47 protein-coding genes and 1 pseudogene (2 of these 48 running past the window's edge) are annotated in these 57,671 nt (G+C 65.8%); 15 read left to right on the top strand and 33 right to left on the bottom strand.

Annotation, left to right across the window (positions count from 1 at the left end):
• Positions 1–840, bottom strand: partial view of a quinone oxidoreductase family protein gene (locus F7R19_RS01255; protein ID WP_150979098.1) — the 5' portion only. 141 nt of this gene lie to the left of the window's left edge; only the first 840 of its 981 coding nucleotides appear in the window; the start codon lies at positions 838–840; the stop codon falls past the left edge of the window.
• A 205-nt stretch (positions 841–1,045) separates the two neighbouring features.
• Here F7R19_RS01255 and F7R19_RS01250 point away from each other — a divergent pair, with 205 nt between their 5' ends.
• Positions 1,046–2,065, top strand: coding sequence for an AraC family transcriptional regulator (locus F7R19_RS01250; protein ID WP_211922696.1), 1,020 nt, complete (start codon positions 1,046–1,048; stop codon positions 2,063–2,065).
• Positions 2,066–2,085: 20 nt separating this feature from the next.
• Here the strand turns inward: F7R19_RS01250 and F7R19_RS01245 are convergent, their stop codons facing one another.
• The 6 genes and pseudogenes from F7R19_RS01245 to F7R19_RS01220 form a co-directional block, all read right to left on the bottom strand.
• The gene (locus F7R19_RS01245; protein WP_061955135.1) at positions 2,086–2,526 is read right to left on the bottom strand and encodes an ion channel; all 441 of its coding nucleotides are present in this window, start codon (positions 2,524–2,526) and stop codon (positions 2,086–2,088) included.
• A 65-nt stretch (positions 2,527–2,591) separates the two neighbouring features.
• The gene (locus F7R19_RS01240; RefSeq protein WP_150979096.1) at positions 2,592–3,656 is read right to left on the bottom strand and encodes a DUF2955 domain-containing protein; all 1,065 of its coding nucleotides are present in this window, start codon (positions 3,654–3,656) and stop codon (positions 2,592–2,594) included.
• Positions 3,646–4,758, bottom strand: coding sequence for an HlyD family secretion protein (locus tag F7R19_RS01235; protein ID WP_150979095.1), 1,113 nt, complete (start codon positions 4,756–4,758; stop codon positions 3,646–3,648). The genes F7R19_RS01240 and F7R19_RS01235 overlap by 11 nt, the downstream gene beginning before the upstream one ends.
• Before the next feature lie 73 nt (positions 4,759–4,831).
• Positions 4,832–6,295, bottom strand: a pseudogene (locus F7R19_RS01230) (efflux transporter outer membrane subunit); the annotation flags it as partial.
• 2 nt (positions 6,296–6,297) lie between these two features.
• The gene (locus F7R19_RS01225; protein WP_150979093.1) at positions 6,298–7,443 is read right to left on the bottom strand and encodes an AI-2E family transporter; all 1,146 of its coding nucleotides are present in this window, start codon (positions 7,441–7,443) and stop codon (positions 6,298–6,300) included.
• Between the two features lie 34 nt (positions 7,444–7,477).
• On the bottom strand, positions 7,478–7,765 hold the full coding sequence (locus F7R19_RS01220; protein WP_061955128.1) for a hypothetical protein: 288 nt from the start codon (positions 7,763–7,765) through the stop codon (positions 7,478–7,480).
• A 139-nt stretch (positions 7,766–7,904) separates the two neighbouring features.
• Here F7R19_RS01220 and ppk2 point away from each other — a divergent pair, with 139 nt between their 5' ends.
• The gene (gene ppk2 / locus F7R19_RS01215) at positions 7,905–8,729 is read left to right on the top strand and encodes a polyphosphate kinase 2 (protein ID WP_150979092.1); all 825 of its coding nucleotides are present in this window, start codon (positions 7,905–7,907) and stop codon (positions 8,727–8,729) included.
• A 46-nt stretch (positions 8,730–8,775) separates the two neighbouring features.
• On the opposite strand, the gene F7R19_RS01210 is transcribed toward ppk2, so the two are convergent.
• The 13 genes from F7R19_RS01210 to F7R19_RS01150 all read right to left on the bottom strand — a co-directional run bounded on the left by F7R19_RS01210 (position 8,776) and on the right by F7R19_RS01150 (position 22,147).
• Positions 8,776–9,165 carry a hypothetical protein gene (locus F7R19_RS01210; protein ID WP_061955126.1) on the bottom strand — a complete coding sequence of 130 codons (390 nt, stop codon included), beginning with the start codon at positions 9,163–9,165 and terminating at the stop codon, positions 8,776–8,778.
• Between the two features lie 71 nt (positions 9,166–9,236).
• Positions 9,237–9,824: a hypothetical protein gene (locus tag F7R19_RS01205; protein WP_061955124.1), complete on the bottom strand. Its 588-nt coding sequence runs from the start codon at positions 9,822–9,824 to the stop codon at positions 9,237–9,239.
• A 54-nt stretch (positions 9,825–9,878) separates the two neighbouring features.
• A complete protein-coding gene (locus tag F7R19_RS01200) occupies positions 9,879–10,340 on the bottom strand; it encodes a glycine zipper domain-containing protein (RefSeq protein WP_223505956.1) in 462 nt (153 codons plus the stop codon).
• A gap of 14 nt (positions 10,341–10,354) precedes the next feature.
• On the bottom strand, positions 10,355–11,833 hold the full coding sequence (locus tag F7R19_RS01195; RefSeq protein ID WP_223505732.1) for an efflux transporter outer membrane subunit: 1,479 nt from the start codon (positions 11,831–11,833) through the stop codon (positions 10,355–10,357).
• The gene (locus F7R19_RS01190) at positions 11,830–15,009 is read right to left on the bottom strand and encodes an efflux RND transporter permease subunit (RefSeq protein WP_061955120.1); all 3,180 of its coding nucleotides are present in this window, start codon (positions 15,007–15,009) and stop codon (positions 11,830–11,832) included. Before F7R19_RS01190 ends, F7R19_RS01195 begins: the two co-directional genes overlap by 4 nt.
• Positions 15,006–16,286 carry an efflux RND transporter periplasmic adaptor subunit gene (locus F7R19_RS01185; RefSeq protein WP_150979091.1) on the bottom strand — a complete coding sequence of 427 codons (1,281 nt, stop codon included), beginning with the start codon at positions 16,284–16,286 and terminating at the stop codon, positions 15,006–15,008. The genes F7R19_RS01190 and F7R19_RS01185 overlap by 4 nt, the downstream gene beginning before the upstream one ends.
• A 95-nt stretch (positions 16,287–16,381) precedes the next feature.
• Positions 16,382–16,636: an RNA recognition motif domain-containing protein gene (locus F7R19_RS01180; RefSeq protein ID WP_061955118.1), complete on the bottom strand. Its 255-nt coding sequence runs from the start codon at positions 16,634–16,636 to the stop codon at positions 16,382–16,384.
• A gap of 127 nt (positions 16,637–16,763) precedes the next feature.
• Entirely contained in the window at positions 16,764–17,135 is a 372-nt protein-coding gene (locus tag F7R19_RS01175) for a response regulator transcription factor (protein WP_061955116.1), read from the bottom strand.
• A 103-nt stretch (positions 17,136–17,238) separates the two neighbouring features.
• Positions 17,239–17,865, bottom strand: coding sequence for a response regulator transcription factor (locus F7R19_RS01170; RefSeq protein ID WP_150979090.1), 627 nt, complete (start codon positions 17,863–17,865; stop codon positions 17,239–17,241).
• Between the two features lie 42 nt (positions 17,866–17,907).
• Positions 17,908–18,762 carry a sensor histidine kinase gene (locus F7R19_RS01165; protein ID WP_150979089.1) on the bottom strand — a complete coding sequence of 285 codons (855 nt, stop codon included), beginning with the start codon at positions 18,760–18,762 and terminating at the stop codon, positions 17,908–17,910.
• A 15-nt stretch (positions 18,763–18,777) separates the two neighbouring features.
• Positions 18,778–19,347 (bottom strand): BPSL1445 family SYLF domain-containing lipoprotein, encoded by a 570-nt coding sequence (locus F7R19_RS01160; RefSeq protein WP_061955218.1) that lies wholly within the window; start codon positions 19,345–19,347, stop codon positions 18,778–18,780.
• A gap of 384 nt (positions 19,348–19,731) precedes the next feature.
• A complete protein-coding gene (locus F7R19_RS01155; RefSeq protein ID WP_223505730.1) occupies positions 19,732–20,625 on the bottom strand; it encodes a DUF2950 domain-containing protein in 894 nt (297 codons plus the stop codon).
• 91 nt (positions 20,626–20,716) lie between these two features.
• On the bottom strand, positions 20,717–22,147 hold the full coding sequence (locus F7R19_RS01150) for a DUF3300 domain-containing protein (protein ID WP_150979088.1): 1,431 nt from the start codon (positions 22,145–22,147) through the stop codon (positions 20,717–20,719).
• A 170-nt stretch (positions 22,148–22,317) separates the two neighbouring features.
• Here F7R19_RS01150 and F7R19_RS01145 point away from each other — a divergent pair, with 170 nt between their 5' ends.
• A complete protein-coding gene (locus F7R19_RS01145; protein ID WP_061955214.1) occupies positions 22,318–23,298 on the top strand; it encodes a hypothetical protein in 981 nt (326 codons plus the stop codon).
• A 35-nt stretch (positions 23,299–23,333) separates the two neighbouring features.
• On the opposite strand, the gene F7R19_RS01140 is transcribed toward F7R19_RS01145, so the two are convergent.
• From F7R19_RS01140 to F7R19_RS01110, 7 genes are all read right to left on the bottom strand, one after another.
• Complete coding sequence (locus F7R19_RS01140; RefSeq protein ID WP_150979087.1) at positions 23,334–24,644, bottom strand: sensor histidine kinase; 1,311 nt, start codon at positions 24,642–24,644, stop codon at positions 23,334–23,336.
• A gap of 37 nt (positions 24,645–24,681) precedes the next feature.
• On the bottom strand, positions 24,682–25,941 hold the full coding sequence (gene cqsA, locus F7R19_RS01135) for an alpha-hydroxyketone-type quorum-sensing autoinducer synthase (RefSeq protein ID WP_150979086.1): 1,260 nt from the start codon (positions 25,939–25,941) through the stop codon (positions 24,682–24,684).
• A 321-nt stretch (positions 25,942–26,262) separates the two neighbouring features.
• A complete protein-coding gene (locus F7R19_RS01130; RefSeq protein ID WP_150979085.1) occupies positions 26,263–27,024 on the bottom strand; it encodes a TetR/AcrR family transcriptional regulator in 762 nt (253 codons plus the stop codon).
• A gap of 31 nt (positions 27,025–27,055) precedes the next feature.
• The gene (locus F7R19_RS01125; RefSeq protein ID WP_150979084.1) at positions 27,056–27,673 is read right to left on the bottom strand and encodes a septation protein IspZ; all 618 of its coding nucleotides are present in this window, start codon (positions 27,671–27,673) and stop codon (positions 27,056–27,058) included.
• Positions 27,670–29,109, bottom strand: coding sequence for a carotenoid oxygenase family protein (locus F7R19_RS01120; protein WP_223505725.1), 1,440 nt, complete (start codon positions 29,107–29,109; stop codon positions 27,670–27,672). The genes F7R19_RS01125 and F7R19_RS01120 overlap by 4 nt, the downstream gene beginning before the upstream one ends.
• A 163-nt stretch (positions 29,110–29,272) precedes the next feature.
• Complete coding sequence (locus tag F7R19_RS01115; RefSeq protein ID WP_150979083.1) at positions 29,273–29,671, bottom strand: DUF1801 domain-containing protein; 399 nt, start codon at positions 29,669–29,671, stop codon at positions 29,273–29,275.
• Positions 29,672–29,882: 211 nt separating this feature from the next.
• Positions 29,883–31,430, bottom strand: coding sequence for a hypothetical protein (locus F7R19_RS01110; RefSeq protein WP_150979082.1), 1,548 nt, complete (start codon positions 31,428–31,430; stop codon positions 29,883–29,885).
• A 159-nt stretch (positions 31,431–31,589) separates the two neighbouring features.
• Here F7R19_RS01110 and F7R19_RS01105 point away from each other — a divergent pair, with 159 nt between their 5' ends.
• A complete protein-coding gene (locus F7R19_RS01105) occupies positions 31,590–32,210 on the top strand; it encodes a GNAT family N-acetyltransferase (protein WP_211922695.1) in 621 nt (206 codons plus the stop codon).
• A gap of 159 nt (positions 32,211–32,369) precedes the next feature.
• Positions 32,370–34,142 carry an FAD-dependent oxidoreductase gene (locus F7R19_RS01100; RefSeq protein WP_170292545.1) on the top strand — a complete coding sequence of 591 codons (1,773 nt, stop codon included), beginning with the start codon at positions 32,370–32,372 and terminating at the stop codon, positions 34,140–34,142.
• A gap of 95 nt (positions 34,143–34,237) precedes the next feature.
• Here F7R19_RS01100 and F7R19_RS01095 read toward each other — a convergent pair whose 3' ends face one another.
• Entirely contained in the window at positions 34,238–34,675 is a 438-nt protein-coding gene (locus F7R19_RS01095) for a nuclear transport factor 2 family protein (RefSeq protein WP_150979080.1), read from the bottom strand.
• A gap of 283 nt (positions 34,676–34,958) precedes the next feature.
• Between F7R19_RS01095 and F7R19_RS01090 the strand changes: the two genes are divergently transcribed.
• The 6 genes from F7R19_RS01090 (at position 34,959) to F7R19_RS01065 (ending at position 41,350) form a co-directional block, all read left to right on the top strand.
• Positions 34,959–36,548, top strand: a complete 1,590-nt coding sequence (locus F7R19_RS01090) for a glycosyltransferase family 39 protein (RefSeq protein ID WP_150979079.1) — start codon at positions 34,959–34,961, stop codon at positions 36,546–36,548.
• On the top strand, positions 36,538–36,984 hold the full coding sequence (locus F7R19_RS01085; RefSeq protein WP_150979078.1) for a GtrA family protein: 447 nt from the start codon (positions 36,538–36,540) through the stop codon (positions 36,982–36,984). The genes F7R19_RS01090 and F7R19_RS01085 overlap by 11 nt, the downstream gene beginning before the upstream one ends.
• Entirely contained in the window at positions 36,981–38,405 is a 1,425-nt protein-coding gene (locus tag F7R19_RS01080; protein WP_061955091.1) for a UbiA family prenyltransferase, read from the top strand. Before F7R19_RS01085 ends, F7R19_RS01080 begins: the two co-directional genes overlap by 4 nt.
• A gap of 1 nt (position 38,406) precedes the next feature.
• Positions 38,407–39,753, top strand: a complete 1,347-nt coding sequence (locus F7R19_RS01075) for an FAD-binding oxidoreductase (RefSeq protein WP_150979077.1) — start codon at positions 38,407–38,409, stop codon at positions 39,751–39,753.
• Complete coding sequence (locus tag F7R19_RS01070; RefSeq protein WP_150979076.1) at positions 39,750–40,487, top strand: SDR family oxidoreductase; 738 nt, start codon at positions 39,750–39,752, stop codon at positions 40,485–40,487. Before F7R19_RS01075 ends, F7R19_RS01070 begins: the two co-directional genes overlap by 4 nt.
• A 317-nt stretch (positions 40,488–40,804) precedes the next feature.
• Entirely contained in the window at positions 40,805–41,350 is a 546-nt protein-coding gene (locus tag F7R19_RS01065) for a cupin domain-containing protein (RefSeq protein WP_150979075.1), read from the top strand.
• A gap of 18 nt (positions 41,351–41,368) precedes the next feature.
• On the opposite strand, the gene ampC is transcribed toward F7R19_RS01065, so the two are convergent.
• The gene (gene ampC, locus F7R19_RS01060) at positions 41,369–42,517 is read right to left on the bottom strand and encodes a class C beta-lactamase (protein WP_150979281.1); all 1,149 of its coding nucleotides are present in this window, start codon (positions 42,515–42,517) and stop codon (positions 41,369–41,371) included.
• 315 nt (positions 42,518–42,832) lie between these two features.
• On the opposite strand from ampC, the gene F7R19_RS01055 reads away from it, so the two are divergent.
• Positions 42,833–43,261 (top strand): VOC family protein, encoded by a 429-nt coding sequence (locus F7R19_RS01055; RefSeq protein ID WP_150979074.1) that lies wholly within the window; start codon positions 42,833–42,835, stop codon positions 43,259–43,261.
• A 13-nt stretch (positions 43,262–43,274) separates the two neighbouring features.
• Here the strand turns inward: F7R19_RS01055 and F7R19_RS01050 are convergent, their stop codons facing one another.
• Positions 43,275–43,637 (bottom strand): glyoxalase superfamily protein, encoded by a 363-nt coding sequence (locus F7R19_RS01050; protein WP_061955081.1) that lies wholly within the window; start codon positions 43,635–43,637, stop codon positions 43,275–43,277.
• Positions 43,638–43,809: 172 nt separating this feature from the next.
• On the opposite strand from F7R19_RS01050, the gene F7R19_RS01045 reads away from it, so the two are divergent.
• A complete protein-coding gene (locus F7R19_RS01045; RefSeq protein ID WP_150979073.1) occupies positions 43,810–44,973 on the top strand; it encodes an AAA family ATPase in 1,164 nt (387 codons plus the stop codon).
• Between the two features lie 131 nt (positions 44,974–45,104).
• Here F7R19_RS01045 and F7R19_RS01040 read toward each other — a convergent pair whose 3' ends face one another.
• Entirely contained in the window at positions 45,105–45,608 is a 504-nt protein-coding gene (locus tag F7R19_RS01040) for a hypothetical protein (protein ID WP_150979072.1), read from the bottom strand.
• Between the two features lie 144 nt (positions 45,609–45,752).
• Between F7R19_RS01040 and F7R19_RS01035 the strand changes: the two genes are divergently transcribed.
• Together F7R19_RS01035 and F7R19_RS01030 are read left to right on the top strand one after the other, a co-directional pair.
• Positions 45,753–46,445 carry a FadR/GntR family transcriptional regulator gene (locus F7R19_RS01035; protein WP_061955058.1) on the top strand — a complete coding sequence of 231 codons (693 nt, stop codon included), beginning with the start codon at positions 45,753–45,755 and terminating at the stop codon, positions 46,443–46,445.
• A 30-nt stretch (positions 46,446–46,475) separates the two neighbouring features.
• Positions 46,476–47,888, top strand: coding sequence for an FAD-binding oxidoreductase (locus F7R19_RS01030; RefSeq protein WP_150979071.1), 1,413 nt, complete (start codon positions 46,476–46,478; stop codon positions 47,886–47,888).
• A gap of 178 nt (positions 47,889–48,066) precedes the next feature.
• Here F7R19_RS01030 and F7R19_RS01025 read toward each other — a convergent pair whose 3' ends face one another.
• Positions 48,067–49,668 carry an FAD-binding oxidoreductase gene (locus F7R19_RS01025; protein ID WP_170292543.1) on the bottom strand — a complete coding sequence of 534 codons (1,602 nt, stop codon included), beginning with the start codon at positions 49,666–49,668 and terminating at the stop codon, positions 48,067–48,069.
• Positions 49,669–49,670: 2 nt separating this feature from the next.
• On the bottom strand, positions 49,671–57,671 hold the 3' portion of the coding sequence (locus tag F7R19_RS01020; protein WP_223505954.1) for a non-ribosomal peptide synthetase. It continues 483 nt past the right edge of the window; 8,001 of the gene's 8,484 nt are visible here — the last part of the coding sequence; the start codon falls outside the window, past its right edge; its stop codon occupies positions 49,671–49,673.

Raw genomic sequence — 57,671 nt, 5'->3', positions numbered from 1 at the left:
CAGCGTGGCTTTCTCGGCCGGATCGGCAATGTAGTCCGCCAGCGCCGGGCGCGTCAGGTAGACCGATCCCTTCATCGCCAGCAGCACGGGATCGAACGGCGGAATCGGCCCGGACGCCGTGCCCACGCACACCAGCAGGCCGCGCCGCTTCAGCGCATTGAGCGAAGACATGAAGGTGTCCTTGCCGACGCTGTCGAACACCACGTCCGCACCCACGCCGTCCGTGATGTCGCGCACGCGCCGGGCCACGTCCTCACGCGAATAGTTGATGACGTGATCGCAGCCATGCGCGCGCGCCACATCGGCCTTGGCTTCAGTGGAAACCGTGCCGATCACGTTCAGGCCCAGCAGCCGGGCCCATTGCGAAACGATCAGCCCCACTCCGCCGGCAGCGGCGTGCAGCAGGATCGTGTCGCCCGGCTCGAACGCGTGGATGCGGCGCATCAGGTAGGCCGATGTCAGGCCGCGCATCGTCATGGCCGCAGCGGTCTCGAAGCCGATGCTTTCGGGCAGGCGGATCAGCGGCGCAGAGGGCACCAGGCGCTCGGTGCTATAGGCGCCCAACGTGTTCAGAAATCCGGTATAGGTCACGCGGTCGCCGAGCGCGACGTTGGTCACGCCCGCGCCCACCGCCTGCACCACGCCGGAAGCCTCGACGCCCATGCCGGCGGGCAGCGGCACGGGATACGTGCCGTTGCGGAAATAGGTGTCCGCATAGTTCAGGCCCACCGCCACGTGACGGATGCGAACCTGCCCCGGCCCGGGCTCGCCCACTTCCACGTCTTCGTAGCGAAGCACCTCCGGTCCGCCGGTTTCGTACATGCGCACTGCCTTGGCCATCGTCTTGTCTCCAGGATCGCGGCGGCACGATGCGCGCCGCCATGCCTGCAAATCTAGTGGCCGACGGCTTGCCCCGCTTTGCATCGGGCACCGGAGACTTTGCATTTCATGCCAGCGGCCCTATCATTCCGCCCATCACGACAAGCACGTGGTCCGGCACGCCGCCGCGCGTCGCCCGCAACACGTGCGCATGGGGACAAACAAGGTGAGCACGCTGATACGCGCCGCGGCCCTGACCAACTTCTTCGAAGTGGCCGCCGCCATGCATCTCGACGGCCAGCCGCTGCTGCGCCGGGTCGGACTGAGCCGCGCGCTGCTGGCCGATCCCGACCAGCGCATTCCGGCGCAGGCGTGCGTGGCGCTACTGGAGGCCGCTGCGGACGCAGCCGACTGCCCCACTTTCGGACTGCGCATGGCCGAATCGCGCCAGTTGTCCGATTTCGGCACGATGAGCCTGTTGATCAGTCACCAGCCGACCCTGCGCGATGCGCTCGGCACCATCGTGCGTTATCGCCATCTGGTCAATGAATCGGTGGCGATCCTGATCGAGGACGCGGACCACGTGGTGATCATCCGCCAGGAAGTGGTGCTCGACGCGCCGTCGCGGCAAGCGACGGAACTGGCGCTGGGCGTGGTGTTCCGCCTGTGCCGCGCGCTGCTTGGCGCGCAGTGGCATCCGCTCAGCGTCAACTTCACGCACGCGGCGCCGCCGGACACGCGCGTGCATCGGCGGCTGTTCGGATGCCCGCTGGCGTTCGACGCCGAGTTCAACGGCATCGTCTGCCTGCGCGCCGATCTCGACATGCCGCATCCGATGGGCGATGCGGCCATGGCGCGCCACGCGCAGCGCATCGTCGATACGCTCCCGCGCATCAACCAGCCGTCAATCGGGCGCGATGTGCGCAATGCGGTCTACCTGATGCTGCCAATGGGCCGCGCCACGAGCGAGGCCGTGGCGCAGGGCATCGGCCTGAGCCTGCGCTCGATGCAGCGCGCGCTCGATGCCTCCGGCGAATCGTTCACCGACATCCTGACCGAAGTGCGCCGCGATCTGGCGCAGCGTTACGTCGGCAATCCGGCCTATTCGCTGCTGCGCGTGTCCGAACTGCTTGGCTACGGTTCGGCGGCGTCTTTCACGCGCTGGTTTTCAGCGCAATTTGGGCAGCCGCCCAACGTCTGGCGTCGCGAGCACGCGGGCAAGGCCGACGCGGCAACGCGAACGTAGCGCGCGCGCTCGCCATCGGGTCAGGACGCATCGTTGCGCCGGGCGGAATTGACCTTGACCACATCGAGCACGGCGGCGGTCATCAGCGCCGTCGACAGTCCGAACATCAGGATGCCGTGCGCCGACTCGATCGGGCCCAGCATGCGCCAGCGTGCCGACATTACGATGTCGCCATAGCCCAGCGTGGCGAAGTTGACCGCCGAGTGGTAAAACGCGGCCGAGAATTCGCCGAACTCGCCAAGCAGCACAAACAGCGCGGCCCACACCGCCATCTGCGCAAAGTTGCACAGCAGCGTCAGCAACATCACGGCCGCCAGCAGCGCGACGTCGGTCCAGAACGGCCGCCGGCCGGTGCGCACGCTGCCGACATGGACGTAGCGCAGGCAGACCGCCACCACGATGCACTGCAGCAGCAGGCACACCAACATCACCGGCGCGGCAATGAGCAGATGCAGATGCATGACGCACTCCCTGGTTGCGTGAATCGATGTGCGCCGGATGGCTTTGGCGGCGCGCGCATATGGCGCTATACGGCGGCGCGCGGCGCGCTCCGGCGCCGGTCCAGCAGCAACAGCATGGCGTACGCATAGAGCGAAACGCCGGTAAACAGCGCCATGCGGATCGCGAACGCCCGATACACGTCCTTGCCGGCGGCGCTGTCTTCCACCGATTGACCGAGCAGGATGATCATCGTCACCAGGCTGTTGGACCAGAGTCCGGGCGATGTTCGCGCGCTGCGCAGGCCAAACAGCCGCCGCCCCACCAGCAGCGCGATAAATGCCATCCACAGGCAGTACATCCAGAGATGGACGAACAGGCCCAGCGCCAGCCAGAACGTCATCGCCAGCAGGCCGCCCATCAGCGTGGACCCGACCAGTTCGAGCGCTGCCTGGCGCGCCGTGGTGCAGCTCTGGCGCGCCAGGCCGATCGCCTTCATCACGATCGGCAGGTATGCGGCCGGGTCCGTCATGGCCAGCAGAAAAGTCGGCATCACGACCAGCGTGGCGCGCCATGCGAGGCGGTCGGCATCGCCAGGAACGATGGCGGACGCGGGCGCGGCGCGCGGTGGCGCGGCTGGCCCGGGAATCAGCCACACACTCACGCCCAGCGCCGCGGACGCGCACAGCAGACCCTTGCCCAGGCCCTCCACCACCGTCAGCGCCAGCGCGGTGCTGGTGGTGCCTGCCGCGGCGATCAGCGTCACGCCGGCCGCCAGGAACATCGACACCAGCGCATTGCCGCCGCGCAGCCCGTGGCGAAACGCGAGGAACAGGCACAGCCCCGTGATCAGCACCCCGCTGAACGGCGCCTGCCGCAGAATCGGCGCGATCAACAGGCCGCTGCCGGTCGTCGCCATCACCATCAGCGCCAGCCCCACACCGGCGCGCAGCGAAAGCGCCCGGTCCATCGACACGCACAGGTAGACCGCCATCACCGGCGCCACCATCGGTATCGGCAACTGCGCGCCATAGCTCACGCCAACACACAGCGCCGTTGCCAACGCAAGCCGCATCGCGCGCCGTGCCGGCGCGGCAGCGATCGACGATGGCCGCGATTCAGTAGACGATTGACTAGACGATTCAGTAGACATAGGACAGCCAGCTCATCAGCCACAGAAACAGCCGACCCAGCGGATTGAGCGGATTACCGGGCTGCGGGAATGCCATCACTTCAGCCTGGCCGCCCACGCGAATGCCGTGCAGCGAGGCCAGTTGGCCCGGGTCGATATCGACCACCACCGGAAAGCGCTGCGCGGGACGCAACCAGTCGCGGCTGGTTTGCACGGTGGGCAGGCCGCCCGGCGGCGGCTGCTGCCCTGCGCTGACGCCATACCCGATGCTGCGGATCGTGCCCTCGAAAACCTTGCCCGGATAGGCGTCGAGCACCACGGCGACCGGCGTGCCGGGGCGCAGTCTGCCAAGGTTGTTTTCAGTCATGTCGGCGCTGATCCAGACGTCGTGGATCGCGATCAGCGTCATGACCGGCTGGCCCGCCGCGGCATAACGATCGGCCTCGGCGCGCAGGTCGGTCACCAGCCCGCGATTGCGCGCGCGCACGCTGGCGTTGGCCAGATCGAGTTCGGCCTTTTCCAGCGCAGCCGCCGCACTGCGCAGCTTGGCATTGTCGTCCTCCGATCCGCCCTGCTGCTCGCGCGCGCGATCCACTTCGGCGCGCGCCGCGCTGACCTGGCTGATGGCCTGCACATGCGTGGCGCGGGCCACTTCCAGCCGGCGCACCGATATCGTCCCCGGATCATCGCGATACAGCCGCTCCAGGCGCTCGCTGTCCTGCCGCGCCTTGAGTTCGTTCGCCTGCGCCGCGCGCAGCCCCGCCTGCGCGGAAGCAATGCCGGCGGTATTGGCGCCGATCTGCCTGCGCGTGGTTTCAAGATCGGCGCGCGCGCGATCCACCGCAATCCGGTACTGGCGCGCATCGACTTCGAACAGCACGGCGCCTGCCGCGACGTCCTGATTGTTGTGGACGAAGACGCGCGTGATGCGGCCCGATACATCGGGCGCCACCGGGATCACAAAGGCCTGCACGCGCGCCTGCTGGGTATATGGCGTCAGGCGGTCGGCCAGCAGATACCACGTCAGGCTCACGACAATCAGGCCCAGTATCCAGCGGATCGTCTTGCGCGAAGGATCGGCGGGTGGCGCCGCGACGGGGGCGTCCTGCGCGGCGTCACTCATGGCCGGCTGGCTCGGGTGCGGGCAAATCTTTGCCGATCGGCGCGCGCGGCGCTTCGTCGAGCAGGTCGCCTCATGACACGCGCTTGCGCATCTGTTCGCGCGTGGCGTCGTCGACCAGCGGCTGCGCCGTGTACCAGCCGCCGCCGAGCGCCTTGTAGAGCGCGATCAGAAAGTTCACGGCGTCGCCGCGATTGAGCAGATAGGTGTCCTGCTGCGAAAACAGCGCGCGCTGCGCGTCCAGCACGCGCTGAAAGTCCGAATAACCCTCGCGGAACAGGGCGTTGGCCAGCGCCAGCGAGCGCTGCGCCGCATACGCCGCGTCGCGCAGGATCGCGTCGCGCTGCAGCGCGCGCACCAGTCCGCTGGCCGCGTCGTCCGCTTCGCGTGCGGCCTGCCGCACACTGTCCTGATAAGCGACGATCAACTGTTGCAGGCGTGCGTCCTGCACGCGCACGTTGTTGGTGATACGGCCATAGTCGAGGATGTTCCAGCGCACGCTGGGGCCGGCCACCAGCAGCAGGCCGTTCTGTGTGCCGGGCAACGACGTGGCGGACCAGCCGATGCTGCCGATCAGCGAGACCGCAGGAAAAAGATCGGCGCGCGCGACCCCGATCTGCGCCGATTGCGCCGCCATCTTCAGTTCTGCGGCGCGCACGTCGGGACGCCGCAGCAGCAGGCTGGCGGGCACGTCCTGCAGTACCGCGCGATCGATCAGCGGGACCACGCCCTCGCGGTCCGCGTTGGCGTCGAGCTCGCGCAGCGGCGACGGCGGGTGGCCCGTCAGGATGGCCAGCGCATTGCGCGCCTGAACGATCTGCGTTTCCAGCACGGGCTCGGTGCTGAGAGTGCCCAGATACTGCGTACGTGCCTGCTGGAAATCGAGCTCGTCGCTTTCGCCCGCCCTGAACAGTTTCTCGGTGATTTCGAAACTGCGCTTCTGCAGCCGCGCGTTGTCGCGGGCGATACGCAGGCGCGCCTCGGCCGTGCGCATCGCAAAGTAGGTGGACGCCAGTTGCGCATGCAGCAGCACCAGCGCGCTCTCGTGGTTGGCCTGGGCGGCAAAGTACGCGGCGTCGGCCGATTCGATGGCACGCGCGAAGCGTCCCCAGAAATCAAGTTCCCAGCCGATGTCGACGCCAGCGCTGTATTCCCAGACGCGGCTGGTCTGTGCCGTTGCGCCGGACTGCCGGCTGCGCACATACAGCGCATCGGCGCCCGCCTGCTGCATCTGCGGAAAGCGCCCCGCCAGCGCCATGCCCAATTGCGCGCGCGCCTCCATCACGCGCAGTCCGGCGACGCGCACGCCAGCGTCGTTGGCGTCGGCTTGGGCCATCAGCGCATCGAGCACGGGATCGTCGAACACGCGCCACCATTGCCGCATGTCCGGCGCGTCCTGCTGTGTGGTGGCATCCGCCACGGCCTCGTCATGCCACTGGCCGGACCAAGCCTCGCGCTGCGTCTGGAAATCGGGGCCGAGCATGGTGCAGCCGCTGGCCGCCATGGCCAGCGCGATCCATGGGGCGGCGTGCGGCGACATCGCTATCCGCCCGGCAGATCCGCATGGCCGAGCGGCGCGGGATCGGCCCGCGGCGCCATGTCCAGCGCGGCGCCGGGCTGCGGCGCATCTTCAACCCACTGCCAGAACAACTGATAGCCCACCGCCAGCACCACCGGCCCGATAAACAGCCCGATCACCCCGCCGGCCACCATTCCGCCCAGCGCCCCGATCAGCACCACCGGCATCGGTACATCGACGCCACGCCCCAGCAACAGCGGCTTGAGCACGTTATCGGCCAGGCCCGCAATGAAGACGTAGATCGCGAACACGATGTTGGCCGCGGCGATGTCCTCGGTGGCGAACACGTACACGATCACTGGGATCGTTACCAGCGTGGCCGGCAATTGCATGATGCCCAGCAGCAGCACGGCCAGCGACAGCAGTCCCGCGCCGGGCACGCCCTTGATGACGAACGCGATGCCGATCAGCAGCATCTGGATGAACGCGATGCCGATCACGCCCTGAGCGACGGCGCGGATCGTGGCGGTGCACAGCGCGGCAATGCGCGGGCCACGCTCCGGGCCGGAGATGCGCGAGGCGATCTGCACGGCCGCGTGCGTGCCGTTGGTGCCGTACGCCATGAAAATGCCGGCGATGATCAGTGCGCCAACGAACATCAGCAGCCCGACGCCGACACTGCCTACCGTGCCCAGGATCGTCACGCTGGCCGTCTTGATCTGCGGCGCAAGTTTCTGCAGCAGCCCGGTTGCGTCGGTCGACGCCATCAGCCAGAAGTCGTGCAGGCGCTGCCCGATCAACGGCCATTGCGCTACCGAGTCGGCCGGCGGCGGAATGCGGATTTCGCCGCTCTTGGCCACCGCCATGGCGTGCTCGGCCGAATCGATCAGCGCCATGCCCAACAGGTAGGTGGGCGCCAGCACCACGGCGATCACCATCAGCACCAGCAGCGCCGCGGTGTGGCCCTCACGCGAGAACACCTTGCCGTGCAGGCGTCGTTGCAGGGGATACATCGTAATCGCAAGGATCACCGACCAGACGATCAGGTCCATGAAGGGCCGGAAGATCTGGAAACACAGCACGGCCAGCAGCGCGATCAGTCCGAAGCGGATGTAGGTGTCGATCAGCGTGCGCGACACCAGCGCAACGGGAAGAGGCGAAGGCGTCATCGAAGCTCTCCTTGCATGTCTTGCCCGTGCGACGCTAGCCGCGCTGGCGTGCGCGTCCCGCGATGGCCAGCGCCGCGCCCAGCAGCGCCAGCACCATGCACCCGAGCAGCCAGTCGCGCGCCAGCACGCTCACCAGATAGCGCGGCGGATCCGCCGACAGGCGAATCATCTGCACTTCCAGCCCGCGCAGCGCCATCCTGAACAGGTTGAGCCTGTCAGGCATCTGCCCGCTGGGATCGCTAAAGAAGATGCCAAGGAACGCCAGCGCCAGCGCCACACCCATCAGGTATAAACCGGTCTTGTACATGATGGCCACCCCCATGGAAAAGAGTCCGCCATGCACCGCGCCAATGCAATTGGTCCTTGGGCCAAGCATTGGACCAAAGGCCCTTGCCAGTGAGGCCACGGTGATCCAGATTGAAGGAAACGCGGCGCACCGGCCACGTATCGGGAAGGACGCCATGGGAAAGAAGCACGCACGCGAAACCGACGCAGCCGACCACAGCGCCGTGCCCGCGCTTGACCGCAAGACCTACGACGCGGCGCTGCGCGAGCTGCATGTGGAACTGGTGCGCATGCAGGACTGGATCAAGGCCACCGGCACCAAGATCTGCGTGGTGTTCGAAGGCCGCGACGGCGCCGGCAAAGGCGGCACCATCAAGGCACTGACAGAGCGCGTGAGCCCGCGCATCTTTCGCGTGATCGCCCTGCCCGCGCCGACCGAGCGTGAAAAAAGCCAGATGTACATGCAGCGCTACATCCCTCATCTGCCCGCCGCCGGCGAAGTGGTGATATTCGATCGCAGCTGGTACAACCGCGCCGGCGTAGAGCGCGTGATGGGCTTCTGCGACGAGGACCAGGTCGAAACCTTTCTGCGTGCCGTGCCGCTGCTAGAGCGGGCGATTGTCGGATCGAACGTGCTGCTGATCAAGTACTGGCTGGAAGTGAGCGAGCCGGAGCAGACGCGACGCCTGCAGCAACGCATCCAGGATGGACGCAAGACGTGGAAGCTGACCGACATGGACCTGAAGTCCTACAGCCGCTGGTACGACTACTCGCGCGCGCGCGACGCGATGTTTGCCGCCTCCGATACCGATTTCGCGCCATGGCATGTGGTGCGGTCCGACGACAAGCGGCGCGCGCGGCTCAACATCATCAGCCACCTGCTATCGCAGGTGCCCTACGAGCGCATCCATCGGAAAAAGATTTCGCTGCCCCAGCGGCAGAAGCCGGGCGGCTACCGCGAGCCCGACTACCCGTACCGCTACGTGCCCGAGACCTACTGACGTGCCGACCGACTGAAGCCGCCGCGCAAGCTGCGGAGCCCGGCGCTCAATCCTTGATCAGCGTCTTCTTCCACTTGCCGTCAGCCTGCTGGCAGTACCAGCCTTTCCATCGTTCGGGCTGACGTCCCTGCTGGCGCAGTTCGCTGCTCACCTGGCGGCAGCGCAGACCCGCGTGCGTGCGCGTCTGTACCGGCGTGATGCTGCCTTCGGTCACTTTGCCCTTGGCGTTCGGCGACAGCGTGAAAGGCACGGCCGTGCCGTCTTCCGCCTCGTTCAGGGTTTTGGTGAAAGTGCCGACCAGTTCCGCGGTCTGGTCCTTGCCCAACGTGCCGACGATGGTCCCGTTGAGGAAGTGGTCGTAGTAAGCATGCGCAGGCCACGCCGCACCAAGCAGCAGCGCACAGCAAAAGATTCGCCGGTTCACGATGACATTCACGATGCTCTCCTGCGGTCCGGCCGCACCGGGTCTGGTGATTGCGGCCCGGCCGAACCTGTTGGCGCGCCGCGCTACTTCGCGGCCCCCGGTTCCACCGACACCGCCACGGCCTCGGTGTAGACGGCCTGGACACGGTCGCCCTTCTTCACATTCTTCATCTGATCGGGGTCGCTGACCAGCAAGTCCACCACGCGGCCGTGCGGCCCCTTGACGGTGACGATCTGGGCATCCTTGTTGACCGCTACCACCTGCGCCACGACGGTGACCTCTCGTCCTACCGTTCCGCCAGGCTTGGCGCCCGGTTCGGCCCGCTGCGAGATCTCGCGCTCCTGCACCGTGGCCGCGCCGCTACCTTTCTTCAGACTCACGGTGAGCGCCTCGTTGTACGACACGGTGACCTTGTCGCCCACCCGCAACTGCTCGAAGTTGCGCGCTTCGGGGCCGACCGTCATCTCGGTGATCTTGCCTTGCGCGGTCTTCAGCGTGATCTTGCGCGTCGCGGTATCGATGGCCGTAATCGTTGCGGTCACTTTCGCCGTGCCGGTCGCGGTGGTCTGCCCTTCGGTGCGCGTCACGTCCATCTTCATGTCTGGCTGGCTCTGCGCCATGGCAGGCGCGGCCAGCAGCAATGCCACCGGAATCACGAGTTGCTTCCACATACTTCCTCCTTAGCACAAGGCTGACTGAAAAACTTGCGGCGGGCCGTCGGCCCGTCAGCGGATCGAATAGCCGCGCCCTTGCATGCAGGCGCCCCACGCCCGGTAATACGTATCCATGGCGCCAGCCGACTGCGCCTGCGAGTTGGCCTGCGCGTTGCGCTTGTTCTGCCGCGCACGCGAGCCGCCTGCCACGGTGCCGACCGCCGCGCCAGCCGCCGCGCCCTTGCCCGCATCGCCGGCAATGCCGCCGATCACCGCGCCACCGAGCGCGCCGCGTGCCGCCCCGCCTACACGTTCTCCGCCGCCCACGGCAGGGCCGCTCGGCGGCGGCGGTGCGCTGCTGACCGCGGCGGGGTCGATGCCGGTATTGGACTTGGCCCACGCGTAGCAGGCGCCGTCATCCTGTTGCTGCTGCGCAGCGCTCTGCCCCTTTGCCGGATAGGCAACCGGCTTGGACTGCGCCATCGCGCCCGTGCAGAGACCAAATGCCCACAACACGACCAGCGGAAACCTCATCGATCTGTTCATGACTACTCCTTGATGGCGCCGCTGAGCGTATCGAGCTGGGCCTGTGCGCCGGGTCCCACCGGCCAGCCGCCCCCGAGCGCCTTGTAAAGCTGAATCAACTGGCCAAACTCTGCGCTAAGCAGACTCGACTGATCGAGCTGCGCCGAAAACAACGCCCGCTCGGAATCAAGCACCTCCAGATAGCTGGTGTAGCCGCCCTCGTACCGGTCGCGCGCCAGCAATGCGTAGCGCGACAACGCGTCGACCTGTTCGTTCTTGGCAATCAGCTGGCCGCGCGTGCGCTGCGCGCTGACCAGTGCATCGGCCACTTCGCGAAAGGCGGTCTGCACCGACTGCTGATACGACAGCAGCGCCTGCGCCTGGCGCGCTTCGGCCTGTTTGACGTCGCCGGCAATCGCGCCGCCGGTAAAAATCGGCACGCTGATCAGCCCGCCAAACGACCACGTGCGCGCAGACCCGACCCACAGGCCGGATAGCGCGGTGCTGGCCGCGCCAAATAGCCCAGTGAGAGAAATCGTCGGGAAATACTCGGCGCGCGCCGCGCCGATGCGCGCGTTGGCGGCCACCAGGTTCTGCTCGGCCAGCAGCAGATCCGGCCGTTGTTCAAGCAGCGACGACGGCAGCCCCACGGGCACCGTGGGCAACACCAGATCGCCGATTTCCTTGCCGCGCGGCATGTCGCGCGGGTTTTCGCCGAGCAATCCGGCCAGCAGATTCTCCTGCAGCGCCACCTGTTGCTGGAACTGTTCGACCGACACCTGAGCCGACGCATATTCCGAACGCGATTGCGAATACTCGACCTCGGACACCACGCCGCCCTGAAAGCGGTCGCGGAACACCTCGAGCGCGTCGGCGCGGCTGCGCAGCGTGTCCTGCGCGATGCGCAGCCGGTTGTCGAGATCGCGCAGCGTCACGTAGGCGCTGGCCACCGACGCCACCACACTGATTTCCGTGCTGCGGCGCGCCTGTTCGCTCGCGGCCCATTCGGCCCGCGCCGCTTCGGTGAGCCGACGCACGCGGCCGAACATGTCGATTTCCCACGAGGCAAATGCGTCGATGCGCACCTGATTGAAGGGGTTTTCGAGCGGCACCAGGCTGCCGCCGCTTGCGCTGACACGCTGCCGGGTGCCGCCCAACTCCGCGCCAACCTGCGGAAACAGCCCCGATCGCGCCACCATGACGCGGCCGTAGTATTCCTCCACGCGCGCGGCGGCGATCAGCACGTCGCGATTGTTGGCGCGCGCCGTGGCGATCAGGCCGTCCAGCACCGAATCGCCGATCTGCGCCCACCAGTACGCGCTGTCCGTCGGCGTGGCTGCCGCTGTAGCGGCGTCGGTTTCGCTGGCAAAGCGGTAGGTGTCCGGCACGCTGACGTCGGGCCGCACGTAGTCCGGTCCCAGCGTGCAGGCGCCGCACGCCAGCGCCGCGGCGACCATCGCGCCACGCGCGCGCCTGAGGCCGCAGGCGACCGGCCGGCTCATGCGCTGCCTCCACCTGGCGCGGCGGGATCCGGACTGACCGGCGTGACGGCCGGTGGCGTGGCCGGCGGGGTCGCTTTCTTGGCCGACGTGCGCTCCAGCCCCCAGAAGAACATCGGGATAAAGAACACCGCGATCACCGTGGCGCCCAGCATCCCGCCGATCACACCTGTGCCCAGCGACTGGCGGCTGGCGGCCGAAGCGCCACTGGCAATCGCCAGCGGGATGCAGCCAAGAATGAACGCCAGCGATGTCATGATGATCGGGCGCAGCCGCAGCTTGGACGCCTTGACCGCCGCATCGTAGGCGCTCAGCCCTTCCTTTTCGCGCATCTCCACGGCAAACTCGAAAATCAGAATCGCGTTCTTGGCCGCCAGGGCGATCAGCACGGTCAGCCCGATCTGGAAATAGACATCGTTTTCCATGCCCCGCACCAGAATGCCAACGAGCGCGCCGAACAGCGCAAACGGCACAGCCAGCAGCACGCCAAGCGGCAACGACCATTTCTCGTACTGCGCGGCGAGGATCAGGAACACCATCAGCAACGCGAAGGCGAACACCATGGCGGCCGTGGAGCCGGCCTTCTTTTCCTCATAGGCCTGCCCGCTCCACGAGAAGGCGTAGCCCTCGCCCAGCGTTTCGGCGGCCACCTCTTCCATCGCCTTGAGCGCCTGCCCTGAGCTGTAGCCGGGCGCCGCGTCTCCGGTGATCTTGCCAGCCGGAAAATTGTTGAAGCGCGTCACCAGGTCCGCGCCCGCCACATACCGCGCGTTGGTCACCGCCTTGATCGGCACCATCTCGCCGCGCGCGTTGCGCACGTACACCTTGTCGAGATCCTCGGGGCGCGAGCGATATTCGGGCTCGGCCTGCAGGATGACCTGGAACAGCCGGCTGTTCTTCGGGAACTGGCTCACATACAGCGATCCGAACATGGTCTGCAACGCCGAGTAGACCTGCTCGACCGGCACGCCCTGGGTCTCGGCGCGTTCGCGGTCCAGATCGACCAGCAACTGCCGCGAATGCGTGTTGATGGTGGTGCTGACGCCGCGCAGCTCGGGCCGCTGGCGCGCCTTGGCGATAAACGCGCGAACGCGCTCTTCCAGTTGCTGGTAGGTGCCGTCGCCCGTAGCCTGCAGCCAGAACTCGAAGCCGCCGGTGGTGCCCAGACCCGGGATCGACGGCGGATTTACCGGAATGACCAGGCCTTCGCGATAGGTCGAGAATTCCCGGTTCGCGGCGGCGATCAGGTCGGCGGCGCTCTCGCCCTTGCCGCGCTCATGAAAGCCCTTCAACGTGATGAACAGTGTGCCGGCGTTGGACTTGTTCTGCGAATCGATCAGGCTGAAGCCGTCCGGCGACGCCACCGACTTCACGCCCGGCTGCTTTTCGAACCATTGCTCGGCACGCCTGGACAACTCTCCGGTGCGGTCCAGGCTTGCGGCGTCGGGCAGGATCACCGCACCGAGCAGATACCCCTGATCCTCGACCGGCAGGAACGATGACGGGATGCGCATGAACAGCAGCACACTCACGGCAATCAGAGCAATCACCAGCGCCACCGAGATAACCGTGCGCCGGATGATCGCCTGCACGACGCTGCCGTAACCTTCCACCATGCGGTCGAAGCTGCGATTGAACCAGCGGAAAAAGCGGTTTTTCTCGTGACTGCCGGGCTTGAGCAGGATGGCTGCCAACGCCGGCGACAACGTCAGCGCCACCACACCGGACAGCAGTACCGACACCGCCAGCGTGATGGCGAACTGCTTGTACAACTGACCGGTGATGCCGGACAGGAACGCCACGGGAATGAACACGGCCAGCAACACCAGCACGATAGCGATCACGGGACCGCCCACTTCGTCCATGGCCGCCTTGGCGGCTTGCTTGGGCGGCATGTGGAATTCCATCATGTTGCGCTCGACGTTCTCGATCACAACAATGGCGTCATCCACCACGATGCCGATCGCCAGCACCATGCCGAACAGCGTCAGCATATTGACCGAGAAACCGAACGCGGCCATCGCCGTGAACGTGCCGATGATCGATACCGGAACGGCGAGGATCGGCACCAGCGTGGCGCGAAAACTCTGCAGGAACAGGTACACCACCAGGATCACCAGGATCACCGCGTCGCGCAGCGTATGCACGACCTCGTTGATCGATTCATGCACAAACTCGGTGGTGTCGAGCGCCACTTCGTATTCCAGGCCCGGCGGAAACGTCTTGCGCGCCTCTTGCAGCGTCTTGCGCACCTGTTCGGCCACAGCCAGCGCATTGGCGCCGGGCTGCTGATAGACCGCCAGCAAAGTCGCCGTCTTGCCCTTGTAGCGGCTACGTAGCGAATAATCCTTCGATCCCAGCTCAGCGCGGCCGATATCCTTGAGACGCACCAGCGCCGCATCGCCCGACGCCGCGCGCAGGATGATGTTCTCGAACTCCTTGGGCTCGGTCATGCGGCCCTTGGTGGTGACCGGAAAGGTCTGCTTGACCGGCTCCGAGGTGGGCGACTGGCCGATGCGCCCGGCCGAGAACTGTTCGTTCTGGTTGGCCACGGCGCTCTTCACGTCCTCCGCGGTGATGCCAAGCTGCGCCATGCGGTCGGGACGCAGCCAGATGCGCATTGCATAGTCGGGCGTGCCGAAGATCGCCGACTGATTGGCGCCCGGAATGCGCTTGAGCGAATCGAGAATGTAGATGCTCGTGTAGTTATCGACGAATGTCTGCGGATAGCTGTTGTCGGGCGAATAGACGGCAATCACCATCATGAACGCCTGCGAGCGCTTTTCCACCGTCACGCCCTGCCGCGTGACCGCGTCGGGCAAGGTGGGCAACGCCAGGTTGACGCGGTTCTGCACATCGACCTGCGCCAGCGAAGGATCGGTACCAATCTCGAAATAGACCGTCAGCGTCATGTTGCCGGTCGACGAGCTGGTCGACGACATGTACAGCATATTGTCCGCGCCGTTGACCTGCTGCTCGATTGGCGCGGCCACGTTCTGCGCCACCACTTCGGAGCTTGCGCCCGGATAGGTCGTCGACACCGTGATGCTGGGCGGCGTGATGTCGGGGAATTGTGCGATCGGCAGATTGAACACTGCCACGAGCCCGCCCACCACGATAATGATCGACAGCACCGATGCGAAGATCGGCCGGTCGATAAAGAAGTGCGATAGCTTCATGACGCGCTACCTTTCGGCGGCGTGGCAGGGGAAGGCGCCGGAGCATTCGGCGGCGGCACGGCAGGGGGCACGGCGTGCGGCGTGCCGGCAGCGTTCGCGGGCGCCGTCGACGGCGGACCCTCGGCCACGCGCGGGCGCGGCTGTGCAATCACCGGCTTGACTGGCGCGCCGGGCGCCAGCCGCAGCGATCCATCGACCACCACCACATCGCCCTCGCGCAGGCCCGAGCGCACCACCCAGTTGCCTTCGGACCACTCGCCCACTTCGATCACGCGCGACTCGGCCTTGTTGTCCTTGCTCACCGTCCACACCGACTGACCGCGCTGGCCTTGCACCACGGCTTCCTGCGGCACCGTGATCGCGCGCGTGCGCGAGGCGCCCATTACGTGCACGCGCACGAACTGGCCGGGGCGCAGCGTGCCGTTCGGGTTCGGCAACTCGGCGCGCACCAGATACGTGCCGGTCTCGGAATTGAACGCGGCATCGGCAAATGCAATATGCCCGCGCTGCGCATACCTCGTGCCGTCGGCCAGCACGATCTCCACTTCGAGCGCACCACGCGCCGGCATCTTCAATTCCCCGGAAGCCTGCTCGGACTGGCTGCGCAGCACCTCGTTCTCGGACAGGCTGAAGTTGACCCAGATAGGATCGAGCTTGGCCACATACGTCAGCAGGCTATTGGAGGCATCGATGTAGGACCCGACCTGCTTCTTGGCGAAGCTCGACAGGCCCGCCACGGGCGAGGTGATCGTGGTGTAGCCCAGATTGAGCCTGGCATTGGTGACATTGGCACGGGCTTGCTCGACCGCCGCGGCGGCGGCCTGCTCGTTGCCGGTTGAGTCATCGAGATCCTTCTGGCTCAACGCATTGCGCGCCGCCAGCGGCCGCACGCGCGCAAGGTTGGCGCGCGCCGTGGTCAGGCGTGCCTGCTGTTGCGCAAGTTCTGCCAGCGCGGCGTCGAGGGCGGCCTTGAACGGCTTCTGATCCATGCGGAACAGCACTTCGCCAGCCTTGACCAAGGCGCCCTCGGTGTACAGGCGCTGTTCCAGGAAACCGTTGACGCGCGCGCGGATTTCCACCTGTTGCGAACTCTGGGTCTCGCCCACGAAGTCGAAGGTCAGCGGCACATCGCGCAACGCCACGTGCATCACACCCACCTCGGTCACCGGCGGCGCGGCCGGCCTCTTGGCCTCCTGCTTGCTGCAGGCCGCCAGGGCCAGTGCCGCAAGCACCGGCAACACGTATCGACAGCCAATGGATTCCAGACCGGTTGCCATCGTCTCCCCTTCGTTCGCCTTGTCCACGCCACGCTCACCGCATGGCGCGCGCCGCGCGGGCGTGGGCCACAAGCACGCGCCTTTGCCGCCCTGCATTACCGGAAGCGCTCCCTGAGCACCAGCGCGTTGATCTTGTGGCCGTTCCAGAACACCCCGTGAATGCGCGGCGCAAGCTTGTACAGCTCGGCCAGATCCATCGTGAGGAAAGTCACCGTGACCGATGGGCGCGTGCCGTCGCCCTCCTGGCGCTCGATCTCGTCATAGGGCGGAAATCCGTAGCGCCCCAGGAACGCCTGCACGTCGTCATCGGTGGTATCGGGATGGAGATTCGATAACATCATCAGCGGCATATTCCGCTCCTCGTCGCGATTCCGGCATCACGCCCGCGAGAAGGCTGCGACCCGATATCGTCCTGACTAGAGTTTGTCTGCTATCGGGCTGTTGGCAATTGGACCAAGGACCATGCCGCCGCGCGCGCTACACCAGCGTGCTGCGCACCAGGTCGATCAGTTGCGTGGCGTTGAAGGGCTTGCGGAAATAACCGATGGCGCCGGCCGAGAGTGCGGCGTCGCGCGCTTCGGGCACATCGTGGGCGGTGATGAAGATGACCGAGAGCGGAAAGCGGGCAAGACGGCGCTGCACTTCCAGGCCGTCCATGCCGGGCATGCTGACATCGAGGATCACGCACGCGGGCAGATAGCCGGGCTGCGTGGCGATCCTGGCAAGGCAGTCGGCACCGTTGTGGAAAGTGTCGACCGTCATGCCTGCGGCACGCAGCAGGCGCGAGATGGCGCGCGCCACCGACACGTCGTCATCCACCACCACCACAAATCGACCGGTCGAAGCCATATGCGTGCGAAGAGAGCGTTACCAAGCCGTATTCCTTCAAGGCTAAGTAACCTGCCTCGCATGCGATATTGGCCCATGGTCCCATCGGATGACGTGAAAGCGGTCAGGTCGCCGCAGGCCCGGCGTCGCCCATGCCCATTCTGTCGGCAAGCCGCACCAGCGCGGGCAGCGAATTGACCTCAAGCTTTTGCATGACGTGGGCGCGATGCACCTTGATAGTCTTCTCCACGGTGCCCAGCTGGCTGGCGACCTGCTTGTTGCGATAACCGGTTACGATCCATGCCAGCACTTCGCGCTCACGCGGGGTCAGGCGCTCGATCTTTCGCAGCAGTGCCTGCTGGTCCTGATGGAACGCGAAACGCTCCACGGCTGCCACGCAGGCGCGCTCGACGGCGGACAGTAGCAGCGTGTCCGCGACGGGCTTTTCGAGGAATTCGATCGCGCCGGCCTGCATCGCCCGCACCGCCAGCGCCACGTCGGCGTGGCCGGTCAGAAAGATCACGGGTAGCTTGCGCTGCAGATCCCGCTGCAGCATCAGGCCGTCCATGTTGGGCATCATCAGGTCCAGCACCACGCAGGCCGGGCCCGTATCGAGCGTAGCGGTGTCGAGAAATTCCTGCGCCGATGCGGCCAGCGATGTCAGGTAGCCGTGTGCGCCCAGCACGCGACCCACCGCGCGCCGCACGCTCTCGTCGTCATCGACGATATGAACAGTGGTTCTGGTTTGCATGGTCCTGCCTCCGGCGATACGTTGCGGGCCGTGCCGCGCTGATCAGGCGGCGACGAGCCCGGTGTGCTGCGCCAGCGGACCGGTGCGCAACACGCATTCGAACTTCATACCTTGCGCGGCGTTGCGCAGAGCAAGGATGTGCCCCCCGTTTCGCTCCATCAACGCGCGGCTGAATGACAGCCCAATCCCCATGCCCTTGGATTTGGACGAGTAGAACGGCCGAAAAATGCGCTCCAGGTCGCCATCGGCGACGCCACAACCGTTGTCATGCACGCTCAGGCGCAGCGTGCCGTCTTTCATGCACGCATGCACCATCACCTTGCCATCGCCAGTCGGGTGCGCGGACTCCACCGCGTCCAGCGCGTTGACGATCAGGTTGAGCAGCACCAGTCGGATCTCGACCGGATCGCCAAGCGCGCGCGGCAAGCCGTGCGCCACCTCGCTGCCGATCGTCACGCCGCGCGACGCCGCGTTGGCCTGCACCATGTCGAGCGCCTGCTCGACCACGTCGCCGACGTCGAAGGGCAGCATGCGCGGCGCCTCGCCCAGCACAAGCGCACGCACGCCGCGCACGATGTCGCTGGCGCGCGAGGCGTCGCTCACGATGTCGTCGAGAATGTCGCCAAGCTCGGCCTGTTGGAAGTTCCCTGACGCCAGGTATGCGCGTGCCGCCTGCGCATTGCTGGTGATGGCGGTCAGCGGCTGGTTCAGCTCATGGGCGAGCGATCCGGCCAGCTCGCCCATGCCTTTCGGCATCGGCCCGTCCAAATGCCGGCCGCCGTCGGTGCGGTGCAGATGCTGGCCGATGCGGCGTTGCTGGCCCAGCGCGAAAGCGGCCGCCGACGCTAGACACAGCCCGACGAAAAGCCCCCACGCTCGTGCAGGTGTCGTCCGCATGCAGGACCCCCGCTGTCAGATATCAAGCTTGCTGATCTTCGTGCCTTCGAGCGACAGGTTCGCCATCAACCCAGCGTTGGTCAGTACGAAGGCGACGATGGGCGCCCGCGCGGTGTTGGTGTCCACCTGCCCGTTGGCCCCAACCTGCAAGACCGCGACCGAGCCATCCACACCGGCGGTCCAGCCCTTGCTCTGCTGGAAGCTGCGCAGCGCATCGTCGGTCATGAACAGCATGATCAGCGCCTTGGACTGCGCACCGGCCAGCAGCCCGAACGACGCCGAGGTGGTGCGGTAATAACCGACCGGCGCGTTGTTCACGCGCAGCGCGCCCTCTCCATATTCCGCGCCGACAATAAAACCGCCGGCAAGAATCTTGGGAAATACGAGCACGCCTCTGGCGTCATTGACCAGCGATTGCGCCGAACTGGCCGTATTGAAAAGCCGGGTCAATGTTCCATCCACACCGGCATCGATCTCGCGGCGCTTGGCGGCCGCATCCGATGGTGTGGCAGGCGTACCGGTGCACGCCGCTAGCGTGGGTACAACCACCAACGATGGCAACAACAGGAATAAGCGTCGGTTCACGATGTCCTCCCATAGACAGTATTCGAGCCGATACAGATGGCGATACGGGCCGCAATGGCCGGGAGGCGCGACCATTGCCCGGTTGAGGAGGCGGCCGGTACAAGAGTCGTCGAATGCGCACCGGCCCGCCGCGGAATCACGACCTGCTGCCTGGCGCCACCCCTGAAGACTATTGCGAACTATTGCTTTTTAGACGCCGACTTTTTATGGGTTTTGGCGTTTGTGCAATACACGTTAGGTCGGCAAACTGAGCATTGCAATATTTGCTGTAGAGAATCTGATGAAAATATCGATGCAAAAAAATTTCATTGGTAATTGGTGTCAATGCCTCCTATTAAGCAATTATTCGGTCAATGCCGAACGGCACACGCGCATTGCGCGTCACTACTGCAATGGCGCAGAAGCCTGCGACGGTACCTTGGTCCATCCGGGGCCAGGGTCGAACTGGTCGATCGCCGCGGCGCGCGCCGCCGTGTCTGCGCCGAGATCGCGTTCGTAGACCTGCCCGTCGTGATTGACGATAAAGCTCTTGATGCCCGACTCGCCGTACTTGACCGGCCAGGCCAGTACCGCGAATCCGCCGAACAGCATGCCGTTGACCTGGTACGAATATGCGCCGCCGGGCGCGGCAGGCCCTTGTCCGGTCAGCAGCTTGTAGCGATAGCCGTGATAGCCGCCCGCTGCGGTGTGTTTTGACGTGGCGTCGATAAAGGCCGGTCCCAGCGGACTGACGGGCTCGCCAGGCGCGCTCGGCCAGTACAGGCCGTCTTTCTTGCCCGGGGAGCTCACCAGGCGTGACGCATAGATCGTCATGCCGCGCGGCCCATGATCGCCGGCCGCGTATTCGCGCTGTGCGTCGTACACCGCGAGCATGGTCTGTATCGTGTTGAGTTCATTGCGGCCGATGCGGCGCAGACGCATCTCGTTCTGGCCGGCGCGCATGTCGAAATGCCAGCGCCCGTTGCTGCGTACCAGCGGGATCGGCAGCGTCCAGCCGTCGTTGCCCACCGTAATGCGCGCGCGGTCGGCTCCTTCCATCTGCACCGCATGGGCCTGGCTCCACGCCGACAGAAAGCGATAGCGCAGCTCGGCGCCCAGCGGCGGAATCACGCTGCGCCACCCGGGACCCAGGAGTGCCTGCACGGCGCTGTCGTTGCTCGTGGCGATGGCGTCCCCGAATGCGTGCATCGCAGTCTCTGGCGTATCGAACGCCTGTTGCGCATGCGCGATGCCGGGGCTCCCCGCGCACATCGCCAGCAACAGCATGGCCATTGCCATGTGCCGCCGCGCAATCTCCGTCAATGCCCGCATGGCCCTTCCCCCTCGTTGTCGATGGTGGCGCGCGATGCGCAATGGTGCTGGCGTGCGATCAGCGCCGTCCGCCGCCGCCACGGCCGCCCCCGCCACCGCGGCCACCGCCGAATCCACCACCGCCGCCGCTGAATCCACCACCACCACCGCCGCTGAATCCACCGCCACCGCCGCCGCGCTGGCCGGCGTTGCCGCCACCCATACCCGATGAGCCGGCGCTGGCGCGGCCGCGATCGAAGTCGCGCTGTGCGGAACCCCCGCCGCCGCCGACACCCTGGAACGCGTTGTCGCGCCCACCGCCGACGCCGTCGCCATAGCTGGTACGACTCGCCCCGCCCGCGCTGCGGTCCCCCACGCCTGCGCTGCCCCCGCGATTGCTGGAAAGTCGGTCGCCGCTGCTGGCGCGATCAGCCGTACCGGCACGGTCCCCAGCCCGGTCTCCGGCGCGGTCGCCTTGCCGGTTGCCCGCGCGATCGCCAGCCCGGTCCCCGCCGCGGTCGCCTTGCCGATTGCCTGCGCGGTCCGACACCCCTTCGCGTCCGCGTGCATCGTTGCGTCGGTCGGCGCCGCCGACGTTATTGCCGAAGCGTTCGCGCGTGGCGTTGTCGCGATATGCCACGCCTTTGCGGTGGCTGGAATCGTGCTTCCAGCGATTGCCGCCTTCCACCTTGGTGCGGTCGAAACTGCGGTCGATGTTGGTGGCGCGGTTCACGTCGATATTGACGTCGCCGCCGCCCCAGTTGCAGTTCGAGAAAATGGCGCCGGCAGCGGCCAGGCCCACGCCCCAGGCAAAGCCGGTCATCAGCGCGCCGCCCGGATAGTAGGCCGGATAAGGTGGCCAGTAGTACGGCGGATACGACGGATATCCCCAACTGCCGTAGACCACCGTGGGGTTGTAAGACGGCACGTAGATGACCTGCGGGTTGGCCGGCTCGATCTTGACGATGGTCTGCGTGGTCGCGCCCTGTGGCGCTGGCTCGACAATCACGTTCTGCTGCTCATTCGACTTCAGGTTGCCCGACTGCTGCGCCTTGGCGCGCAGGCGCTGCACCGCCGCCAGCACATCCTTTTCCTGCGCCAGGAATGCATCGCCAAGCTTCTGCGTCCAGTCGAGCTTGTCGTTCATCGGTTCGAGCACCTGCGGAAACGCCACCAGCGACTTCACGCTGACATCCCATGGCTGGTCCTGCACGGCCTTGATGGCCGCATCGCCCTTGACGTTGGGATTGGCCTTGAGCCAGCGCGCGGCCTGCACGATTTCCAGCGGATAGGTGGACGCCATCAGCGCCTGCGACAACACCGAATCGGGGTACAGTGCGATGGGCGCCACCAGCGCCTCGATTTCCTCGGGCTTGAAGGTAGGCGGCTGGCTTGCCGCGTTCTGGGCCTGGGCGCCGCCAACGCCTGCCAGCACGCAGGCGACAAGCCACGCGCCCAGCCAGCGCAGGGCCCGCGACGGCCGGATCCCTCGCACGCAGGCGTGCGTCATGGCGTTCTCCCTGACAAATCGAGCCACCACCTCCCGTGGCGGCATCGTTGAGGAACTTATAGATGGCGCGTGCGACACCGGCAATGGAACCTTGGTCCAATACGCAGCATCTGACGGCAGCGCTAATGTGTAGGGCATCGTGGATCGACGCCGGATCGCCGGTGGATGCCATGGCCCGTTACCTGCCACGCCGCATCAGACGAGCCCTACCCGCGGGTGCCGCGTTGCTGGCGCTGGCCAGCGCCGCGCCGCTGTTCGCGCAGACGGCGCCCGACCCGCAGCTGTTTGGCGCGGGCGTCCAGCGGCACGCCGACGCGGTGTTGACGCTGATGAGCTTTTCCGTGGTGCCCGATCTGGCTTCCAGTTCGCTGTCGCTGAACAATTCCCAGACCCAGAACCCGGGCATCATCATGTCGCAACTGGGCGGCGGCTTTACCTTCAGCAAGTCGTTCCCGCTGTATATGGAGGGGGCGATCGCCTATAGCCGCTACGATCCGACGTTTGTCGCCACGCAGGGATCCGAGTCTCGCCCGCTGCCCACGCGCTGGAACACCGTGTCCGGCACGATCGGTGTGGGCTGGGATTTTCCGCTGACCGACGACAAGGAACTGGTGATCCGTCCGATTCTCAATGCGTCGCTTGGCAATGTGTCGAGCGACTTGCGACTCGCCCAGGGCTTCGTCAACCACAAAACCGATCGCGACATCAACTTCCTCGATGGCGGCACGCTCAACGCGTACGGATTGGGCGGGTCGCTAATGTTGGACTGGGAACACTATCGCGAGACGCACGAGATCGACCTCGAACTGCGCTACACCCATATCCATCTGCAGAGCTTTGGCGGGACGTCCGACGCGGTGAAGGGCTCGGCCGAGGCGCAGACTGCAAGCCTGTACGCGAGATGGCGTGCGCCGACGGGCATGCATGCGCTCGATCGGCCGGTCCGATACGTTCTCGAACTGTCGCATTCCCACTATCTCGGCGCGCAGGCCGGGGCGCTGGGCTTCGACTATCTCACCACGGTCGGTGTGGGCCTGGAACTGGACACCAGCGCGCACGAGATCTTCGTCACGCGGGTGCGCACGGTGTTGCGCTATGTGTTCGGCAATAACGTGAGCGGCTTTTCGCTCGGTATCGCCGCCAGCTTCTGAACCGCGCCCGCGGCGCGCGTCACGCCGTCACACCGTTATGCCGTTACGCGCGGCTGCGGAAACTGCAGATCGAATTCGGTGTATTCGTGTTCGACCGAACGGCAGGAAATCGACGCGCCCCAGCTGCGCAGCACGTCGCGGCAGAAGGCCAGGCCGATGCCGGTGCCGCGATGCGCAGGATACGAGAAGAACGGCTGGAACATGCGTGCCAGCACATGCGGGGGCACGCCGGTGGCCGTATCGCGGAACAGCACATGGACGTTGCCTTGCCGGCTCTCGCAGCGGATGCGGATCGCGCCCTTGCCAGCCCGCTTGATGGCTTCCAGTGCGTTCTTGGTCAGGTTGGTGATCACCAGTTCGAACAGTTGCGCATTGCCCATCACCGGCATGGGCTCGGCAATCTCGATACTGACGATGTCCTGATGCGGGACGTCGAACGGAAAGCGCTCGATGGCGCGGCGAATCGACTGGCCCAGTTCGAACACCTCCTGGCGGGCCGCCTTCGGATCTTTTGAATTGGCCACCAGCAATTCCAGGCTGCTGTTGACGTGCGCGAGATCGGCCTGCAGCCGGGCCACTGCCTGCAGCAGGCCGGCGCGTTGCGCCGCCTGCGGATCCAGCGCTGCCGGCAGCGCGTTCCTGAGCCCGTTGGCGGTCATCGTCAGGCTGGTCAGCGGCGTGCGCAGTTCGTGCGCAACGGTGGCCAGCGCTACCGCCATGCCGCGCCGTTTTTCCTCCATCAGCAGTTGGCGGTCGAGCTTGATCACCACCAGCACCGCGATCACAAACGCGATGATCGGGATCTGCAGCAGCAGCGGTTGCCACGGGATGCCGGCCACCGAATGCCCCGCCACCACGAATATCGCAAAGGCCCCTGCCGCGCCGGCCAGCAGCGCGATCGTCGCAAACACCGAACTGAAGTGATAGAGCACCACCACGGCAATGATTACCGATTCGGCCCACACCAGCGACGCGTGGTTTTCCAGGTAAAAGAAGATGAATGCGAAAGGCATGCCGATCGTGATCGCAAACAATGCGTACGCGGGCAGCCAGCGCTTGTGCGACAGTGCCGATGCAAACAGCAAGGGAACGAACAGCGCCGTGCAGATTAGCCTCAGCCAGATGTTTTCATACGGCTGCGGAAATACGTAGGACCAGATGACGAAGTACAGCGGATGTCCGATCACGCCCAGCGCGCCGACCATCTGGATGCGGCGCAGCCGCACGACGCTCTCTTCGTCGAGCAGCGTGGTGCGCGACGCCTTCTCGAACATCGCGCGCCTTGCGTCCCGGGCCAGTCTGGCCACCGCGGACGGGCGTCTGGCTTGCTCTTGCGTTGCTTCCATCTCCGGCTCTGTCTCCTGCAAAGGTGCCGTGCATCGCCTATTGGGGCGAGACACCGCGTCGCGCGCGGCGCGTCGAGGACCATTCTTCGAGCCTCACCTCGTCGCGGATTTCCGCAAGTACCGAGACCAGGCGGTCTATTTCAAAGGCAGTGAGTTTCGCATGCAGCGTAAGGCGCATCAATGCCCTATTCTTGGGGGTAGCGGGCGAACAGAACACCGCGCCGAAGATGCCGCGCCGCTGCAGGGCGTCGCGCAGCACCATCACCTGGGGCTCCGTTCCCGCCTCCAGGCCGATGATCTGCTCCGAACCGTCGCTGATGTTGTAGCCCAGCGCGGTGATCGCCGCCCGCGTGGTTTTCGTGATCTCGTGCAGCTTGGCGCGACGATCGTCGGCTGCGGCGATGAAATCGGCGGCCGCCTCGAACCAGGCAATCTCATGGCGCAACAGGCCGGAGCTGAAGATCGCCGGCCGCGCCTCGACGGCAAAAAAATCCTTGAAAGCGGACGAACAGGTGACAAAGCCGGCCCGGCCGCCGAACGCCTTGGCAAGCGACGCCGTACGGAAGTGAACGCGCTCCGAAAGCCCCAGTTCCGCCACCAGCCCGCCTCCGCGCGGCCCGTGCGTGCCAAGCGAGTGCGACTCGTCGACCACCAGCACGCAGCCCGTGCGCTCGGCCACGCGGACATATTCTTCCAACGGCGCCAGGCTGCCCGTGGTGCTGTAGACCGAATCCACCATGATCACACCGGGTCCGATCCGCTCGATCTGGCGCAACGCGTGTGCAAAATCGTTATGGCGCACCGGTACGGCCTGCGCACCGGCGGCGGTGATCCCTTCCCATAGCGACGCATGGCCGTTCATGTCGATATAGACCGGCACGCCGGGCCCCGCAATACATTGCACCAGCCCAACGTTGGCGGCCCAGCCGGACTGGGCGATCAGGCCGTCCTCGGCCTGCATCAGTGCCGCCAGCTTGCGTTCGACGCGTTGCTGCGGCGTGTCGCCATGGCGGAACACCGACGACATCAGCAACTCCGGCGACTCTTCCAGCAGCGCGCGCGCTTGCGCCTGCACCAGCGATCGCTCGCCCAGCAGGCATAGATAGTCGTTGCTGCTCAGATGCAGCGCGTCCGGCCCCGGCGTGCGCCCGTGCAGCAGGTGGTCGCCGCCCCACAGTTTCTCCATCCGGTCGATGAAGTGGGCGTCCATCCGTTTTGCGATCCATTCCGGCAGCGGCGCGGATCTGCCGGGACTGATAGAAATGGCCAGGTGTGACTGATGTGCGGATAACGGCATCGATGGTTTTCCAGGTCGGAACTGCGGGGGTTGAAATAGGGAATCGCTTTGACGAAAGCTTGAGGCCTACCGGGGAATTGCACTGTGCTCCCCTGCTCCCTGCGGTGCGGAATCGACCGATGCGGGTCCGAAACGTCGTCAAATCACAACAACGCCCGGCAAGACATGTGCAATATCACCGTTGCAGCGTGCATCTTGCCTCAAAGGTATGTCCCGCACATTCCCCCAGGTGGCTGGGCGGACAAAGGCACGGAAAAGGGGCGGCGGCGGTGGCCCGGCGACGGGGCCAATTGCCGGCGCAAGGCGCGCGGCGCCCGGTGACTACGGCTTGCCGGCCGCCTCGGAATCGAGGCGTGCCGCGCTCGCGTCGGCCGCGGCCGGTGCGCATGCGCGCAATCCGCGCAGGCAGAATTCAGACACCACGGCGGCCATTTGGCCGACGTCCATCGGCTCGGGCGAAATGCTGGACACGCGCGCGTTGCTGGCCGTCAGCGTGGCCAGTCCGTGGGCGGCGATCCACACCGCGAAGGCCAGTTTGTCCTCGGAAAGGTGCACGGGAGGTTGGCCATCGAGGCAGGCGGTTACCGCTTCGCGCACGCGCGAAAACGAGTTGCCGGCGGCCTGTGCCAGTTCAGGGTACTCGTCGCGACGTTCGATCGACGGGCCGAACATCAGGTGAAAGCGCGCCGGATAGGTGTGGGCGAATTCCGCGTAACCGACCAGCAATCCGCGCAGGCGGTCAGCCGGAGTGCTATTGGGCAGGCTGGCAGCCTTTTCGCTCTTGAAATCCTTGAGTTCACGAAACGCCTGTGCGGCGATGGCGGCCAGCAGTCCGTTGCGATCCTGGAAATGGTGCGAAGGCGCGCCGGGCGATACCCCGGCGAGCTTGGCCGCGGCGCGCAGGCTCATCGCGCCGATGCCTTCGGTATCCAGCAGATGCAGGCCCCAGGCAATCAGCGATGCGCGCAGGTCGCCGTGATGCCACTGTCCCTGCGGCTTGATGGCGCCGCCGGTGGTTGCGTTGGGCGGCCGATGCGTGCCGCTGGCGGCGGCCGAGGCAGAAGCGCGGGATTCTCGGGTCATACCGGATACGCAGGAACAGGGGGCTTCCATCTTACATCGCGATTTGGCTATCGGCCGATTCGCCGCCGGGCCCGGGCTGCAGCGACGATTCGCCCGCGGCCGCGGCGGGCGCGCGCCTGCGCAGCGCGGCCTTCACCACCGCGTATTGCACGCAGAACAGCGCCGCCTTGGATGCCGCCGGATAGATTGCGATAAACGTCGGCCAGGAAGCCGTGTGCCAGACCGCCACCACAAGGTTCAACGCGGCCGACACCAGCATCAGCGCGGCCCACGCGTAGCCGAAGAGCGTCATCTCGCGCGCCACCCGCGGTGCCACTTCGGCCGGCACATAGCGATTCATCCACCCCTTGCGCAACATGACGATGCCGATGACCAGGAACAGCACGCTGGGCTTGGCCATCACGAAGCGCGCATCGGACGTCAGCCACGTGGCGATGGAAGACACCACCACCGACGCCAGGCTGATCCATTGCAACACCGCGACGCGCCGGCCCTGGAGCCGTTCGCGCGCCACTACCGCGAGCGCTATCGCCAGCCCCGCGGCGGTGGCGATGGCAACGTTGACATGCAGCGCCATCAGCACCGCAAATACCAGCACGCCCAACGTATCGAGCACCAGCGGCTTGGCTACACGCAGCAATCGGCTCATGCGCAATCTCCTGCAACCCAGTTGCCGTGGAAACCGAACGGCACGCGCTGGGGCAATGCCACGGTAGCGACCGGGCCGGCCGCGATATCGCCGGCATCGAGCACCAGCAATTCGCTGGTATTCGATGCGGCGCGCCACACCACTGCCAGGATCCAGCCGTCGCCTTCGGCATCGCCGCGCGCGGCAAACACCGGTTCAGACGTGACATCGCCGGGCGGCAACCAGAACGCGCGCGATGCGCCGGTCGAGACATCGACATGCACGATGCCGCTGAGATCAGACTCGCCGGGGCGCGACGCGGCAAACCAGCCATGGCGATACTTGCGGCCCGCATACCGGTCGTCGATGCGCGGAAACTCACCGGCCACATCGCACAGACGCTGTTGCGTGAACGTGCCGCTGCCGGGCGTCAGGTCGAAGGTCCAGCGCGCAAGGTAGGCCTGCTGGCGCGCCGGGTCGCCCGGAGATCCGTCCGGGCGCGGAAACAGCGGCGGTTCCTCGTACACCATCACGTCGGCCAGCAGCGAATTGCCAGACTGCCACGCGTTCATGGTGTGAAACACATAGCAGGCGGGACCCTCGTACCAACGCACCGTAGCGGACGGCCCGTCGCGGTCCAGCACGCCGATCATCGACGAACGGCCGCCCTCGAACGCATAGGCCGGCAGCTTCTGCTCGGCGCGCTGGCGGCTGCCGGTCAGCGGCAGGATCGGAATCAGCAGATGGCGCTCGGTCATCATGAAATCGTGGACCATGCTGCAGTACGGCGCATCGAACCTGATCTGGCGCGTGATCCGCCCGTCCGGCGCGATCGTGCCGACTGTGATGGCGGGCGTGAACGGGCCGTCGGCGTTATAGCCGAAAAAGAACATCTCGCCGGTGTGGGGATCGATCTTCGGATGCGCGGTGAACGGGCCGCGCTGTCTGGCCGAGTCTGCCCCGCCTGGTGCCGCGCCTGGCTCCCCGCCGTACTGCGCATAACCGAGCGTTTCGAGCGTGCGCGGCATGATGCCGGTCGGCCAGTGCGCTTCCTCGAGCGCCAGCAGTTGCCCGGCGTGCCACACGATATGGGTGTTGGCCACGCCGCGGTCGTCACCGGCCCAGTCGGGCGCATCGGAGACTTTCCCCGCGAAGGTCCGGAACAGTGGACGCCCGGCGCGGTCCTCGTCGCGCCATTTGGGCGTGCGCACCCAGCGGTTGCGATACGCCGCCGCGCCGTGGGTCAGCGAAATCGCGTGGATCATGCCGTCGCCGCCAAACCAGTGCGTGGCCGCCGACGGAAACCGCGGATTGGGGCCGATCCGGAACAACGTCCCGCTCAGCCCGGGCGGCAGCGTGCCCTGCACCGCCAGCCCGCCGGCGTCGATCTCCTGCATGACCGGCGCGTAGTTGCCCTGTTCCCAGATGCTCTGGGGCGCTTGCTGTACTGGATCCACTTTGCCTCCCATCAATTTGAACATCGTATAGTTCGACGTATTCAAGGTGGTAGGCTGAGTTTTGTCAAGAAACGTTTGAATCGAACGCCGGGCGCCCATGAAAAAGGCTGTCACTGCGCGTTGCAGGACAGCCTGGTTTTCTGGCGAGCGCCCGGTGGCGGCGTCAGGTCTTGGTCTTCGAGCGGTTCAGGGCCACGGCGGCCTGGATCAGCGTCCGCAGCGCTTTTTCGTCGATCTTGTCGCCTTCGTGGAAATCGATCGCCCGCCGTGTGTTGCCTTCCAGGCTGGCATTGAACAATCCGGCCGTATCGGGCAACGACGCACCCTTCGCAAAGGTCATTTTCACAGCGGTCTTGTAGGTTTCACCGGTACAGAGGATGCCGTTGTCAGACCACGTTGGCACGCCGCGCCATTTCAATTCCTCGATGACCTCCGGATCGGCCGCTTTGACGATGGCGCGCAGACGCCCGAGCATCGCGCCGCGCCAGTCGGTCATCGCGGCGATTTTCTCGTCGATCAGTTGCGATGCCGAAGGACCTTCCTGCGTGTCGTTCTTCTTCACTGCATGTTCTCCTCGGATGGAATGGAGCCTGGCATGACCGCGAGCGATGACGCCGCGCGCCGCGCATCGCCATGGCAGGCGACGCCGCACGCCAAAGCTTACTGCAGCCGTGATCGCTCTCGACAAAAGAAAAAGGACGCCAGTGGCGTCCTTGGCGTCCTAAGCGTCCTTTGCTCGGTCGGCCCCGGCCGCACACCGGAGCGCCGCGCGATCAGCCCAGAATCCGCGCCGCGTTGGGCTCCAGGAAGATCTTGTCGTTCATGCTGGCCATGATGCGGTCGCGTTCTTCGCCTTTGTCCCGCAGCCCGGTTTGGCTGTTGCGCTCGGCGGCCTTGACCATGGCGAGAATATCGATGGTGCGGGATTTCGACGTGGGCGTCGTGTAATCCTGTTCCAGCTGACCCATCACGTATTTCTGCGTCTGCTGCGACTGCTCGGCGGTTTGCGTAACCGTGGCCTTCACCAACTGGCCCTTGCGATAGGCAAATTCGGTCTGGCTGCTGGCCTTGTCGTGAATCTGCTCATAGTAATAATTCTGCGAATACTTGCTTTCGGTCAGATTGAGCGGAATATCGGGCGTCAGCGCGCGATGGTAGCTGGCGTCCAGACTGGACTGCTGGGTCTGCGTCACGCCGCGGTCGGCCTGGCCGCGTCCCTGCAGTTGGGTCGTTTGCGAAACCTGATACGCAAACGCATCCACTTCGTCGGATCGCTTCGGATTGACCGATTGTGGCGTCTGCGTGACCGACGCCGAAAAATCCGCCAGACCCGTCAGCAAGCCGCGGTCGCCATTACTGAGCGTGAAGCGCGACTGCTGCGTCGTGGTGGTGTTGTACTGGCTGTGCAAGGCGCTGAACGCGTCCTTGAACATCGACATCAACGACGCATCGCCCTGCCCGCGCGTTTTGGCGTCGTCAAACTGCTGCAGATACTTGCTGACCGCCTTGGCTTGCTGTGCCGGCGTGCCGAAGGTGACCGCCTTGGTCATGTCGACGCTGAGGTCGACGGTGCCGGCCGGGCCCGCCGCGGTGACCGAGCGATGTTTGTCGTCGGCCTGGAAGTCAAGCGTCTGCGTCTGATTGTTGCCCAGCGACAGGTTGGCCTGCAGCCGCACCGACGACAGCGCCGTGGCGTCGTATTGCGTCAGGCCGTTCAAGTCCAGCCGGGGCGGCGTCTGCGTCAGGCCATCAATCGATTTCTGGAACGATTCGGAAAGCTTGCCCAGCGCATCGCGCTCCGCATCGGTCAGTTGGCCGTCCTTGACCGACATCTGCACGCTCAGGCGGTCGCCGTTGCTGCCCAGCTTGATATTGACGGTCGCACCGCTGCGCGTGGTGACGGTCAGCGCGATTTCGTTGGCGGCCGGCGCGTGCAGGTCCGCCGACGACACGGCATCGGCCGATTGGCCCGGCGCCAGCTGCATGATCGACTGCGAAAAACTCGCGCCGTCGGCCTTCACCTGATCGAGCAGCGCCGCGCCAAGTCCGCCGAAGCGCGCCGATAACGTCGAGCCCGACATATTGCCGGCCATCCGCATCGAGATCAGGTCGTTGGACGCATGCTCCCATACCGGTGTTGGCGTCACCGGCGTGATCGAATAGGTGGGCGACGCGGCCGACTGGCCGAGCGTGACGGTAGTGGACGCAGTGGGCTGTGCCGCAGCGGGCGCGCCATTGGAGGCGGCGGCGGCGGCCGCGGCCGGGCTGCCGGACTGCGTCAGGGCGAGGCTCTGCGAGCCCACGGAGGAGATGGCGACCATACGATCCGTATCCACTAGGGTTGATCCAGTGTAGTGATCTAACGGCAACTTTCTGGTGGACTTTAGGGGCGATCAAGCGCGCCGGTCCGATTTGGATCGATCGGTTGGATCGCGCCGCCGTGTTGTCTACCATTGACGGCACGCCCCTCGATCCTGCCGATGCCCGTCAATCCGCCCGATTCCTCCAATCCGCCCGCACCCCGTCCTGCCGATCCAGCCGGCGCGGCCGAATCGTGCGCCCCGCGCCTGCCCATGCGGGTGACTTTGCGGGATGGCCGCGAGGTCCTGCTGCGGGCGATCCGCGATGACGACCGCGCGGGCGTGCTGGAAGCCTTTGACCTGCTGTCGGCCGACGCGCGTTATACCCGCTTCATGACCGCGATGAAGGATTTGCCAGACTCCATGCTCGAAGCGGTCGTCCACCCGGTCGGACACGACTGCACGCTGGTCGCCGAAATGACCGACGGCTCGGGCGATCTGGTCGGCGGCGCGCGCTACAACGGCATTCCCGGCAGCAAGCGCTGCGAATTCGCGGTCACGCTGCTGGATGGCTGGCGCGCCAACGGGCTGGCCAGGCGCCTGATGGAAGCGCTGATCGACTGCGCGCGCGCCGAAGGCTTCGAGCTTATGGAAGGCTACATCCTCGCTTCCAACCGGGGCATGCGCGGGCTGGCGCGCCGCCTTGGCTTCAAGGACGTGGCCTCGCCCGACGACGCCACGCTGCGCGTGGCGACGCTCGATCTGCGGCAAGCGCCCGGCAAGCCGCCTCGCGCGGACTGATCCGCTGCCCGCGTTCCGCCGGTTGGTGCGCCGCCGCACGGAGCGCACGCTGGCGCGCAAATACATTGCCGACGTGGACGGATCGCTTGCCCGGCCGTCCGTAGGCCCTGGCGCGCCCCATCGCTCGCCGCGATGACAAGAAAAACCGGAGAGGCATCGATGGCCCCGAGCACCCCGTCGCCTGAGGCGACCCTGCAGACCCGCGTGTGCATCATCGGCGCCGGTCCGGCTGGTATCGCCTGCGCGCTGGAACTGGCGCGGCGCAAGATCGATGTGGTGCTGGTGGAAAGCGGCGGCGCCCGATCTCATACGCCAGCGCAATCGATGTGCGACGCCGAGATCGTCGACAGCCGTCGCCATGCGCCGATGCAGGACGCCGTGCGCCGCGCGCTGGGCGGCACCTCGTGGTTATGGGGCGGGCGCTGCATCCCCTTCGATCCGATAGATTTCGAGACGCGCGACCATGCGCCGGGCACGGACTGGCCGATTTCGTACGCGCAGATATTGCCGTGGTACGACATCGCCTGCGACTACGCCGATTGCGGCCGGCCGGCATTTTCGCTGCACCAGCTTGACGCGGCCACGGCGGCGCGTCCGCTTAGCGGCACGTTCCGCGCAGGCGATTTCATCGCGTCCGATCTGGAACGCTGGAGTGGCGAGCCGAACTTCGCGCAACGCTACGCGCAGGTGCTGACATCGCATCCGCATATCCGGCTACTACTCGATTCCACCTGCGTCGCCATCGACCTCGATCCGCACAGCGAACAGGTGCGCGGCGTGGTGGTGGCCAGCGGCGAGACGGGCGCCGCGCGCGTGCGCATCCAGGCCGAGCGCTTTGTGCTGGCCTGCGGCGGGCTGGAAGTGGCGCGCCTGCTGCTCAACGCCAACACCCGCCACGACAACCGCCTGGGCAATCGCAGTGACATGCTGGGCCGGCACTATATGGGACATATCTCCGGCAAGATCGCCAGCGTGCGGTTCCATGCCGACCCGGCGCGCACGATCTATCACTTCGAACGTGACGCCCAGGGGTTCTATGCGCGGCGGCGGCTGACCGCGCCGGCCGCGGTGCAGCGCCAGCATGGCCTGCTCAATACCGCGATGTGGCTGGACAATCATCCACCCGCCGATCCCGCGCACGGTAACGGCGTGCTGTCGCTGGCCTATCTGGCGCTGCGCACGCCGGGGCTGAATCGCATGCTGGCCGCGCCCGCCATTGCCAAGAGCGTCACGGCGGCCAATGCGCGGGGCAGCCAGGCCGCGCACTGGCGCAACGTGGTCCGCCAGTTGCCGCGCATCGCCACGTTTGTGCCGCCGTTCGTCTATCGGCGCTATTTCGCGCGGCCGCGCCTGCCGGGCTTCTTTCTGTCGAGCCCGAACAATGTGTATGCGCTGCACTATCACGCCGAACAATTGCCGTCGCGCGAAAGCCGCGTGACGTTGGCCGACAGCGTGGACGCCTACGGCATGCGGCGTCTGAAGGTGGATCTGCGCTATCAGCCCGCGGACGGCGAATCGGTGCTGCGCCAGCATGCGCTGCTGGACCGGCATTTGCGCGAAACCGGCGCGGGCCGGCTCGACTACTGGATGCCCGAATCCGAGCGGCTGGCCGCCGTGATGGCGCAGGCCACCGACGGTTTTCACCAGATCGGCACCACGCGCATGGCGGCCGACGCGCGACGCGGCGTGGTCGATCCCGATTGCCGCGTATTTGGCACCGACAATCTCTATGTGGCCAGCAGCGCGGTGTTTCCGTCTTCGGGGCAGGCCAATCCGACCCTCACCATCCTGGCGCTGACCGCGCGGCTGGCCGACCATCTGGCCACCCAGCTCAGCGCGCTGGTCGCGTGCGACGTGCGCGCGCCCGCTCACACGGAGCCAGCAGCCGACGCACCGATGGCGGCAAGCACGTCGCACGGCTACGCGGGCTGATTGGGACGGCGCGAAGCAAGTCGGCGCACCGCGGCCCGTGCCGGGGTGCGACGGCCTCGGCCGCCACGTCCGGCGCGTGGCTCACACGCGCGCGCTCAGCCTTGCGCGGCGGTGAGCGTTGCCTTGTTTGCGCCGAGTTTCGCGCCCATCGCGTCGGCCAGCGCATGCAGGCCGGACATCGGCCGCACCATGACCTCGAATTCCTCGATCTTGCCCGCATCGTCGAAACGCAGCATGTCGATGCCCTTGAGCGCCTTGCCGTTAATTTCGGCACTGAACTCGAGCACCACGCTCTTGCCGTCGGCCGAGGCAAGCACGCGGTGATAGGTGAAGTTCTCGAACACCGTGTTCACGGTCTTGAGCACCAGCTTGATCGCGGCGCGGCCCGGATACGGCGTATGGGCGACCGGCGAGCGGAACACGATGCGGTCCGACAGCAACGGATCCAGCTCTTCCATGGCGTTGCGCGCCAGCAATGCGTGCCAGGCGGTCAGCGTCTGCCGCGCCTCGGGGATCAAGCCTTGGACGTCCATATCAGTCTCCTCGATGTTTTATCTGTCGTTTCCCCGCCTTTGGGGACCTATGCAACTGGTTGCATAGCGGCAAATGATAGCGCGACATCGGGACGCTGAACAGTCCGGTCGCGCGCGATATCCGCTACGCGCAAGCGTCGGCCGGCCCTTCGTTCGCTATCCAACAGACCCCGCGCAGCCCGGGCCAGATACTCGTTCGACGGCTGGAGATCCGGGGAAAGCGTTTGCCATGGCGGATTCCGGTCGACCGCGCCGCCGACTGAAATCGCCGAGGAGAAACACCGTGCCGCCCTATCTGAATGCGAACGACGCCACGCAAGCGGAAGGGACGCCATGCGGCCCGCGCACCGCGTCGTCGACCGCATGGCAGGCGCGCGCGTTTGCGCTCGGCTACGGATTGCTGTGCGTGCTTTACGGCGCGGTGGCCTATCTGTCGCTCGGTTATGACGACGAATTCACCAACATGGGCCTGGTCGAGCGATTGGGTCTTGGCGTCGTGCCGTTGATGCAGACCGAGGATGTGCATCCGCCCGGCTCGTATTTCATCAACTGGCTGCTGCATGCCATCACCGGCGACTGGTCGCTGGTGCGGCTGGCCACAGCGCTCATGACCGCGGGCGCCCTGGTGTATGCCACGGAGGCGATCCGCCAGCGCCACGGCAATCGCGCGGCGGCGCTGCTGTTCGTCTTGCTTTGCCTGAATCCCGCGATCCTGATGTGGTGCACCGGGGTGCGCTGGTACGCGTATTTCGTACCGGTGCTGGTGTGGCTGAGCATCACGCCCACGCGCGATGGCTGGCGTTACTGGGGCAAGTGTTTCGGCGGACTGGTGGTGCTCGGCTATCTCGGCTACGCGGTGTTTGTGGTGGCGTTGCCGGTGCTATGGCTGTACTGGACCGGTACGCGGCAAAGCGTGCGCGAGCGCCTCGTCGGCATCGCCTGGGCCGCGCCGTTGGCCGCGCTGCTGTATGCGTACCAGTTCCATATATTCCTGACCGTTCACCTGCAGTCGAAGGGATCGCAGGTGTCGTCGATGACCAAGAACCTGATGGGTTTTGCCATCGCGCAAATCTCCAATCAGGGCGTATTTCCGGTATCGGCGCCGGCACTGCTGTCCGCACTGGGACTGAGCGGCATGGTGGGCCTGGCGTTCGCGCTCGATGCGCGCGGCAACCTGCGCAACCGCTACCTCCACGCCTACGGACTCGGCGTCGCAGCAACCCTCGCGACCGGACTTGCCGGCAAGTTCCGCAATCTTGTGATCGTGTCGCCATGGCAGGCGTTATGGCTGGCCACGCTCCGTGTGCCGCCGGCGCGCGCCCGACTGTTCCTGGCATGTTTCGCGGCGCTGGCGCTAGGCAATCTGTGGGGCGTCTTCAACGTTGCCACGCATCAGAACACCACCAAGAACAGCTGGGACCTGCAACTCGCTCCGGTCCTGGCCGACCTGCAACGCCAGCGCGCCGAGTGCGGTGGCGATCTGGTGGTGGTGGCGCATGACCCGGCGCTGAACTGGCATGTCGATGTGGGCGGATATCCTCAACTGGGGCCGTTCTCGCGCCAGACGCTGCCGGCCGACGTGCTCGCCGCCCCGCACCGCTGCGTCGCCGTGGTGCGCAGCTACGCGGGCATGTTCGACACCGCAACGATCGACCGCATGTACGCGCAGGCGGACGCGCTGCGCCACGCCGGCGAAGCGCGCCAAGTGTTCGGCCGCGACGCCAACTATCGCATCAAGCAGCGGCTCGACGGACGCTATCCGCAATACCAATTCGATATCACGATCTATCGCGACGTCACGGGCCTGGACGCGCTGACTGCGTGGCAGCCTCTCTCGCTGCGCAACGAGGATGGAGCGCCGCATGGACGCTAGCGCCGCGCGCATCGCCGTGACCTATGTCGTACTGGCGGCGATCGCCATCGTCGCCAACATCGGCGCGCAGGATCTCTTTTTACGGCTGTACGGCGGCGCGTACGACATCGTGCTGTCCGTGGCGATGGGCACAGGCGTTGGCCTGGTCGTGAAGTACGTGCTGGACAAGCGCTTCATCTTCGGTTTCGAGGCCGACAACGCCGCGCACGATGCGCGCGTGTTCGCGCTCTACACGGTCATGGGGCTGGCCACCACGGCAATCTTCTGGGCCTTCGAATTCGGTTTCGCACAGATCTTCGGCACGCACACCATGCGCTATGCGGGCGGCGTGCTGGGCCTGAGCCTCGGCTACTACACCAAGTACCAGCTGGACAAGCGCTTTGTGTTCAGGCGCGGCTGGAGCGAGCAGTCCGTTTGCATCGGAGAAGGTAAATGAGCCACGCCGCCGTTCCGTTGTGCGTCGATCTCGACGGCACACTGATCCACGCAGACCTGCTGGTGGAAACCTGCGTGGCGCTGCTGCGCAAGAATCCGCTGTACCTGTTCCTGCTGCCCTGGTGGCTGCTGCGCGGCAAGGCCCATTTGAAAGCGCAGGTCGCCAGCCGCGTGTTGCTCAACCATGCCGCGCTGCCGTTTCATCGCGAGCTGCTGCAATGGTTGACCGATGAGCGCCGCGAAGGCCGCCAGATCTGGCTGTGCACCGCATCCAACCAGCGCCTGGCCGAAGCGGTGGCGCTTCATCTGCAATTGTTCGACGGCGTGCTGGCCAGCAGCGACACGCTCAATCTATCCGGCAAGCAGAAGGCCGAAATGCTGGTGGCGAAGTTTGGCAACCGGGCTTTCGACTATTGCGGCAACGACACCGTCGACCTGCATGTGTGGTCGGTCAGCCGCGGCGGCGTGGTGGTCAACGCGCACGGCGACCTGGAGCAGCGCGCGCGCCAGGTCACCGACGTCTACCGCACGTTTGGATCGCCGGGCCATCACGTCCGCGCGCTGTGCAGGCTGCTGCGTCCGCATCAATGGGCCAAGAATGCGCTGCTGTTCGTGCCAGTGGCCGCCGCGCACCGCATCCTCGACCCCACCGCGCTGGGCCATGCCGCACTGGCTTTTCTGGCGTTCTGCCTGTGCGCGTCATCGGTCTACGTGCTCAACGACATGCTCGATGTGGAGGCCGATCGCCAGCATCCGCGCAAATCGCAGCGGCCGTTTGCCAGCGGCGCGCTGCCGTTGAAAGCCGGCTTTGCGCTGATTCCGCTGTTGTTGCTGGCCACCGCCGGCATTGCCTGGCTGCTGCCGGTACAGTTCGGCCTGACGCTCGGTGGTTACTATCTGCTGACGCTGGCCTACACGCTGGGCGTCAAGCAACTGGTGATCGTCGATGTGCTGTGCCTGGCCGGGCTTTACACCATCCGCATCGTGGCCGGCGCGGCGGCCGTGGCGGTGCCGCTGTCGCTCTGGTTGCTGCTGTTTTCGCTGTTCCTGTTCCTGAGCCTGGCGCTGGTCAAGCGCTTTGCCGAACTGCAGGTGATGCAGCGCCAGGGCAAGCTGGAAGCCGCCGGGCGCGGCTATCGGCTGGACGACCTGGCTCTGCTGGAAAGCCTCGGCACCGGCGCCGGTTATATGTGCGTGCTGGTGCTGGCGCTCTATATCAACAACCCCGTGGTGGAAACGCTGTATCGCCATCCCGAGGTGCTTTGGGCGCTGTGTCCGCTGATGCTGTATTGGATCACGCGCGTCTGGGTGGTGTCGCATCGCGGTCTGATGCACGACGATCCTGTGATGTTCGCGCTGCGCGACCGCGCCAGCCTGGTGATCGGCGTGCTTGGCGCGATCGTGATCTGGGCCGCCACGTGATATGACGCGCCAGACCGTTTTCTCGTGGGGCCGTACGGCGCCGAGCGAAAGCGATGTGCTGGCCTTGCCGAGCCGCTTCGACGCGCTGCCCGCGCTGCGCCCCGATAGCCCGAGCATGCTGCCGTTCGGCAATGGCCGCAGCTACGGCGACAGTTGTCTGAATCCCGGCGGCACGCTGCTTTCCACACGCTATCTCGATCATTTCATCGCGTTCGACGCCGCAACCGGCGTGCTGCGCTGCGAAGCCGGCGTGCTGCTGTCCGACATCCTGAAACTGATCGTGCCGCAAGGCTGGTTCCTGCCTGTTACGCCGGGCACTCGCTTCGTCACCGTGGGCGGCGCGATTGCCAACGATGTGCATGGCAAGAATCACCTGAGCCACGGCACCTTTGGCCGCCATGTGCGCGCGCTTGCGCTGCGGCGTTCCGACGGCGCGACGCTGCAGTGCTCGCCGCACGAGAACGCGGACTGGTTCGCGGCCACCATCGGCGGGCTGGGGCTGACCGGTGTGGTGCTGTGGGCCGAAATCCAGATGCGGCCGATCGCCTCGCCGTGGGTCGAGGAACAGACCGAACGCTTCGCCAGCCTCGACCAATTCTTTGCGCTGTGCCACGCCTATGCGGACACGCACGAGTACACCGTGGCGTGGATCGACTGCTCGGCCGGCGCGCATCGCGTGGGACGCGGCCTGTTCACGCGCGCCCGCCACGCCCCTGCCGATGCGCAGCCGCCACGCCATGGCGACCGCCCGCGATCGCGCAGCATGCCGTTCACGCCGCCGTTTTCGCTGGTGAACCGGCTCAGCGTCGGCGCGTTCAACACGCTGCACTATCACCGCACCGGCCGCGCGGAGCCGCCGCGCCTGACCCACTGCGATACCTTTTTCTATCCGCTCGACCATATCCTGCAATGGCATCGCATGTATGGCCCGAAGGGTTTCTACCAGTACCAGTGCGTGGTGCCGCCCGACGATGCGCGCGCGGCGCTGCACGCGCTGCTGAGCGAAATCGGCCGTAGCGGCGCGGCATCGTTCCTTGGCGTGCTCAAGCAGTTCGGCCCGCTGGCGTCGCCCGGGCTGCTGTCGTTTCCGCGCGAGGGGTTCACGCTGGCGCTCGATTTTCCCAACGCGGGTCCGCGTCTGCATGCGTTGTTCGAGCGGCTCGACGCGATCGTGGCCGGCGCCGGCGGCCGGCTTTATCCCGCCAAGGACGGGCGCATGAGCAGCGCATGCTTCCGCGCCGGATATCCGCAATGGGAAGCGCTGACACCCTATATCGACCCGGCATTTTCGTCGGGATTCTGGCGCCGCGTGACGGATGGGGCCACCCATCGGGAGATGAGCAAATGAAGAAGGTGTTGATCGTCGGCGCGACCTCGGCCATGGCCGAAGCCACCGCGCGACGCATGGCCCAGCGCGGCGATGCATTGTTTCTGCTCGGCCGCAGCGCACCGCGCCTGCAGGCCATGGTCGACGACCTGCGCGCGCGCGGCGCGCCGCACGTGCATATGGCCGTGATGGACGCCAACGACTTCAGCTCGCACGACGGCATGATCGCGCTGGCCGACGCCACGCTTGGCGGCATCGACATCGTGCTGATCTCGCACGGCACGTTGTCGGACCAGTCCGCCTGCGCGCAGTCGGTGGATCTGACGCTGGCCGAATTGCGCACCAACGCGCTGTCGGTGGTCGCCCTGCTGACCTTGCTGGCCAACCTTTTCGAGCGCCGCCGCGCCGGCACCATTGCGGTGATTTCGTCGGTGGCCGGCGAGCGCGGCCGCCAGAGCAACTATGTCTACGGCAGCGCCAAGGCCATGGTCACCGCGTTCATGTCCGGGCTGCGGCAGCGGCTTGCCAAGGCGGGCGTGGCCGTGGTCACCATCAAACCCGGTTTCGTCGATACGCCGATGACCGGCGCCTTCCGCAAGAACGCGCTGTGGATCGGCCCCGACGCCGCGGCGGGCCATATCCTTGCGGCCATCGACCGCGGCGCGGCCGTCGCCTATGTGCCCGGCTTCTGGCGCTACATCATGCTGATCATCCGCGCACTACCCGACGCGGTATTCCGCCGGCTGGCGCTGTGAGATGCCGGCTGGCGCATTGGCGCGGATGCCGGAAAGCCCATAGCGACATCGAAATGCCATAAATGCAAAATCAGACAAAGTCCTACAGCGCGCGAATTGCCACGGCCTTAATCTTCATCTCAGGACTTGACCCGTCCTGATAACCTCCCCTGCAAGCCCGTCAGGCCTTACCGCCTGGCGGGCTCTTTTTTTACGGCACGCAGGCGACGTTGGCGACGCCACCTCCGCGCACCCGCTTTGTGCGATTCCGCATGTTTTGCCGTTGCCGGCTCGGGCAATCATCGCCTCATCAGCCGACAAGAGAGGAGACATCAGACATGCGCCAACCACCGGATCTGCTCCGCCAGGCGGGCACCTTTGCCAGCATCCGCGCCCTGCCCGATGCATCGTGTCCGATCGAACCGGGATGGATGCGCAGCGGCACACCGCGCACGCGCTGCAACCAGCATTCGTCGACGCTGGACGGCTTTGCCTGGACCATGGTGTGGGACTGCACGCGCAGCACGTTCGAATGGCACTACACCATCGACGAAGTGGTGGTGGTGCTCGAAGGCAGCGTGCGCGTGACCGACTGCCATGGCGTCAGCCACACGCTGGGCGTGGGCGATGTCGGATATTTTCCCGCCGGATCGTCGTGGTTCTGGGAAGTCGACGACTACGTGCGCAAGATCGCCTTCTGCCGCGATGAGGTGCCGCGCGGCCTGCGTCTGCCGATGCGCGTCGTGCGCCGGTTGCAACGCGAATTCGGCTCGCACCGCAATGCGCTGGCCGTTGCATGGCGCCTGCTGGTTGACGGCTGCCGGCGCGTGGTTCGCCTGGGGCGCGCCACGGCGACGATGATGCTGATGAGCTTTCCGCTCTAGGCGCTACGGGCTTGGGCGTTAACGCGCGGGCGCCGCAGAGCCGTTCGCGCCGCCGCCTTCCAGCGACTGAAGGATTCGGTACGCGGCCTCGACGCGCGCCGGGATCGGCAGGTTTCGATTGGCCAGCAGCACGATGCCGATGCGTCGCCCGGGCACGAACGCGGCATAGGCGCCGAAACCATTGGTCGATCCGGTCTTGTTGATCAGCACGTCTGGCGACGCCGGTTGCGGCGGTTGCAGCGCCGTCACCGGCTGCGCTTCCAGCACCATGCGCGCGGCGTTGCCGGCCAGCAGGTCTTCCAGCGCGACCGGCCACGCATAACGTTCCCAGCCAAGCGCCTGCGTCATGCCGCCGCTCTGGAAATAGCCGGTATGCGTGGCGGACAGCGCCCGGCGCAAAGCGGCGTCGCGGATCGTCGCGCCGTCCATATTCAGTTCGACAAAGCGGATCAGGTCGCCCGCCGTGGTCTTGATCCCGTAAGCCTGCGCATCGAACACGCCCGGCGTCACGCGAACCGCCGTGTCGCCGTTGGCATAGCCCCAGGCGTAATCGCTGGCGCGCGCCTGCGGCACGCGGAGCCAGGTGTGCGAAAGCCCCAACGGCGCAAGAATGCGCTGCGTCATCGCCGTCGCAAACGACTCGTGCAGCGCACGCGCCGCCAGTTCGCCAAACAGGCCGATGCTGGGATTGGAATAGCGGCGATGCGTGCCGGGCGCGTAGGTGGGCTTCCAGGTGCGCAGCCACTGGATCATCTGCGGCATGTCGGCGATCTGGTCGGGCACCTGCAGCGGCAGTCCGCCCGCGGTGTAGGTGCCGAGTTCCAGCAGGCGGATGCGATCGAACGCGCTGCCGGCAAGCGCCGGCATATAGCGGGATGCCTTGTCATCGAGCGACAGCGCGCCGCGTGCCTGGGCGTAGGCACCTAGCGTTGCAGTGAATGTCTTGCTGAGCGACCCGATCTCGAAGATCGTGGCATCGGTAACGGGCTGCCCGCTGGCCTTCGACGCCACGCCAAAATTGAATACACGATGCTGGCCCCCGGCAGTAATCGCCACGGCCATGCCCGGCACCTTGTATTCGGCCATGACCGGCCGAATCGTCGCACTGACGACATCCGCAATGGCGTCCGGCGCGGCGGCTGCGCTGGCCGATATCGGCATGGCCATCGCGCCGATTGCGATGCCAGCAATAGGAGCAAGGCGGGAAAGACGCCCGATATGTGGGATCGACGTGCAAAACTGCGTGTTCATGGCAATTCCTGGCAGGCCACAGGCGACGAATCACTCACTGGCGACGCGGATGGCGGCGCTCGGTGCGGCAAGAACGGGTCAGCATTGTATCCGCCCGCCCGGCACTACAATGGCAGCCTCCCACCCGCCGTCGCCGCCCCATCGTCACGTAGAGCCATGGCTTGCCGAAACCGGCTGGACCGACCATGCAGACGTGGCGATCCGACGGACGCGATTCTCCATGGAGCTCTCATGAAACCCCGCATCTCCGTACTGACGCTTGGCGTGACCGATCTTGAGCGTGCCGTCTCGTTCTACCGCGACGGACTGGGCCTGCCCACGCCGGGCATCGTCGGCAAGGAGTTCGAGCACGGCGCCGTGGCGTTTTTCGATCTTCAGGCCGGGCTCAAGCTGGCGCTGTGGCCACGGGCCGCTCTGTCGTGGGATACCGGCTTGCCGGCCAGCGCGCCATGCCCGACCGGATTTTCGATCGGACACAACGTTGCCAGCAAGGCGGAAGTCGATCAGGTAATGGCGCAAGTGCGCGCGGCCGGCGGCCACATCGTCAAGCCTGCGCAGGACACCTTCTATGGCGGCTACGCGGGCTACTTCCAGGACCCCGACGGCAATCTCTGGGAAGCCGCGTGGAATCCGCAGATCCTGCCGGACGACGCGGCCTGAGCGCCGGCGTGACTCAGGGCGCCGGCTGGCAGAAGCAGATGCGGTTGCCGAACGGATCCTTCACATTCAGCAGCCGCCCCCAATCTGCGTCTTCCACGCCCGGTTTGGCGTACGTGTACTGGCGCGCCGTCAACTCCCCATGTAGCGCGTCGATATCGTCGACGGTCACGTAGATCGCCGATCCGGGCGTGGCGTCGCCGTGATGCTCGCTCAGGTGCAAAGTCAGGCCGGAACGCGTGACCTGCGCATAGAGCGGGAAATCCTCGCCAAACCGATGCTCCCAATCGAGCGTGAAGCCGAGAAAGCCCAGGTAAAACTCCTTGGCCTTGTCGACCGAAAAGATGCGCAGTATCGGAATGGCGGGCGATAGTTGCATGGCGTTTTGACGAGTTTGGGGCCGGAGGGAACTGAATTGTGGCAGCGCCCAAGTCAATGTGGAACCTTCACCACCCCTTTGCGCCACATAGATCACATTTACGCCGTCGCGCGTTTTACTTGAAATTATAGGATCCGTATAATTATTTGAATCCCATAATTCCACATAAACCATGAGCTACCTCTACCGGCGCCCTGAACTCGCCCATCAGATGGCCAGGCAGTTGCTGCATCCCAGCGTGCTGGATGAAGGGCTGCGCTCGGGCCTGTTCCTTTCCGGACTGCGTCGCATTGGCAAGACCACGTTCCTGCTCAACGACCTGATCCCGGCGCTGGAAGATCTCGGTGCCATCGTGATCTATGTGGATTTATGGAGCGATACGCAGCGCAGTCCGGCCGCGCTGATCCTGGCGGCGGTCAAGAAAGTACTGGCCGAGCTGGAATCTCCCGGTGCCAGCACCGTGCGCAAGCTCAAACGTCTGGCAGGCGCCGATGTGGCGGCCTTCGGCTTCAAGTTCGGTTTCAAGCTCGATCACCTGGGCGAGCCGGGCGGTGCCACGCTGGCGCAGGCGCTTGGCGAGATCGTCGACCAGGCCCGCACCGACGTCGTACTGATTGTCGACGAGGTGCAGCACGCGATTACCTCCGACGAAGGCAGCCAGATGCTGCTGGCGTTGAAGGCCGCGCGCGATGCCATCAATCCGCGTCCCGACACGCCCGGCCACTTCCTGTTTGTCGGCACCGGATCGCACCGCGCGCTGGTTGGCGAACTGACGGCACGCCGCAACCAGGCGTTCACCGGCGCGACTTCGGTGTCGTATCCGGTGCTGGACAAGGCGTATGTCGCCTATCTGCTCGATCGGCTGTCGGCCGAGGGTTTCACCGCCCTGCCCTCGCTCGACGTGGCGGTGCAGGCTTTCGAGACGCTGGGCCATCGGCCCGAGGAAATGATCAAGGCGCTGCGCCAGCTTCATTTCCACTTGCCGCCGGACAGCAACCCCGACGAGCACTTGCCGATGATCGCCACGACGCTGCGGTCGGCGGCGGCCGATATCGAACTGATGAAACTCGAACAGCTCGGCGGACTGGCCACGGCCATCTTCGACCGCATCGCGTCGGCCGAAGGCGACGCACGCGGACTGTTTTCCGCGGACGCCGCCGCCGCGTATTCACGGGCCATCGGACGCGAGGTCAAGGTCGAGGAAGCCCAGCCGGTGGTCAACGAACTGATGGCGACCAACCTGATCATGCGCAAGGGCCATGGCCTGTACGGCATCACCGACCCGTTCGTGCAGCAGATGTGGCGCGAACGCAAGGCGATCGAAGGCAAGCTCTAAGCGGCGGCGCACCTTCGCCCCCTCGACTGGCAGCTTCCGCGCCGGCATCCGCATGCCGTCCGCGCCCTTCGGCGGTCCACGCCGCCGCTGGGTTGCGTGGACGGCCGCCATAGACCGCGCAGTTGGTCGAGCTAGTGGAATTCGTTCGCCCGGAACTTCGATTCGGGCAGCAGCCGCCGCACCGCGCCGATCAGGTTGAAATGGCGCACACTTTCGGGCGGCCGATAGTGGCCGCTGTCGTTCGACCAGTAGAACAGCTCGCCGTGGAGAAAAACCAGTTCGCCGGCAAAAAGCACGTCTGCGCCGCGTGTCAGCGACGTATGCCCCCTGACGACCAAATCGCGGCGCGAGCCTCCCACCACATAGTTGCCACGCGACACCGCGCAATAGAGGCGTCCCGGATCCTCGACCAGGACAACGAAGACGAAGCGGCCATGCGGTACCGGTACCGGCAGCGTCTGCGGCGATTGCGGGATCAGGTAATAAACATTCTGTGCGACGCGCTCAAGCTGAAACACTTGCGCAGCGCGCGCCGGCCTTTGCAGCCGGGTGGTTGGCCGCATGCCGAGCGGCCGCATTTGCACTCGTTGCGCGTACAGCGCGGCAATGGATAGTCGTTGATCTGGTGTGAGCATATGTCGAGTCCTTCCAAACGGGTCCCGAGTCTAGTGACGCCTCGCCGCCTCGCACTGACGCAATGCATATCGGGGTTAGCTCATCGCATAAGAAAGGGTTTACACCTAGTTTTCATATAACCAGAAAAGCGTAAGGTTGCGGCTATGCATACCCGGCCGATAACCCTGACCGAGCGCGTGATCCAGTTGCTGCGTGCGGAGATTGCCGATGGGACATTTCCCGTCGGCACACGCCTGCCCACGGGCAAGCAGTTGGCCGAGCGCTACGGCGTGAGCGCGGCCGTGATCCGCGAGGTGTCCGAGCATTTGCGCTCGCAAGGCATGATCGAAAGCCGGCAGGGGCTGGGCAGCACAGTGCGCTCGCGCGTCAGCGACAACGGATTTCGCCTGGCCAGCAGCGCCGACGCCGGCGATCTGGCCGCGATTTTCGAGTTGCGGATCGATCTGGAAAGCGCGGCAGCCGCCATGGCGGCGCGCCATCGCACCGAGCATGATGTGGCGAGCATGCGCGGCGTGCTCGACGCGCTGGCCGCGCAGCTCGACGATCCGGACCACGGCGTGGAGCCGGACATCCAGTTTCACGTCGCCATCGCCACCGCCACGCACAATCCCTATTACGTGCAGTTGCTGCAGTACATGAATCTGCAACTGCACCATGCCGTGCGCACCGCGCGGCTCAATTCGCGCCAGCAGCCGGGCCTGCCCGAGCAGGTCCACGGCGAACACGTGGCGATCTTCGACGCCATCCGCGCGCGCGATGCCGATCTGGCGCGCCGCTGCGCGACCGACCATCTGCGTAACGCCGCCGGCCGGCTTGGCCTGCCGATGCGCCCCTGAATTTCGTAATCGACCGATCGAGTTGCCATCATGTCCGACCCCCTCTTCGCCCAGCGCCTGACCGAATCTCTTGGCCCCGACGTGGTTTCGACCGCCGCCGACGCGGTGGCACCCTGGCTGTCCGACTGGCGCGGCCTGTACAAGGGCCAGGCGCAGGCGGTGATCCGTCCGCGCACCACCGCGCAGGTGGCGCAGGCACTGGCGCTATGCCAGCAGGCAGGCGTACCGGTGGTGCCGCGCGGCGGCAATACCGGACTGTGCGGCGGCGCGGCGCCCGACAGCAGCCAGGCCAACGTCGTGATCAGCCTGGACCGCATGGACAAGATCCGCTCGGTCGATACCATCGCCAACACGATGGTGGCCGAAGCCGGCTGCATCCTGGGCAACCTGCGCCGTACCGCCGCGGAACACGACCGACTGTTCCCGCTGTCGCTGGCCGCCGAGGATTCCTGCCAGATCGGCGGCAACCTGGCCACCAATGCCGGCGGCGTCAACGTCGTGCGCTACGGCATGACGCGCGAGCTGGTGCTCGGCGTGGAGGCCGTGCTGCCCAATGGCGAGATCTTTCACGGCCTGCGTACGCTGCGCAAGGACAACACTGGCTACGATCTCAAGCAACTGCTGATCGGCTCGGAAGGCACGCTTGGCATCATTACGGCGGCGGCGCTGCGTCTGCTGCCGCGCGCCGATACGCGCGCCGTGGTGCTGGCCGCCGTCGATTCGTCGGAACAGGCGCTGCAACTGTATTCGCTGCTGTTCGCGCGTTGCGGCGCGCGCTTGCAGGCCTACGAATTCTTTACCGGCGAATGCCTCGATCTGGTGCTCACGCATGCCGAAAATGTCCAGGCGCCGTTCTCCGAACGTCATCCCGCGTACGTATTGCTGGAAATCGCCGACACGGCATCCGAGGAAGTCCTGAATGCGCTGCTGGAAGCGGTGATTGGCGATGCGCTGGAACAGGGCTTGTGCCGCGACGCGGCGGTCTCCGCATCGCTGGCGCAATTGCAGGGTCTGTGGCGTCTGCGCGAGGAAATTTCGGAAGCGCAACGCGCCGACGGCCTGCACCTCAAGCACGACGTGTCGCTGCCGATCGAGCATATTCCGGCGTTCATGACGTCGATGCAGGCGCGCCTGCAAGCAAGGCACCCCGGCATCCGCCCGTTTATCTTCGGCCACTTTGGCGACGGCAACCTGCACTACAACCTGTCGCGCCCGCTTGGCGCCGATCCCAAATGGGCGCTCGGAGAGGGCAAGGCGGTCAGTGACGAGGTGATGGAAGAAGTGGCGCGCTACAACGGCAGCATCAGCGCCGAGCATGGCATCGGCCAGCTGAAGCGCGACGCATTCATGACGCTCAAGGATCCGCTCGAACTCCGGCTGATGCGCGCCATCAAGCAGGTCTTCGACCCCAGCGGCATCATGAATCCCGGCAAGCTGCTGTAAAGCGCGGCCACGACGGACGCCGAACGCGGCCTCCGCACTTCGCGCGCCACCGCGCCTCAGATACCACGCCGTTCGTCCGATGCGGCTGCAGCAATGGGGCCCCGGACCGGCGTCCGGCCCGATGCGGTGGCCCGACAAATATCCCGACGATGGTCCGGCGGTGGCCCGGCGACGGACCCTACCCAATGCCGTAATAGCCGGGCGACAGCACGCGCTGGGGGTCCAGCGCCGTCTTGAGCCGGGCCAGCACCTTGGCGTAGTCGTCCGCAGGCGCGGCGGCTTCGTCCATGCCTTGAATCCCCTTGCGATACGGTGGGCATCCGGCGGCAATCAGTTCCGCTTCCATCGCGGCCCGGCAAGCTTCGGCGCGCTGGGCCTGGTCCTCGTCGGCACGATCGAAAAAGATCGCGGCCGTACAGGTGATCGCGCGGTCCGAACTCATGTTGTAGCCGATATTCGGCGCGAAGCCGAACCTCCGATAGCTACGTACAAGGATCGCCTGCACGGCTTCCACCTCGCAGCCCTTGAACGGCAAAATCGGCGCGACCCAGGCCAGGCCCACGCCATCGCTTGAAGGATTCGGATTCGGCCCCGGCGGCACGTCCTTGTCCGCGTAGCACATGTTGAGCCCCATTGCGGAAGGAATGCCGCGATACGGACTGTTTTCGTAGTATTCGACCATGCTGCTCACATCGACGCGCGCGAACCTGCGCAGCGGCGCCGCCAGCTTTCCGAGCAGCCGGGCGCGAAAATCGTCGATAAAGACAAGCTGGCTCGTCACCGGCCCCAGCACCGCGCGAATCCGCTTGCGCCGGGCGCGGCCGATCGCCGCCGTGGGCGACAGGATAACGTCCTCGCCCACCCACTGCGCGCCGCGCAAACGCTGGCGCTCGAACTCCTCGATATCGCTGAACGTGCAGCGCCGGTCCGGCGCGCCGCCCTGCATCATCGCCTGCATGCGCGTGCTGCTGGTCAGGCTCGACGTGGTCGAGAGCGTGCCTTCGAGCCGAAGCAGGCGCAGTGCGTCGATCGCGCTGGCCAGGCTGGCGCGACGATCAATGGTGTAGAAGAACGCCTGGAAGTGCGGCATTGCGCGATCGAGCAGGAATGTCGCCTGCGTGACGACGCCCAGGTTCGATTGCGAAAACAAGCCATCGAGCGCCGGACCGAGCCCCCACTTCGCCACGCCAGCGGCCCTGGCATGTGGGAACCTGCCAAAGCCGGTGCGGATGATTTCACCGTCCGGCAGTACCACCTCAAGGTTGCAGGCGGATCCGAAACGGTCGCCGAGCCGGCCTTTGCCGATGCCCCGCTCCAGGGCATTGCCAATCAGGCTTGCATCGGGCGAACTGCCGATCACCGGCCCGATGAACGCGGCGTTGCGCGCTTTCAGGTAGTCGTGCACCTGCCGGAAAGTGACGCCAGGTTCGACGGTCATGCAGCCCAATGCATCGTCGTAATCGACAATGCGGTTCATGCGCTCGAATGACATCACCAGCGCCGCGCCACGCGGCGGCAGGTTGCAGCCATATCCCCAGTTCTTGCCCGTGCTTTTCGGATGCACGGCCACGCCGTGGCGCGCGGCGCATTGCAGCACCGCCCGCACCGTTGGCGCACTGGCGGGCCTGACCACCGCCAGGATCTCGCTCCGGGACGGAAACGTCGACGTCCGGTACGGCGCCAGCACCGCGTCATCGGTCAATACCTCGCATTCGCCCGCGAGGCCGGCCAGCTCTGCCAGGCATGCGGCCGCGGCCTGTTGTTGTGCGATCGATGCCATGGTCATTTTCCCGCTCCCAGATTCAGCAGCCTGGCGATGGCCGAAGCGAGTCCCTCGGCGTGTGGCGTCTCCAGGATCGAGAAGTGATCGCCGGTGACACAGGCCGACCTGCCGATTTGCGCGCCGGCGCTTTCCCACGCAGATGCAATGTCGGGCATCGCGCTTGCGGATGCCGCCACGAGGTGCACCGTCACCGACTCTGGCCGCCGTGCATCGGCACAAGCCGCCGGATCGTAGGCCATCGCGAGCTGCCCCAGCACGATATCGAAATGTCGAAGCAGCGGACCATCGATTGGATCGCCATCATTGAGGCGCTCCATCACTTCGGCCAGCAATCGCCGCCGGTTCGGATCGATCCGATGCACCAGCGGCTCCAGGTGGTCCCGCAGCAGCGAGGCGCCGCTCGCTACGCGGCCAGCGCGCAATTGCCGCGAGATCGCGCGCGCCGCATCGGCGCCAAGTACCTGCGTCCACGGCTTGCAATCGATCAGGATCACATCGACCCGTGCATCGGCTTGGGCATGCATCTGTGTATCGACGGTCGAAGCCGAAAGACGACGCGCCATTTCATAGGCAATCGTGCCGCCGAAGGAATGGCCGAGCAGCACGATCGGACCGCCGATCCCTGCGTTGCGCAGGTCCTGCAGATTGCGCTCGACGATCCGGTCCACATCCGCCGCGGCGTCCGTCGTATCGGCTGGCGCAGGATCCAGCGCCACCACCGAAGCCATCGGGCCCAGGGCCTCGGCCAGTGGCCCGAAGCTATCCGCCAGCGCGCCGACGCCGGGCACGCATACCAGCGTGGGAGCCGACGCACCGGATCCACCGAATCGCACCACGCGGCCTTGACTGTCCCGTGCATCATGGCCGTCGATGGCGGCCAGTACGTCCTCGAAGCGCGGATGCCGAAGAATCGTATCGACTCGCAACTCCACGCCGAACTCATCGACGATGGCGCCCGCCATCAGCATGGCTTTGAGCGAGTTGCCGCCCAAGCGCAGAAAGTCGGAGGTCATGTCGACTTGGTCGGTCTTGAGCAAGGTGCGCCAAATCGTTGCCAGTCGTCCGGCGCTGCCGGCGTCGGGCACGGCCCGGGCCTCGTCGGCCGGCGTCGACCGCGGTGCTTGCGTTTGCCGCTGACGCAACTGACTCATCAGGCCGCGCTCATCGACCTTGCCGTTTGACAGCCGTGGGATGTTCGGCACGAAGCAGATCCGAGATGGCCAGACGTACGAAGGCAATGTCGCTTCGATCCAGGCCAACAGCCTGCGCTCGATCGCGCGCAAATCCGTGTCCGTGACCATATCGGCGGACAAATCGGCGACCATATCGGCGGACAAGTCGGGCACCACGAATGCAATCAGCGTCTGATCGTCGGCCACCGACACGGCGCACCCGTCAACCAGTCCCGAAGCTTCGATCGCGGCGGACAGTTCGCGCGGCTCGACGCGATAACCGCGGATCTTCACCTGCGAGTCTTTCCGGCCCAGGTATTCCAATGTGCCGTCGGGCAGTACGCGGCCGATGTCGCCTGTGAAATATGCGCGGTCCGATGCCGAGCCGTCGTCGTGGGGCAACTGCCGGAACGCGCACGCTTGCCCGGCGCCTTCGCCCGACGCCAGATAACCCAGCGCCAGCCCGGGGCCGCTGACGGCGATCTCTCCATGACAGCCGGTTGGCACAGTTCGCCCACGCTCGTCGAGGATGCGCACGGTCATTCCCGCAACGGGCACGCCGATTGGCACACTGGGGCGCTCCGGATCGGACTGCTCAAGCACATGCATCGTGGCGCAAACGGCGGTCTCGGTGGGTCCATATGCGTTGATGCAGCGCGTACCGCGCGCAAGAAAGCGGCGCAACGGATCCGCGACGGCGGGCTCCCCGGCGGAAACCAGCGTTTTCAACGCGATCCCGTACCGGTCGATGGCGCCGATCATCGAAGGCAGCAGCGAGGCGATTGCGACACGCTGTTCGCGCACCAGCGCCGCCAGCAGCGCCGGATCGCGTTGCTGCGCGCGTGACGCGATCACAAGACGTCCGCCTGCCAGAAGCGCCGTGAAGATCTCTGACACGGCGCCGTCAAAGCAGGCCGCGAAGTTGTGCAGGCAACCGTCGCCCGCCGCCACCTGGAATGCGTCGATCTGCGCCAGAACGGTATTGAGAGCAGCCGCATGGGACACCACCACGCCCTTGGGCTCCCCGGTGGATCCCGACGTGTGGATCACGTAGGCTGCCGCAGTGCCGTCGATTGCAGGCGCGGATTCGGCCGCCGGATCGGGCGATTGGGGCACTGCTTCCGGTTGGGCAAGCGCGAGCGAGCGTGGGTCAACAGCCATGACATCGACATCCGCCGCCGTCGCTTGCAGCATCGCAAGCCAATCGGCATCGGTGAGCAGCAGCGCCGGGCGACTGCGCGCGATCACGCCTCGGACCCGGGCGGCCGGCGCATCGACATCGAGCGGTGCATACATAGCGCCAAGCCGCATCGTCGCCAGCATCGACGCCACCATCGCGTCGCCGCGGTCAAGATATAGCCCGACAATATCGCCGCGCCGTACCCCGCGAGCCGCCAGCATATCCGCCAGATGCTGGCCAAGCGCCTGCAACCCGGCGTAGGTGACGGTATGTTCGCCATCGACGATGGCAATCGCATCGGGACAGCGCTTGACGGCGGCATCGAAATGATCGTGCAGCGTCTGGCAACCGGCAAGCGGTCGAGGCGCGGCCGCGCCTCGCAGCAACGACAGGGCCGGGCTCAAGCGCAGATCGTCCACCGTCCGCACCGTGCCGCTGACAATCTGCGAGATCAACCCGCGGTATCGGCGCAGCAACTCGCCGGCCACCTGTGCATCGTAGTGATGGCAATCGAAATGCAGGCGCAGCTGGAGTCTGTCGCCCGGAATGGCCATGATCGACAGCGGATAGCCGGTGCTTTCCTCCGTGAGATCTTGCCGGATTTGGAAACGCTGTCCCTGCCCCGGCGCCTGGGCGCTGCCCGTTTCGTAGTTCTCGAAGACGAACAGCGTGTGGAACAGATCGCGATCGCCGTCGATGCGTGCGGCGGCCTTGATCTGCCCCGTACCGCACTGCTCGTGCGGCAGCTTTTCCTGCTCCGCCGCAGCCAGTCCGCGCAAGCCGTCTTCGATGCGCATCGCGCCCGCCATGGGCACGCGCACCGGTGCGGTGGCGACAAACATGCCGACCGCCTGCTGCGGATTCCCCAGACTGGCCAGTGCAATGCGCCCCGACCGCACCGCACCGAACACCACCTCGCCCGCGCGTTGATGCAAGGCGAGCAGTGCTGCCCACGCGTACTGCAGCACCACTGCGGCGGTCACACCCGTCGCCGCGCTGAAGCGATGCAGCGATGCCGTCACCTCCGCCGGCAGCCAGTCGTCTACGATCGAGAAGTCAGTCTTCGGTCGCACCGCGCCGCTGCACATTCTGGCCATCGGCAATGCGGTGGTCTCTTCCCAGCCAGCCAGATATGTGTTCCAGAACGAAGCGCTATCCTGGCGCGTTTCTGACGATGCGTGCGCGCGAACGAACCTGTTGAAGGGCACCGACTCCCGCATCTCGGCAGAGGGTTCGATGCCGGCCCGGCGCGCGTCGTACAGCGCGAACAGGTGGCGCAGCACGTTCATGCTCGACCATCCGTCCAGCGCGATATGGTGGCCGGTCAACGCCACGATGGCGCAATGGTCTGCGCGCACGATCGACAGTTGCGCGAGCGATGGCGACGCCAGGACAAAGCCCGCCTCGCGTCGTGCCTCGACGATGCGCCTTGCGATGGAATCGATCGATGCATCGGGCGTGACGTCGGCAGTGTGGATGTCCACGCGAGGCCGCGCCTCGCGCAGGAAGACCTGCAATGGAGCGCCTACCTTATCCGCAGCGATAAAACAGCTGCGCAGCGCCGCGAAGTGCGCGACGGTGTCCGACCAGCATGCGCTCAGACAATCGACATCGACGGACTCGTCAAGCTCCACCACCATCTGGCAGATGTAGGGCGGTCGCGCGCCGTTCTCCCGCGCGTACCGGTCTTCCAGCATGATGCCGAGCTGCATGCCGGTCAATGCGGTCACGTCCTCGATCTGGCTGGCATCGTGGCCGACCTGGGCAACATGGTCGATCACGCGCGACAGCGCGTCGGCGCGCAACGGCTCCACATGCGCGATTCGCGACAGCGTCTGGGCCAGATCGAATGCGTCGCCATCGTCGCTGTCGTCGCCCTCGTGCCGGGCGTTACTGGCAGGTGCGCTCCCGGCAATTGCCGCGATCGCCTGCACTGTGCGCAAGCGGAATATGTCAGGCACGCTGACTGCCAGGCCCTCGTCGCCAAGTACGCTGGACAAGCGCATGGCTTTGATCGAATCGCCGCCCAGGCGGAAGAAATCGCTTTCCAGCCCGACATCGGCAATGCCAATGATCGCGCCGAATGCTGCCGCAACCGCGCGTTCGCACGCCGTACGCGGTGGCGTCACCGGGCCAACGGTCGAAACGGCCCTGGGCAGCCGCGCGAGCGCGGCACGGTCGGTCTTGCCGCCCGGTGTCACCGGCATCGACTTCAGCACATTGAACGACTGCGGCACCATGTACGCAGGCAGCCGGTTGCGCACGAAATCTTCGACGAGATCGAGGGGGCCTTTCTGGTGCGCCGCATCTTCGCGGCCGTCACGTGCCAGGCGTTGCTCCAACGAGATCGCGCCACCGAGCAGAATATGGCCAAACGCGGGCGCGGCGCCGCCGCTGGCGGGCGAGCATTCGAACAAGCGCCGGATATGCTCGATAGGCCGGGTGCCGGTAAAGCCGGCCTGGCAGAATCCCAGTCCGTGCGTGTTCATCAGCAGCCGCTGCGCGAATCGCCCGATCTGCACGTGTCCGCGCCAGGTCGTGGCCGCCTCGTCGAAGATGGCGATCGAGAAAGCCGAGCGTTCGAAGGTGGACTGGTTGATGGCCGCAAAGCGCCGTGTCTGCGCAATTTCATCGGCAACGAACGCAAAGCCATCGTCGTCGAACCGGTACAGGCCCTTGCCGGGAAGCCCCATCACGGCGCCGTCCCGATGCACCTGAACCAGCAGGGTGGGATTTGGACGGCGCTCCGCCGCGTTGCACCGAATGCCAAGCGCGATCGTGCCGAAGCTGCATCCGGGCAACGGCACGCTTGCCGCTTGGTTGGCAATATCGCCGCAACAGATGCCGGCGGCCTCGCATGCGGACTCCAGCAGTCCAAACATGTAGCCGGCTTCCACGGTCAGCAGCGCCGTAGACAACTCCCCGTACACCGCCCCGACCTCTTCCGGATCGGCACGCAAATGCAGCGTGACGCAGGCGTGCGCCGGATCCATGGCGCACGCGGCGGCCGGCATGGGCGGCGCCATCCATCCCAGCGTCAGGTCGTCGCGATCGAGACAATAAAACCCGTCCGGCACACCCGCCAGATTGGCGATCTCGACATAGAGCCGCATCGCGTAGATCGCGCCGGCGGACGGATAAAGGTATTTCGGCAATAACCGCGCGGCGCTGCGGAAGCGACCGAAATGGGCCAGCACATGCGCCAGCGACGCGAGCGTCACCGCTGAATCGCCGCAAACGCCCGGCGTCGCCGCGAGCGCGTCGGCCAATGTCGCATGAAGATCGTCGACGGACGCCTCCCCGCCGTCGTAGAAGCGATAGGTCTTGCGCTGGAAGGCCAGTGCCATCACATCGTCAACGTGATCCGCCACCGGCAGGGCGATTTCCGTACCATCGGCACCGAGTTTGACCGGCCGGTCTGCCAGCTGGTGCAGCGCCTTGCCGGTGTGCGCGGCGTAAAGGTGCATCGAATCGGGCGGCAGATCCGCGCCGTCGATGCCGGCGATTTCGCTCTCATCCACGCACAGGAAGGCGTGCAGGCCGGTGTGCCCGGTCCGTTCGTCGTCGATCGTCATGACCGCGGCTTCGGTCACCCACGGATGCATCTGTACCGTGCTCTCGATGTCGGCCAGTTCGATGCGGAATCCGCGAATCTTGACCTGATCATCGCTGCGGCCCCGGTACTCGAACTCGCCGTCGGCATTGAGCAGCGCCAGATCGCCCGTGCGATAGGTGCGGACATCGGCAGATGTGAGCGGATGTCGCATCGTCACGAAGCGCTCGCGCGTCATCGGCGCATTGTTGACGTACTCGGTCGCCAGTCCCGCGCCGCCAAGCCTCAGTTCACCGACGAAGCCAGCCGGAAGCACCGCGCCGCAACTGTCGACCACGGCAGCCAGCGTGCCGTCGAGCGGACGGCCCACCGGCACGCTGCGCCCCAGAACCGGCCCGTCGATCACGTGGTTCAACGCGGCCACCGCCGCCTCGGTGGGGCCATAGCCGTTGATACAACGGACGCCGGCCTGTCGATACTGCTCAAGGACGACGGAGTTTGCCACTTCGCCGGCACTGATCAGCGTGCGCAGCGGCAGGTCGTGAAAACCGATGACGTTCAGATACGACGGGATGAACGTCGCGACCTTGACGTCGTGCCGCCGCATCAGCGCAACCAGCTCCGCCGGATCCATCAAGGTTTCCTGCGAGGTCAGCACCAGGTAGCCGCCGTTGAGCAACGTGCAGAAGATGTCCAGGATCGCGCCATCGAACGAAATCGACAGATTTTGCAGACAGCCGTAACCCACGCGGAAATCGTAGGTGCGACGCACGCCATGCACTGTATTGCCGATGGCGCGCTGGCTGACCGCCACGCCCTTTGGCCGCCCCGTGCTGCCAGACGTGTAAACCACATAGGCCAGTTGGTCGGGCCGCGCCGCGAGGTCGGGCAGCGGCGCTGCCAACGCTGGTGCGGACGCCTCCAGCTGGACGGCGATCTGCCGGCGCCCGCTGTCGTGGTATGGCGCGCCGCCTGCCGTGATGACCGCGACGGGATCGGCGTCGGCAAGCATCTGCTGCTTGCGCTCGGCCGGAAACTGCGGATCCACCGGTACGTACGCGGCCCCCGCGACCAGCGTGCCGAGGATCGCCACAATCAGTTCGGGCGAGCGGCTGACGCAGATCGCGACCAGTTGCCCGCTGCCGATGCCATGACCGCGTAGCTCGCCGGCAAATTGCAAGGCATGCGCGAGAAGATCGCGATAGGTGAGACGCTGCTCGCCGAAGACGACCGCGGGCGCATCGGGCATCGCGCTTGCCACATCGGCAAAGCGCTGTTGCAACGATCTGAACGGCGACTCGGCCGATGTCGCGTCAAGCAACGAGAACGGCAGCGCCAGCGGATACGGCAACGCATCCAGTGCGGTATCGACATCGCGGACCACGCACTCGGCAAAGGCCGTCATGCATTGCGCCATCGCGTGCATCTGTGCGCCAGAAAAGGCACCGTTATCGAACTGGAAACGACCTTCCAGCACGGGCGACGCCGGATCGTAGAAGTAGCCGAGGTCGTGTTGGCCCCGTCCGATGCCCGTCTGCAAGGGCGTGGCCGACACGCCGCTCAACCGCAATGGCACGGCATCGATCATGGTTTCGCCGATCATCAGGTTCAGGTCCGGGCCGGACTCGGTCGTCTGCCCGGACAAGGCGATGTCACGGATTTCGGTGAAGTCGAGAACCGGAAGCCTGGAAATGTCCTTGCGATACGCGCGTACCATGTCGAGCAAATGCCTGAACGATGTCCGCGAGTCGATATCGAGCGCCATCGGAAAGCGCGAGATGTAGAAACCGAGCAGGTCTGGCTGGCCACGCGGGCGTACGTTCACCGGGTAGCCAACTGTCACGCTGTCGCGCGAATGCAATCGCGCGACCATCGCCGCAAAGAGTCCGCTCATGAAGATGAACGGCGTGATGCGCAGCGTCCGGCACAACTGCCGAACGCCCGCTGCCAGTTCCGTTGGGAAGGCGAAGTCGAATTCCTCCATCTGGCCGCTGCGCCGGCGCACGCCCAGATCCGTTGAGAGTCCGCGTCCATGCAGATGCGAACGCCACAACTGGCGCGCGTCTTCGCGCGCCTCATGGGTCACGCGCGCACA

The organism is Cupriavidus pauculus, from assembly GCF_008801835.1.
Lineage (GTDB): Bacteria > Pseudomonadota > Gammaproteobacteria > Burkholderiales > Burkholderiaceae > Cupriavidus > Cupriavidus pauculus.
Note: the sequence above shows the minus strand (reverse complement) of the source record. Positions and strands in the feature narration are given on the sequence as shown.

Bases quoted from the DNA above. Each gene is read 5' to 3' on its own strand.
- F7R19_RS01040 (WP_150979072.1), bottom strand. From the start codon at position 45,608: ATGCTCACACCAGATCAACGACTATCCATTGCCGCGCTGTACGCGCAA.
- F7R19_RS01080 (WP_061955091.1), top strand. From the start codon at position 36,981: ATGAGCCACGCCGCCGTTCCGTTGTGCGTCGATCTCGACGGCACACTG.
- F7R19_RS01050 (WP_061955081.1), bottom strand. From the start codon at position 43,637: ATGCAACTATCGCCCGCCATTCCGATACTGCGCATCTTTTCGGTCGAC.
- F7R19_RS01235 (WP_150979095.1), bottom strand. From the start codon at position 4,758: ATGAGTGACGCCGCGCAGGACGCCCCCGTCGCGGCGCCACCCGCCGAT.
- ppk2 (WP_150979092.1), top strand. From the start codon at position 7,905: ATGGGAAAGAAGCACGCACGCGAAACCGACGCAGCCGACCACAGCGCC.
- F7R19_RS01055 (WP_150979074.1), top strand. From the start codon at position 42,833: ATGAAACCCCGCATCTCCGTACTGACGCTTGGCGTGACCGATCTTGAG.
- F7R19_RS01245 (WP_061955135.1), bottom strand. From the start codon at position 2,526: ATGCATCTGCATCTGCTCATTGCCGCGCCGGTGATGTTGGTGTGCCTG.
- F7R19_RS01150 (WP_150979088.1), bottom strand. From the start codon at position 22,147: ATGACGCACGCCTGCGTGCGAGGGATCCGGCCGTCGCGGGCCCTGCGC.
- F7R19_RS01085 (WP_150979078.1), top strand. From the start codon at position 36,538: ATGGACGCTAGCGCCGCGCGCATCGCCGTGACCTATGTCGTACTGGCG.
- F7R19_RS01035 (WP_061955058.1), top strand. From the start codon at position 45,753: ATGCATACCCGGCCGATAACCCTGACCGAGCGCGTGATCCAGTTGCTG.
- F7R19_RS01200 (WP_223505956.1), bottom strand. From the start codon at position 10,340: ATGAGGTTTCCGCTGGTCGTGTTGTGGGCATTTGGTCTCTGCACGGGC.
- F7R19_RS01225 (WP_150979093.1), bottom strand. From the start codon at position 7,443: ATGACGCCTTCGCCTCTTCCCGTTGCGCTGGTGTCGCGCACGCTGATC.
- F7R19_RS01110 (WP_150979082.1), bottom strand. From the start codon at position 31,430: ATGGTCGCCATCTCCTCCGTGGGCTCGCAGAGCCTCGCCCTGACGCAG.
- F7R19_RS01100 (WP_170292545.1), top strand. From the start codon at position 32,370: ATGGCCCCGAGCACCCCGTCGCCTGAGGCGACCCTGCAGACCCGCGTG.
- cqsA (WP_150979086.1), bottom strand. From the start codon at position 25,941: ATGCCGTTATCCGCACATCAGTCACACCTGGCCATTTCTATCAGTCCC.
- F7R19_RS01170 (WP_150979090.1), bottom strand. From the start codon at position 17,865: ATGCAAACCAGAACCACTGTTCATATCGTCGATGACGACGAGAGCGTG.
- F7R19_RS01195 (WP_223505732.1), bottom strand. From the start codon at position 11,833: ATGAGCCGGCCGGTCGCCTGCGGCCTCAGGCGCGCGCGTGGCGCGATG.
- F7R19_RS01140 (WP_150979087.1), bottom strand. From the start codon at position 24,644: ATGGAAGCAACGCAAGAGCAAGCCAGACGCCCGTCCGCGGTGGCCAGA.
- F7R19_RS01045 (WP_150979073.1), top strand. From the start codon at position 43,810: ATGAGCTACCTCTACCGGCGCCCTGAACTCGCCCATCAGATGGCCAGG.
- F7R19_RS01240 (WP_150979096.1), bottom strand. From the start codon at position 3,656: ATGTCTACTGAATCGTCTAGTCAATCGTCTACTGAATCGCGGCCATCG.
- F7R19_RS01165 (WP_150979089.1), bottom strand. From the start codon at position 18,762: ATGCGGACGACACCTGCACGAGCGTGGGGGCTTTTCGTCGGGCTGTGT.
- ampC (WP_150979281.1), bottom strand. From the start codon at position 42,517: ATGGCCATGCCGATATCGGCCAGCGCAGCCGCCGCGCCGGACGCCATT.
- F7R19_RS01075 (WP_150979077.1), top strand. From the start codon at position 38,407: ATGACGCGCCAGACCGTTTTCTCGTGGGGCCGTACGGCGCCGAGCGAA.
- F7R19_RS01065 (WP_150979075.1), top strand. From the start codon at position 40,805: ATGCGCCAACCACCGGATCTGCTCCGCCAGGCGGGCACCTTTGCCAGC.
- F7R19_RS01190 (WP_061955120.1), bottom strand. From the start codon at position 15,009: ATGAAGCTATCGCACTTCTTTATCGACCGGCCGATCTTCGCATCGGTG.
- F7R19_RS01185 (WP_150979091.1), bottom strand. From the start codon at position 16,286: ATGGCAACCGGTCTGGAATCCATTGGCTGTCGATACGTGTTGCCGGTG.
- F7R19_RS01070 (WP_150979076.1), top strand. From the start codon at position 39,750: ATGAAGAAGGTGTTGATCGTCGGCGCGACCTCGGCCATGGCCGAAGCC.
- F7R19_RS01175 (WP_061955116.1), bottom strand. From the start codon at position 17,135: ATGGCTTCGACCGGTCGATTTGTGGTGGTGGTGGATGACGACGTGTCG.
- F7R19_RS01025 (WP_170292543.1), bottom strand. From the start codon at position 49,668: ATGGCATCGATCGCACAACAACAGGCCGCGGCCGCATGCCTGGCAGAG.
- F7R19_RS01145 (WP_061955214.1), top strand. From the start codon at position 22,318: ATGGCCCGTTACCTGCCACGCCGCATCAGACGAGCCCTACCCGCGGGT.
- F7R19_RS01125 (WP_150979084.1), bottom strand. From the start codon at position 27,673: ATGAGCCGATTGCTGCGTGTAGCCAAGCCGCTGGTGCTCGATACGTTG.
- F7R19_RS01180 (WP_061955118.1), bottom strand. From the start codon at position 16,636: ATGCCGCTGATGATGTTATCGAATCTCCATCCCGATACCACCGATGAC.
- F7R19_RS01130 (WP_150979085.1), bottom strand. From the start codon at position 27,024: ATGACCCGAGAATCCCGCGCTTCTGCCTCGGCCGCCGCCAGCGGCACG.
- F7R19_RS01030 (WP_150979071.1), top strand. From the start codon at position 46,476: ATGTCCGACCCCCTCTTCGCCCAGCGCCTGACCGAATCTCTTGGCCCC.
- F7R19_RS01105 (WP_211922695.1), top strand. From the start codon at position 31,590: ATGCCCGTCAATCCGCCCGATTCCTCCAATCCGCCCGCACCCCGTCCT.
- F7R19_RS01205 (WP_061955124.1), bottom strand. From the start codon at position 9,824: ATGTGGAAGCAACTCGTGATTCCGGTGGCATTGCTGCTGGCCGCGCCT.
- F7R19_RS01095 (WP_150979080.1), bottom strand. From the start codon at position 34,675: ATGGACGTCCAAGGCTTGATCCCCGAGGCGCGGCAGACGCTGACCGCC.
- F7R19_RS01155 (WP_223505730.1), bottom strand. From the start codon at position 20,625: ATGGCAATGGCCATGCTGTTGCTGGCGATGTGCGCGGGGAGCCCCGGC.
- F7R19_RS01220 (WP_061955128.1), bottom strand. From the start codon at position 7,765: ATGGGGGTGGCCATCATGTACAAGACCGGTTTATACCTGATGGGTGTG.